The sequence below is a fragment of the Lysinibacillus pakistanensis genome (assembly GCF_030123245.1).
Taxonomy (GTDB): domain Bacteria; phylum Bacillota; class Bacilli; order Bacillales_A; family Planococcaceae; genus Lysinibacillus; species Lysinibacillus pakistanensis.
Genome location: NZ_CP126101.1, coordinates 4905568 through 4963238 on the forward strand (window position 1 = coordinate 4905568; position 57671 = coordinate 4963238).

Sequence of the window (57671 nt, forward strand, 5' to 3'; positions counted from 1 at the left end):
AGGCAAAGGAGTGTGCGTGATGGGTAAAGATAAGAAAATACATGTCATTTTATTATTAATCGTCATCATTATTTTTCTCTGGTCTGTAATAAAACCAGCTTCCTATTTGGATTGGCTAGCTGAGGTAAGTCCTGCCGTTGTAGCAATTATCTTTGTTACTGTCATCTATAATAAATTCCGTTTCACAACTTTTTCATATTGTATTATCGCTTTTTTATCCATCTTAACGTTTATTGGTGGACACTATACCTATTCAGAGGTCCCTCTTTTTAATTGGATTAAAGAAGAATTCCATTTACAGCGAAATAACTATGATCGCTTTGGACATTTCTTTAAAGGTTTAATGGCGATTGTTATAAGGGAAATATTAATACGAAAGACGCCATTAACAAAAGGGGCTTGGTTATCAGGCATTACATTTAGTATTATGCTTGCTTTTGCAGCTACCTATGAAATCATTGAATGGTTAAGCACAAAAATCTCCAAAGGTAGTAAAGGATCGAAGGATTTTGTCGGAATGCAAGGCGATCGCTGGGATGCACAATGGGACATGTTTTTAGCCCTTATTGGAACACTTTTAACATTGCTGCTATTTACCAAATTACATGATAAATTATTAAAAAATCTGAAAGATAAAGGATAGCAGGCAGCATTGAGCCTTTAGAAAGGTGGTTTTCGATGTATTATTCAACTGGTGGTCAGCAAGTTCCTTATGCACAGCGTGTTATCATTGTGAATGGTCATGGAAAAGTAATGGCAAGGGCAGGCTTTGTACAGCTGCAAGTTGAAGTAAATACACAAGGGAAACATGTTCAGGATGCACAGAAGGAAAATGCGATAATAATGAATCCTGTCATGCAATCTCTGTTAGCACTTAAAATCCCAAGAGAACATATTCAAACAACAGACTACACGATTTTACCCCTTTATGATTTTGAGAATGGTGAACAAATTTTTAATGGCTATAAAGTGACCAATGCCATTACAGTAAAGGTGATGGACACGAATCAGGTTGGTGCCGTTATTGACAAAGCTGTGCAAAATGGTGCAAATCGGATTTCCTCCATTCAATTTAACATTTCAGATACAGATGCCTATTACCAGCAAGCACTTACTTTAGCTCTCCATAATGCCCAAATGAAAGCTAAAACAATTGCAGATGCGATGTATTTGAATTTGCAGCCCCAGCCAATTGAAATTGTTGAGGAACATGAAAATAGCCCCGTCCTCTATAAATCCATGACGATGGCCGATTCAACAATTGCTACACCTATTGAACAGGGGCAAATGGCTATTAATGCGACTGTTAGAGTGAAATTTCAATATTAAGACAAGAGCTTTCTGCCCTTTTGAATTGCAGAAAGCTCTGATTTAAAAATCAAAAGCGATTTTTTCTAGGCATACTATATCATTCGACGTTTTAACAATAATATCAAAATGCTGTCTAAAAGAATGCATAAACAATTCATATTGAATCCGTCGTTCCTCATGAGACTGCCTTAAATAATCGATATTTGTTCCCCTTTCTAGTATATCTCGCCCTGACCTTCTCTTTAATTCCGTATCACCATCTGTATAAAAATAAATTTTTAAATCAAATAATTTCGGATTAATAAATGCTACACTCATTCCCTCAACAATGGTTATTTTAGTTTTTGAAGAAATTAACGCACTTTTCATATAATGCGTATCAATTGTCAATAAATCCAGACCTTCTCTAACCATCTGAATATCTCTTTCCAAAGAAGGTAAATGATGTGCCGCTGGATGGCAAGCGGTCATTTTAAAATGATGATGTTCGTTTCGAAAAGTATAGTTGATAATTGTATGCTTGCGTATATTCGAACTAACAATATACGGGTCTGTATTAATATAATTCACTTCACTTTGGTTTAAATGGTCGATAAGTTTGTTGGCAAATGTTGTTTTTCCTGCTGCACCGTGTCCTGAAACACCAATAACAATTGATCTATCTTTCTTTTTGATCCAAGTAATGATATCTTGCAATAACCTATCCATCTTTCTCCCCCGTTTCTTTTTACCACAAAATACAATTACATAAATTTTAATTATCGACTTTACATCTAAAAATTTATCTCATCACCATAATGTGGGGTTGATTTCCGTTCTGACTGGGCTCTTTCCTGGGGGCCAGTTGGAACGGAATCAACTTATACACACGAATACGTTTTAACTAATGAGATCCAACTTTTATTGAATAGGAAGGATATTCACCTAAACTTTTTTCATTTCCATATATGATCTAAAGTCATTTCATGATCCTTAACACTTAGCCTAAAAACATCTGGATTTCTTAATTGAGTCCAAAATTGAAAGTCTATATCATTATGATAGTTTTTCAACAGTAAGGTTATTATATTTCCATGACTAACGATAATTGTATGTTCAGACTCACTTTTGATAGTTTCCTCAACTACGTTAACGATACGTTCCATCGCTTCATTACTTGACTCTCCACCCTCAAACTTTAACTCCAAATCGGTAAAAGTTGCCCGAAGTTTTTCATACCAATCGGGCAAATCACTTGTGCCTAATATGCGTTCTGAAAGGCGTTCGTCAATTTCAACATTTATATTTCCCCTCGTACTCAGTGGTTCTATAGTTTGAATTGCCCGTAAAAAGGGACTAGTAATAATTCGATCAATTTTTTTGTCAGCAAAAAACTTTGCTAAAACTTCAGCCTGATGAAAGCCCTGTTCTGTTAAAGAAGCATCCGACGATTGTCCTTGGGCTTCGCAATGTCTAATGACATAAATATGTTTAACCATATAAACCTCCTAAAGAAAATATGGAGAACCTACATCATTGTTACTAATCACTATATCTGCATTTTCTTGAGGATTATGCTCCTTTAAATAAAGGTTCGATGCTGCGTGATACCGGTTCAAAAACATTTCCTCTGCCTTTTCATAGCTTCCGAATGCGATCGTCTCCCGCTTTGCTCCCCTTTTTCTAGCTAGCTCAAAATTTGTCTGTACAAAAATTTTATAATCAAATAAATGTATTAGTTCTTTTTTCAATAAGAATGTTCCATCAACAATGAAAATAGTATCGTCTTTTGCTATCTGCTTTTCAGGATTTACATATTCATCTTTTTCTAAATCTAACGAAATCGTCTGATACCGGCGATCTCCAATTTCCCCCAAAGGAATTAGCAGTTTTTCCTTTAGCTTTTGATAATCGTGTGCATCTTCATAATAACCTATTGCTGAATCCTTTCCCTGTCTATAACGAATCGCTCTTGGATGATGAAAATTGTCAATGCTTGTTCGTACTACTTCCTTTTCTCTTCCACGAAGCTCTTCAGCAAGCTCATTGGCAAGAGTTGTTTTCCCCGAAGCTGTTATTCCACTAATCGCTACTTTAATTGGATGGTGAAGTTGCAAATCTAGTATATTATCCGCTACTTTTGAAACAAGTTCTCGTCTTAACATGATTTATTGACCTCACAGATTGTAAATTTTTCATTTTACAGTTATTATACCTTCATTGCTAATTAGTTCCAATTTATTTGACGCATCGCCAATCTTACCTTTCTTTAATTGATCCGTATGTTCTTCCTTCTGATAACCTTCTAAATTAACGCTTATGTCAGATGATTCACTGTTCGCTATAAGCTCTAATGATGTTGGTGCCTCTTTGTATGAGATCGTAATATCCCCTGAAGCCGTTTCTACAAATAGTGCTTTTCCTTCGCTGATTTCTTTCATTAAGACTTCACCGTTAGTCGAAGTAATTTTCGTTTTCAGACTGTTGACTCTAGTAATATAGCTATCACCATTTGTAGCAGCTATCGTTAATTCATTTAAAGAACTGTCTACGATACTTAATTCACCATCTTTTGATGTAATTGTACCTTTATCTGCCGATAGCCCTTTAATGATTTTAGCGCCAGAATCCGTAGAGATTGTAAGTTCTTCTGTTTCAATGTTGTTAATTTTGATATCACCATAGCTATTTTTTAATGCAATTTTACTCACTGCATTATTGGGGATTGAAATGTGAATAGTAGCTTTTTTTCCAAAGCTAAAATTTTTCATAGCCCCTTTTTCAGTGTCTTGTTGAAGTACCTTTACTTTATTTCCGTCTTTCTTAATTTCAACAGGATTGCTTTGCTGCTTTTGTTGTTGCTTACTGTTAAATTTAATTGTTAGTTTATCAGATTCTGTATTTTCTAATGCTATATCCCAGGACTCTATATTTAGTTCTAGCTCTTTAATTTGCTCAACATCAAAGGACTGTTCTTCAGTAATGCTCTTTTCTCCATCTATTTTAAGCGTGAAGAATATTCCTCCTATCGCAATAACGAATATCAATACTATGATTGCTTTTTTCATATTACATCCTCACTTCTCATTTTTAGGTTAAATCTACTTTGTCGACTTTATAATAGGAAAGATAGCCGATAATAAGCCCTAATAGACACATTATTGTTGGGACAATGATAAATTGAGATAAACTTATAGATGTTTCCCCATTTGAAACCGTAGCATTAATCAAAAATCCAATTAAAACAGCGGATGTAATTGTCGAAGCTGTTGATTTTTTTCGCATACCAAAGTACAAAGGAATTAGGCTTACCCCAGCCATCATAAAAGCAATGATCAAGGTAGAAGGTATAGTAGCTATCATCTCCTGTATCTCAACGGGAGATTCAAAGAAGTTCATCATAGGATTTAAAAAATAAACAGCAATATTCATCATTAAGGTCGCAATGATAATGCTAAAGAAACAAAATCCGCAAACTAAAGACAGCTTAGCGACAATAATTTTTTTCCTTTTTAATGGATACGTAAATAATAATTGAACTGTCTTATTTTTGTATTCGTCAATGACTAAACGAGATAGAATTACACTCGAAAAAATGATAAAAACAATGCGAATTAATATGTTTGTCAAAGACATAAAATCTGTATAATCTTGAAACATCCTTTCATCTGCAGAACCAACCGCCATAAGTGCAACTGCCGCAAAAATTCCAATAATACAAATGATTAAACCTTTAAAATAGCTAGTCATGCTGTTCTTTTTCCATTCAAGTCTTAATAGTTTAAGCAATTTGATTCCCTCCATTAATAAGATTTAAGAAATACTCTTCTAAATGTTGTTGCTGTTTTTCAATGCCATTGACCGCAATGTTATTGAATATAAGTTCTTTATTAATTTGAGATTGAGAAATATCATGTTCAAAAATTCGAATACACTGCTGATTGACAATTTCATATTTGCGAATTCCTAACTTGTTCTCTAGCACATGAATCGCCTTTTTCACATCGTCTATTTTAATCTCCAGATACTCCATGTTCTCTTTTCGAATATCGTCCATTTTCACTTCCTTCAATAATTCCCCATGATGAAGGACACCAATTGTATCTGCTATTGATTCAATTTCTGATACGATATGACTTGATATTAATATAGTGATTCCAAGCTTCTCCTTTAGATGTAGCAAGAGCTCTCGAATATCTTTAATACCAATTGGATCAAGACCATTAATCGGCTCATCTAAAATAAGAATTTCCGGTTTGGCAACAATGGCACGTGCGATCCCTAATCTTTGCTTCATCCCCAAAGAAAATTCATGTATTTTTTTATGCTCAACTCCACCAAGACCTACTATCTCTAATGCCTCTTCGGTGGCTCCTTTTTCATAAACTCCAATATACTCACAGTGAAGCTCTAAATTCTCCTTCGCTGTTAGCCTATCGTAAAATTCCGGGTACTCGATAATGCTTCCTATTTTGCTTAAGTATTGATAAGAAGTAGTAGAAATGGATTGATTCAATATTTTAATTTCACCTGAAGTTGGTTTTACCAAATTTAAAATCATCTTCATAATCGTTGTCTTCCCAGCCCCATTCGGACCTAGAAACCCATAAATCTCCCCCTTCTTAACGTTCATATTAACGTTCGAGACAGTTTCGACTCCTTTAAAGCTCTTACTTAATTGATGTAATTGAATAACGGCTTCCATGTTATTGACTCCTTATCATTTTGAATTCGTTACATTCAGCTTAATAAACGAAAGTAAAATCAAAGTAAACTCAATGGAAAATGACAGTAATTTTTTCGATAGAGTAAGGATATAAAGATCAGAAGCTGTTATGATGAAATTGAAATGAGGGATAAAAATGGAAACTGCTGAAAAAATCCTAATCGTAGATGATGAAATGGGTATATTAAAATTATTAGAAATTACGTTACGGAAAGAAAACTTTATCAATATTGATACTGCTTCAACAGGCAAAAGTACACTACAGCTTGTAAAAGAAAATCATTACGATATTATTTTGCTCGATATCATGCTACCAGATATAAGTGGATTTGAACTTTGCACAGAAATACGTAAGCATACAAATACACCCATTATTTTTGTTAGTGCTCGCTCTACTGATTTTGATAAATTAACGGGATTAGGTATTGGCGGAGATGATTATATTACAAAGCCTTTTAATCCTTTAGAGGTCGTGGCTCGAATAAAGGTCATCCTTCGACGTCAAAAAATGTATGAAAGTTCTCAACAACAGAGTACAAAATTTGATTTAGGTTATTTTGCTCTTAATCCTGAATCTGCAACATTAACCGTTCACAATCAGCTCGTCGAATGCACAGCTAAAGAGCTAGAGCTACTGCACTTCTTTTGTAAAAATCCAAATCGCATTTTTACAACTTCACAACTCTACGAATTTGTATGGGGAAATGATGTATATGGTGAGGAGAAAACCGTCACAATTCATATTTCAAAGCTAAGGAAAAAACTTGGGGATGATACGCGTAAACCTAAAATAATTGTGAATTTAAGGGGCATTGGGTATAAATTTATTCCACCGAAAGAGGATTCACTATGCGAATAAACACTCGATTTACGTTACACCTTGCACTAGGGATTATTCTATGGATGCTATTGAGTGGAATTTGTATTGCGATCGGACTCGAAGGTATTCTCCCTCTCTTTAAAAAATCTGTTAGTGAAGCTTATCAGAGTCTACTAGTCGCATGGATTTTCGGATTTAGCACTATTGTTTGTATTGTTGTATTTGGATGGTATTTCGGGGGTCCTCTTGGTTTTATAATGTCTTGGATCCATCAGCTATCACAGGAAAACTATACACAACCTGTTGGACTATCTAAAATCTATACACGCAAAGGAAAGCTCCGTATGCGTTATATGCTCTACCAAGAGGTACTTCAGCATCTACAATCCTTATCAGGCAAATTAAAAGCTGCTGAAACAGAACGTGAAAAGGTTGAACAAGCAAAACAAGAATGGATTGCTGGTATATCACACGATTTAAAAACGCCATTAACCTATATTACAGGCTACTCTACCCTTTTATTAAACGATCAATACGATTGGACCAAGGAGGAAGCTCGTTCCTTTATTCAAGAGATTTCTGATAAAGGCAAGCATATGGAGGAACTTATTCAAGATTTAAGTCTCGTCATTCAGTTTAATAATACAGACGGTCAATTACCCTTGCATAAAACCAATCAGGATATTGTGGATTTTACAAAAAGAATCGTTGCCAATATAAGCAACAATCCACAGGGCAATGACTATATATTGCATTTTAAAACTGATACATCTGTTATAAACATTGACTTTGATTCGAAATTCATGCAACGCATATTACAAAACATTCTTATGAATTCCATTATCCACAATCCCCCTAGCACAAATATTTATACACATATTTTTGATCACCCTGAATATGTGGATATTCACATTGTGGATAACGGTGTAGGTATGCCTCCACACATGGTCGAAAATATATTTCAACAATATTATCGTGGAACGACTACTGAATTTTCCTCTGAAGGCACTGGGCTTGGTATGGCAATCGTTCATAAGCTTGTACAAGCTCATAAGGGAACCATTTCTATAGAAAGCCAGCCTTCGGAAGGAACAACCTTTCAAATTACCTTGCCTAAAAAATAAGAAACCCACCTCATGGCTGCAAAAAGCATTGAAGAGGTGGGAGTATATTACTTTGATAAGATTAATAGTTATTTAGGAAACGAATATACACTAAGTAAAAGACTTATCATGAAGCTCCTCTCTTATTTCCAAAATAATTAGTTCCGATAACACCAATAACAATGCTAACTCCACCAATTAAATGATACAGATGAAAAGCTTCCTTTAAAAAAATAACGCCCGCAAGTATGGTAATGAATGTAGCTAAATTACTAAAAACACTCATTTTAGAGGCTTCCAATATTGATAAGGAATAATTAGATAAATAGGAAGTCACAAGTGAAGATAAAATACCTAAATATACAATAGCAATAACAAAATCACCATACAGAAAGGGCTTAAAAAATTGAGGAAGTGTTTGATTCATTACATGATTTCCTATTGCTACCCCATTGAAAATAACAAACCCACAAAATGTCATCATATAAGTTAGTAATATTAAAGAATATTGCCTTGTAAGCTTTCTTGCAAAAATGTTATAAAATGATACTGCCAATGCTGAAAGTAAAATTAATCCTCTACCTATTAAATTGCCTGTGTTTGCACCCCCATTACTCATACATAGCATAAAGATCACGCCCGCCACCGAAAGACCAACGAAGAAAAGCTGCAGCTGTGATGACTTTTCCTTTAAAAGCACACTTGCAAGAATTAATGTAAAAACAGGGATCGCTGCTTGAATAATGCCCGCCTCTGTGGAAGATATTTGAGCAAGTCCGAGTACTTGAAAAGTAAAAAATGCAAGTGGATACAATAAAGCTAGTGGTAAAATCCTCATTATATCCTGCTTACCTATTTTGACACGTTTTTTTGTACAGATCATAAAAATCAAAATGCTGATAAAGGCAATGGAAAAACGATGTGCCAATGTATCTATTGGACTTGCTACTGTTAAAGCTACTTTTACAAACATAAATGACAATCCAATAATTAGTGCATAGCCGATAGCCGCTAAATAGGCTTTTCTTTGTGCTGTCATAGCAATTACCCCTTTTTTTCAAATGTACGTTAAACAGACTAATAACGTTCTGACTGACGTAAAGCAATCGTAATAAAAAATCAAAGCTTCCACGATATAAAAAATACCCATCTGTACCGATACAGATGAGTAGGAGGTAGTTTATGCTTAAATATGAAATTATCTATTTCAATCTATTGAACCAAATACAGCTGGGGGCTCTACAGGCTGGTGCGAAGCTTCCTTCTATTCGTCAGTTATCTCGGGAATTTTCCTGTAGCAAGAGCACTATTTTGACAGCACTTAGAAAACTGGAAAATCAGCATTTTATTTATGCTCAAACAAAAAGTGGATACTACGTCGTGGATCACCAACTCCCTTCTACTCCAAATACGAGCAATGTAATAGATTTTGCAACATCATCGCCTAGCTGGTATGCATTTCCGTATAAAGATTTCCAGCATTGTATCAATAAAGCTATAGATACCTACCAAGCAGACTTATTTCGCTATGGTACACCGAAGGGCTTACCTTCGTTAGTTAGAGAAGCTCAAAAATTGTTAGAAACTTATCAAGTATTTACAAAACAGGAGAATATCTTTATCACATCTGGTGTTCAGCAATCTCTTTTCTTGCTAAGTATTATGCCATTTCCTACTAAACGCACAACCATTCTAGTTGAACAGCCTAGCTACCATTTATATATGGATTATTTTAAAACATATCAAGTACCAGTCGTCGGCATTAAAAGGACTTCTAAAGGAATAGACCTGCAGGAATTAGAAACTATTTTTAGTAAACAGGATATTAAGTTCTTTTATACAATGCCAAGACTACAAAATCCTTTAGGTACCTCCTTTTGTAAGAAGGAAAAGGACGATATTCGTAGACTCGCCTATAAGTACAGCGTTTATATTGTCGAGGATGACTATTTGGCAGATTTCGACCTCAACACAAAATCTGATCCATTATTCACAGATGATATAGAGCAGCATGTAATTTATTTAAAAAGTTTTTCCAAAATCATGTTTCCAGGCTTACGAATTGGTCTTGCTGTTTTACCAAATGCACTTATTGATAGTTTTCAGCGTCATAAAAATACGGCTGATATTGATAGTTCTATGATTTCACAGGCTGCTCTAGAGCTATATCTAAAAAGTGGAATGTTTGAACGGTACCAAAAGGTGGTTAGCGAGGCTTATACACAACGTGCCAATATACTTCAACAATCTATTACTAAATATTTACCTGATTTTCAAGCATCCACAGAGATTTGCATGCATAGCCATATCGTATTACCAAGGGAAATCAATACCAATAGGCTTATTCAGCATTTAAAGCTAAAAAAAATCTATCTAGACACCATTGAACGCAATTATTTATATGGATTTTATCGGGAGCGTATTTTAAAGCTCAATGTTTCCAATGTAGAGGACTATAAAATTGAAAAGGGGATTCAAGAAATAGCTCATGCCCTCAGCCATCCGCAAAATCACTTTTAATATACAGCGAATCATTCATGAAAATTTATAACGGGGCATATATATAGACATCATAAATTGGTCTATAAGGAGGATTCCATGCAATCTGAAAAAATGCGACTTAGGACGATTCAACACCTTGCTTATGAAATCATGGATGAGATGAACAAAGGCAAGGAGCTTACACAGTTGGAGATCTTAATCCCTATTATTGATAATTTATCACGAGCAATAGGGGATTTAACAGATTCATATGGAAAATATTCATTAGATTATGTAGAGGAAAAAGTGAAAAATGCACATGCACTTTTATTTCAAAAGGAAAAGGTAGACGCCTATTAAAAAGCTAATCGGATAAAATGGGGAGAAAAGGGTAATCATATGCTTGATTACCCTTTTGACCATTCATTAATGCGTTTCAGGTTCAAATGTTTTACAATCTGTTTCTTCGCTATTTGAAGCTTGTTGCCCCTTCTGGCTGACAACGTAAATTTTTTCTGCTGTACATTTATTACCAGAGTCCCAAAATGTGCAGTTATTGACCTCACAAAGAATTTCTTGTGCCATCGTCTCACACCTCCTCTTTGTTATCTTTAACAAATTAGAGATAAACAATACGCTGTTATGCCTTTTTGCAGGTAGCTAATATATACTATTCAATAATTTTTGTTGGTGTTGCTTCTTGTACAATGATTATGCCATCATATGCATCAGCTGGTGTCATTTTTATTGTATAGAGCATTTGGGTAAGCTTATACCAAGGGCGGAAATCATCCCCTATATTGCCCATTCTTTGTGCTTCAGAGAGGATGTTTGCAAGCTCATTCGATTTTTTTGCATGTTCAAAATCTACAAAGAAAATGTTGTCTTGGACATCACTAAAAGCATCCACCAAAGCGTTATGATGCTCAACTGTGAAATTTTTCCTTTCACCAGACCCAGCATTTTGTGCCTGGAATGTATTTTTTACAAAGTCAGTCCCAATAGCAAAATAATCGTCCTGATACATTTCCTCTAAATATTGTCCCATTGATTTATAGCCTGCTGCATTTGCAGAAGTTTTCTCTATATGCCCATTATGAGCAGACATTAGTACTTTACTATGGCCTTGAGCCACTTCAAAATCAACAATCCACTGTAAGTTTTCAGCTAAATATTTATCACGAAGATTCATATAATCACTGTCATTTAAAAATAATTGCGTGCGCTGCTTCATAATTTGTGCATATTGTGCAGCAAATAAATAAGCTTCTTTTGATGATTCTTTTATATAAGCATCTTTATTACTTTGCAAATCCTTGATGATGGCGTCTATATTTTCATCAAGCTCTTTTAGCTGACTATTTGTTAAATCTCTCATAGTCTTGTTTGTCACATCTTCAAGCTGTGCCCTATATTCAGCAGCTTCTTCACTATTAACTATTTCATAATAATCTAACAGCCCTTTTTTGCTATAATCATAGCGCTGCATATCATTACCATAAAAATAGACTTTATTGTTCTCATCGGCTGTCATATTATAATCGTGCATCCATTGCACAAACTCAATCATTTGATCGGTTTTATAAATACCATAATCAAGAGCTTTAACAGCTTCCTCAGCAGTACCAGCACCAGTTAAAATAAATTGATTAATTTGCTGAGCTCCTCCAAAATCTCCTTCTAAAACAAAGACACGAACATCTTCATTTTTAACCAGAGCCTGAAATAAATCTTTCTTTAATGATTGAAATTCAACATTCCCATGAGTCGCTTCTCCGAATCCAATTATTTTTACATCATCCGGAATATCTATATCTTCTATAGTAGAAGTATATGTGGAAGCATCTTTAATAGCTTCTCCCTTGCCACAGCCCGTTAATGCTAGCAAAAGAAAAAGTACTGAAATGAATAAAAAACTTCTTTTAACAAATATCATTTGAAAATCTCCTTAATTTTATAGAAAGTTTATACAGCTTTTCTCTGAAAATATAAATAGCCTCCAAGGAAAAACAGTAAGAACCCTCCGCCTACAACCGTTATTAATTGCTCCCAAGGCACAAAGAATATATCGTCAGTATTACCGCCTACATACATCATAGCAAATGGCTGTGCCCATGGATAATAAGGTCCAATAGTCTTAGAATTAATGGCTAGTATAGAAGGTAATGTGAAAATAACATTAACTGCAAAGGGTGCCGCAAAGCTCTTAAACATAATGGACATCCATAATTGTAGTGCTACTAAAGGAAGTGTTGCTACCCATCCACCAAAAATGCTTTTCCATACAATCTCCATTGGAAAAGGGTCCACATAGCCTTTTATCATACCTACTGCAATCATTGAACATAAATATAATAATTGCATTGCCATCACCAAAAGCATTACTAAAACATATTTAGCTACAAATACTTTCCCTCTTGTCACTGGTAATGCTAAAAGCTGTTTCCAGCCACCAGATTGATGCTCATACCTACAAATAATGCCTGTAAAAACCCCTGTAATTAACGGCAAAAATAATAATGCATACGTTAAATTCATTGAAAATAAAGGAATGTACCAATTATTTATAGGTAGACCTTCCATATCCGATTCTAAATTCGATGTTAATCCGATAAAAAGTCCTATTATGGGCCCAGCTAATATAATTGGTACCATTTTTGACTTTCGTAGTTTAAACCATTCAGCGCTCACTATTGACCACATTTACTTAACATCCCTTCTAGCAAAATCTAGCATTCCTACTATATACAGCAAAACACCTATGCCTATTCCAAGCATGACATTCATAAGGGGCTCATCCCATTCATTCATTAAAGATGGCCATTTCCAAATCATCCAATCAGGTAATACATATGCAGAATAGGTAAACATCACACCAAAGATACCGATTGTGATAGGAATCCCCTGATTATGGAAAACACTTGCCACCCAAAGCTGAAGTGCTAAGATTGGCAATGCAGCAAAATAAGGATAAAATCCATATTTCATAATCTCTGAATATGGGATGCTATCGCCTAGATCTAAAAACACTCCATAGGCTAGTGTCAATATCGTTAAAAGTGCGGAAGACAGCAACAATAATATGGCTAGCACAGAAAATTTAGATAAATACACCGTAAATTTAGAGACTGGCAGTGCGATTAATTGCTTCCACGCATTCGTTTCATTTTCAATACTTGCCATAAATGAAGTTAAAATAGCAATACCCAGAACAATTGCAAGTGGGGTAAATGAATGGATATTTAATAAATAATAGCCCCAATCGTCCTCACTTTGCTCTAACAAATAGTCCTTCCTTACACCGTAATTCACCATTTGTAGGGCAACAACACCTATTGGGCCTAATGCCGTCAAAAACCATAATCCTTTGCGTTTAATTTTCAAAAAATCAGAAGTTAATAGTTTCCCCATCATATCAATTGCTCTCCTGTTGTCATTTGTAGGAATATATCCTCTAATGAACGCTTTTCTTCCTCTACACGATAAACCAAAATTCCTTCTTGTACGAGAATTTGTACAATATGTGCTACCTTTTCATCTGAGCATTCATCTAACGAAATGAGCCCTTCCTTATGTTCTGCCTTTATGCCATGAGCTACTAAAGAACGCCAACCCTTTTCAGCATCACTCACCTTAATAAATACCTTTGGCTGAGCAGATTTACGCATTGCTTCAATGGAATCTTGAAAGATCATTTTCCCCTTTGATACGATACCTACTTGTGTTGCCATTTGATCAATTTCTGATAAAAGATGACTTGAAATAATAATTGTCATTCCATATTCAGCAGGAAGTCGCTTTATTAGATTCCGAATTTCGATAATACCAGATGGATCAAGACCATTCGTTGGCTCATCTAAAATTAATAATTCAGGATTATGTAACAGCGAAGCAGCAATCCCTAGCCTTTGCTTCATACCTAGCGAAAAGCCCTTTACCTTTTTATTAGCTGCATCCTTTAACCTTACGATTGCTAATACTTCATCAATGCGTGATTTCGGCACACCTAAAATCTTTCTTAATGCCTCTAAATTTTCATAGGCTGTTAAATGGGGATAATAGGAGGGGTTCTCTACTAATGAACCAACCTTTGCCAAAATATTGATTCGATCCTTCGTTACATCCTTTTGAAAGATTTTAATTGTTCCAGAAGATGGTTTCATCAGCCCAAGAAGCATACGTATGGTTGTCGTTTTGCCCGCTCCATTCGGACCTAAAAATCCGTATATTTCTCCTTTACGTATTTTTAAATTTATATTTGATACAGCCTGCTCTTTTCCAAAACTTTTTGATAAATTTTCTGTTTGTACGATATATTCCATTGTCCTCACCTCTGTAAATATCATAAATTTCGAAGTTTAAAAGCAGGTATGGGGCAAGTTTAAATTTTGTTTAAAAAATAAAAAAAATCTGCAGACCATCAAGCTGACGTCTCACAGATTTATTTTTCTATTTTACTTTATAGCGTTTAATCTTGATTTCTGTACCAGATTCACTTGAGCATATATCCCAATCTAAGAACATGCCTTTTACCATAATATCAACGATAGATAGACCAATACCCGCTCCTTTCGCATTAGATTCATTTTTCATGCCGTTTCCGCAATCCCTTATAATAAATGCATCATAGTATTCAGTTGACTCTGTTTTAACGCCAATATATTTTCCGCTGTTAGCATGACGTAAAACATTTTGTAATAAATTGTCAAAAATACGCCCGAGCCAAATTGGATCAACTTGCCATTTGTTGTTCTCAAACGAATGCAGCTCAATATCAATGTCAAAGCCTTCCTTCTCAAATACGGGATACCATGTTGACATATGCTCACGTACAAATCGCAGGACATTGATTTCCTTTGCTTCATATTTATATTTACTTGCCATCAGCAATGTATAAGACATTAGATTTTCTATTAAAGCATCGATGCTTATTATTGATGTTTCCATTGCCTTAATTGCCTGCCGTCCTTCTTCTGTAAGTTCTTCTTTACTAATCGAATAGGATTGCGCTCTAATTTTTGTTAAAGGGGTACGCAGGTCATGTGAAAGATTAGCAATCAACTCTCGTCGTAGCTGCTCCTCCTTCAGCTCACGATTTTTGCTGTCCCTAAGTTCACAGACCATTTTGTTAAAGCTTTGCTGGAGCTGACCGATCTCATCCATCTTTTTTACATCTATCTCAACAGGTAATCCATCGACATCACGAATCTCCATCGCTTCCTGTAGATGTAATAGTCGCTTTCTAATACCTTTGAAAAATAAAAAGGAGACTAAAATGAAAAATAAAATAATGGCAATAACACCGATAAATAAAAAAGTTCCATATGCTTCATAAACATGTTTAAGTGGTGGAGTAAATACATCTCTAGGAATCTCAAAAACGATAAATCCATTTGATTCATCCTCACCTAAAAAGGCAATAATGGTGAATGGATCCTCTCCATAACGTTCTTTAATGAACTTTGTAGTAAAAGCAGGTGTCCATTTTGATGGTAGTTGTTCCATTACATTTAATGTGGTGAGCAATGTACCATCTTCGCCTACCCAAAACATCGATGCTTTAGGATATCGCTCCTGCCATTTTTCAAAGTGTTGAGAAACTACTTCATCTGTAAAGTTTTTTATACTTTTAGCTTCAGAATGCCATTTTTCCTCCACTTCGCTTGTAATTTCAGCTTTTGTTACTATATCCCCATGTTCTTTTTTAGCAATCTCTAACACAAATACAGCTAGGGTGAAATAAGCTATTTGAACAATAGAAATGGCTAGAAAAATAATCAGCATATACTTCGCTAATAGGGATCGTAGAAATTTAAATGGACGGAAAATCTTCATAGCTTCACCCTATAGCCAATGCCTCGAATCGTTTCAATAATTGTTGGCCTAGCTGGATTTATTTCTATTTTTTCTCTTAAGTAGCGTATATGCACCATTAACGTTTTATCGCCCTCTATATAGCTTTCACCCCACACACCTTCATAGAGCTGCTCCTTTGTTAGGATTTGATTTAAATGGCGAATAAAATATTGAAATAAATAAAATTGCTTACCTGTTAATTGAATCTCCTCATCTGTCTCTGTATGAATAATTCTCATTTCTTTTGTAAAAATCTTAAGATGCTGAAGCTCTAGTACATCATCATTCTTTTGATATCTTCTTAACAATACCTCAACGCGTGCAACAAGCTCATCAGGATGAAATGGTTTTGTTAAATAATCGTCAGCAAAGTTCAGCCCCTCTATTTTATCCTCTACGGCAGTACGCGCAGAAAGCATTAAAATGGGGATTTCCTTATTTTCTCGCTTAATTCTTTTACCAATTGAAAAGCCATCTAATCCTGGTAGCATAACATCTAATATCGCGATATCCTTAAATGCTATATGCTTGTCGACCTCTTCACCCGATTCCAGCCACGTTACCTCGTAGCCTCTCTCCATTAAATCCTTCGTGACCCATTGTCCAATCTCTTTTTCATCTTCTATGTACAGTATACGAAACAAGGCTCATCCTCCCTATCTATCGGAAAAGTTATTGTAAAGAACCATATTTTGCATTATACATTTATCCTTAAATTAAAGACAATATAATAACCAAAAATCAGAAATACATATAACACTCTCAAAATCTATAAAAACTTACCGGAAATCATAACAAAAGATAGCAACCTAGCTCTTCTAGTTTGCTACCTCTGCATCAAATCATTATTGAATAATCAGCATATCATTTTCGTCAAACTGCCACATGTCACCATAGGCTACTTCCCAGTAGTAGCCATTTGGATCTTGGAAGTAGCCGCTATAGCCACCCCAAAATACAGTTTCGGGCTCTTTCACAATCTTAGCTCCAGCCTTTTTAGCTAATTCAAATACCCGATTAACTTCTTCTTTTGATTTGCCATTATAAGCAAGAGTAATGCCTCCAAAGCCATGGCCAATTTCTGGTGGATTAGCTTCATTAATATCTTTGACCAAACGTTCAATTGGAAATAGTGATATTTTTGTTCCCCCATTATTAAAGAACATAACATCAGGGGCAGTTTCCTCTCCATACACCACAACCTCAAAGCCAAGCCCTTCTCGGTAAAAGTTTAGTGACTCCACCATATCCTTAACACCCAATGTGATTAAATTTAAACGATTCACTTTCCAATCCCCTTTATAAAGTATTATTACTTAAATTCTCCTTTAAGCCAAAAATTCCTTTTATGGGGATTATTCCGTTAATAATATCGAATAATTCGTTTACTTCGGTTCAATTTAATGCCACAACATCCCATATTAATTTTGGCAAATATTTTGCATTCATTTCATATAGGTAAGAGCTTTCTAAATGCCCATAATTCTGTCATGACTTCTCGTATTTCCGCCTCTACTTGCTAAATTAATCTTTTAATTGTATATATCGAAAACTATATTTTAAAAAAGTTTTTCACCCCAACCGTTGTCAACTCACAAAAGTAACCTCTACGTTTCTATGACACGAAAAAGTGCGTACTTTTTTTTGCCTAATCGGGACATCATAATGAAATAGCAAGCAAGTCATTAAACAATTGGAGGAATTAAAATGATTAATCATTTACAAGATACAATTACATTAAATAACGGCCTACAAATGCCTGGTATGGGTTTAGGTGTTTTTCTAGTACCGAATGATGCTACTACTGAGATGGTTAAAGACGCTATTGAGGTTGGCTATCGAAGCATCGATACTGCCGCTATTTATGGCAATGAAGAAGGTGTAGGGGAAGGAATTAAACAAGCGCTAGCTTCTACTGGTTTACGTCGTGAAGATCTGTTTATTACATCAAAAGTATGGAATGACGGATTAAGCTATGATGAAACAATTGCTGCCTATGAAGAGAGCTTACAAAAGTTAGGTTTAGATTATTTAGATCTTTACCTTATTCATTGGCCAGGTAAAGATAAATTCGTTGAATCTTGGAAGGCTCTTGAAGACCTTTATGAACAAGGCAAGATCAAAGCAATTGGTGTATGTAACTTCACTGTTGCACATTTAGAAAAATTATTATCATTTGCTCGTATTAAACCTGTTGTGAATCAAGTGGAATTCCACCCTCGTTTACAGCAAGTGGAGCTTCGTTCATTCTGTGACAAACACCAAATTCAACTTGAAGCATGGGCACCTTTAATGCAGGGTGGACTTCTAGAAGATGAAACTATTTCAAAAATAGCAACAAAATATGGAAAATCCAATTCTCAAGTTATTTTGCGCTGGGATGTACAAAATGGAGTGATCACGATCCCAAAATCAGTGCGCAGAGAACGCATGATGCAAAACGCTGATATCTTTGACTTTACTTTAACAGACGAAGAAATGGCTATCATCAATGCGATGAATCTTGAACAACGTGTTGGACCAAATCCAGATGAATACGACTTTGCTCTATAAGCATTAAAAAGGAAAAAGAGACTGTCTTATGTTTGACAGTCTCTTTCTTCCCTCATTACGATGTTTGCTGCATGGCTATATCGTCGTCATGTTGTTTTAAAATGACATCTTCGCCTTTATCCTGTAATACTTCAACATGTTTTTCGCCCCAAGTGCAAAGCATGTTCAAAATAGGTTCCATGCCCTGTCCATAGGGTGTTAATGAATATTCAACCTTTGGCGGCACTTGATTAAAGACTTTTCGATTGATTAATCCAGCTTGCTCTAACTCTCTTAATTGACTTGTAAGCATCTTTTGTGAAATTCCTGGAATCAATCGTCGAAACTCATTTGTTCGAATTTTACCGTGGTGGTTTAAATGACAAAGAATAACCGGTTTCCATTTACCACCAATGACTTCAAGTGTAGCTTCAACACCAATATTATAAATTTTTTGCATTGTAACCTCCTGTAATATTCAAAAGTAACTAAAAGTACTCTACATAACTTTTGGGTTGTATGAATATTACTACACATAATAAAAAAAATCAAAGGAGATATTAGTAGTATGTCACATTCAAAAAAGCCAAGTGCTAAATTAACCTTACTGGCACTTGCCATCAGTGCATTTGGTATAGGGTCCACTGAATTTATTAGTGTCGGACTTTTACCATTAATTACAGATGACTTTGGTATATCTTTAAGCACGGCTGGCTTAACCGTTTCTATATACGCACTCGGTGTAACTGTTGGGGCTCCATTATTAACAGCCTTAACATCTCGTCTTAGTCGAAAAACTGTTTTATTGCTGGTTATGACTATTTTTATAGTTGGGAACTTAACCGCAGCTATAGCGCCTAATTTCTCAATTTTATTAATTGGACGTATTATTTCAGCATTAGCACATGGTGTGTTTATGTCCATCGCCTCTGTTATAGCAGCCGATGTAGTTGAACCAAATAAACGAGCAAGTGCAATTGCTTTTATGTTTACAGGCTTAACATTAGCTACGGTGACTGGTGTCCCACTTGGTACGTTTATTGGACAAGTAACAGACTGGCGTATGTCATTCATCTTTATCGTCATTATTGGGATTATCGGTTTAAATAGTAATGCGTTGTTAGTACCTAGCCAATTATCAAAAGGTAATCCAATCTCTTTACGTGATATCGGCAAAGTATTAGGCAATATTCGCATGTTATTAATCCTTTTCATTACAGCAATTGGATATGGTGGTGCCTTTGTTGTGTACACATATGTTTCTCCAATTTTAGAGCAATATATGGGTTACTCGCCACATGCTGTAGTCATTATATTAGTTATCTATGGGATTTGTGTTGCTATTGGTAATACATTAGGCGGTCATTTCGCTAATCAGAATCCGCTTCGTTCCATCTTTATTATTTTTGTGGGACTTGCCTTAGCGTTACTTGGCATTGGCTCCACTCTCGAATCGCCAATTATCGGATTAATCATGGTCCTAATCATGGGGCTATTTATGTTTATGAATGTCCCAGGATTGCAGCTCTATGCGGTTCTTCTTTCTGAAAAATATGTGCCATCAGCTATTTCAATGGCCTCAGCATTGAATATTTCGGCTTTTAATATTGGTATCTTTTTAGGATCATATATTGGCGGCTTTATTATTCGCCATCAATCGTTAGCTCATACGCCCTTATACGGATTCCTAATGGTAATGCTTGCAGCGATTGTTACACTATTATGGTTAATTTTTGATAACAAAAAACAATAATCCTTGTACTTTATTTTGTATAAGAAAGAAGTAGAGAATGTGTATTGTTTGTTTAAATGATGTGCCCTATAATTTAGTAGAATTAATCGAGAATGATTATCATTCTGAATTACTAATACCTTTATTATAGGAGTGAATGGCAATGCATAAGATTCGACCATTTTCGTTAGCATTATTTTGTTTAATCGTGTTGACGTTTGTTTTAGGAGCTTGTTCGAAGGAGGAATCAAAGGAGAAAGCTGATGTTGCTAAAGAGAATCAATCAATAGTGGAAACACGGACTGTAGAAGATGAATTTGGGGAGGTAGAGATTCCCGCAAAGCCTCAGCGAGTAGCGGCCATATACTTGGAGGATTATCTAACAGCATTAGAGGTAAAGCCCACTGTCCAATGGTATCATCCAGCTTGGGGGAAACAGGATTATCTAAAACTGGATGCACCAGAATTTGATATTACAGGAAGCATGGAGGCTTTATTGCAAGCCAAGCCAGATTTAATCATTGTAGATGGTGCGGCTGATAAAGCAAAATACGAGGAATATTCTAAAATTGCACCTACCTATCGTTTAAAAGAGGAAATCCTTGCAGATCCACAGGCAATTGTTAAAACGATTGCTGATGTCTTAAACATTCCTGATAAAGCAGATGAGGTTGTTAAAAATTATCAGCAACGTATTACGACTTTAAAGGCAGAGTTAGATAAGTCCGTTGGGGATGAAACAGTCGCTGTGGTCCGTTTAAATGTAGCCGATAAAACACTAGCATTATTTGGCGTTAAAAATCGATATTCTGGCTATATTTACACTGAGGTGGGACTTACTCCTCACCCACTAGCCCGTGATATGACGGAATTTCATGAGATACTTTCAGAAGAAGCTATACCTAAATTAGACGCTGATCATATTATTCTTTTCCCTTCTAATGGAACATGGGAATCTGAAGAAAACCAGGATGCGATTAAATGGTTAGATAGTACGCTCTGGAATACAGTTCCTGCAGTAAAAAACGGAAACGTGTATATTGCTGACCGAACATATTGGCAATCTGGAGCTATAACTGCAAATCTACTAAAATACGATGACCTTGAAAAATGGTTCGTAAAATAATTTTAAAGAAAGCTCTCTTAGGGCTTTCTTTGCGTTGTTTAAATAAAACTATTTATAGAAAGGTAGAAAAATATGAGTGGTTTATCGCAAATATTTCACTTACAAGAAGTTTCATATTCTATTCCATCAGCAATGTGGCAACTACATCATTGTGACCATTATAGCCTTGTTGTAGTTATAAGCGGCCATGGAGAGCTAATTTGTGATCATGAAACTATCCATCTTACTGAAGAAAAGTGTGTGCTCATTCCTCCTAATCAAAAAATAAATGTTCACAATGAAAGTGGGGTGCTGTGCTTTTATCACTTAACATTTAAAATCATCCAACTGCAAGAAAGTCAGACGGATTGCTTTTCTATTTTTACACAATTTCAAGAACTAGGCTGCCATCCTTTTTCTCAATGTACTAATTTGTTAGAAATCATTTATCGACACCGTCTAGCAATGGATGAGCTATCGCTATTTGAGCAACATGTACGCTTCCAAGAATTTATGTTATTCATTATGAATCAAAATGTACCTAATCAGCAGCAGAAAAGTGTTCGTCAGTCCGTTGAGCAGTCCATCAAATATTTACAAAAGCATTATGAACGGGATTGGACTGTTGAGCAATTGGCAGAATTAGCGGCTGTGCCACGCTGGAATTATTCTCGTATATTCAAGGACATTACTGGTCAAATCCCACTCAACTTTTTAAACAATGTTCGTCTTGAAAAAGCCAAGCAATTACTAGTAACAACGAATGACCGTATTTTTGAGATCAGCCAAACAGTTGGATTCAACAATGAATATTATTTTAACCGCCGCTTTAAAGAGCATGTCGGTATCTCTCCTGGACAATATCGTCGTGGCCAAAGTAATAACCCTCGTATATTCGCACCGTTTTTAGAGGATTTTTTAGTGGCATTAGGTATTACACCCATCGCTCAATTTAGCCATTCAAAATGGGGCAAACAGGATTATCTAGGGTTACAAGAAATACCTGATATTGATATTGAAAAAGGACAAATGGATCAACTTTTTCATTATAAGCCAACTTTAATTATGCTAGATGAAGGGATAGAGCGCTGGAAAGCTTGTCATCAATTAGATCAATTGGCTCCCACTTATCATCTCTCACATCCAGGTGAAGATTGGCGAACTACATTGTTCCAAATAGCCGACTTAACAGGTAGAACGGCTATTATGAAGGATGTCATTAACCAGTATGAGGTAAAAGTGCAAAAGGCAAAAAAAGTGCTTCAAAAATCAGTATATGGACAAAGCGTAGCCTTTCTTCGTATCTCCGCTATTGGCATCAGCCTCTATGCAGGACCCGAATGCGGCTATACGGGCCCCATTCTATATCGTGATCTCGGCTTAATGCCCCATGAATCTGTATGGAATATCCCACATTATACACGAAAAACACATCTAACAATTGACCAGCTTATTCACTTAGATGCCGATCATTTATTCATTACCTTTGACAAACAACATTCGATTTTCGAGGGAGAGGAACGAGTAATACTAAAATCTCCTACCTGGAGCAACCTTCCCGCAGCAAAAAACAACTGTGTCTACGAGGTTGATTTCTTAACATGGATGAACTACGGCATTCTCTCCCATAACAAAAAAATAGATGATGTTTTACGTGTTCTTGGATAAAAATTTATGAAAGGAAGGCTTATACACATGCGAAGCCTTCTTTTTTGATTGGGTGAGTGTTATTCGTTTTTGATCGGCTTGGGCTCGTTTTTGATCAGCCTGAACCCTTTTTCGATCGGGTTGCCTCCACTTTTGATCGGCTTAGACTCCTTTTTGATCAGCCTGGGCTCGTTTTCGATCGGGTTGCCTCCACTTTTGATCAGCCTGCGTTCGTTTTTGATCAGCTTGGACTCCTTTTTGATCAGGTGCCTTGCTTTTTTGATCAGCCTGAGCTCTTTTTCGATCGGGTTGCCTCTACTTTTGATCAGGCTGCGTTCGTTTTTGATCAGGTACCTTGCTTTTTTGATCAGCCTAGGCTCGTTTTTGATCGGGTTTCTTCCACTTTTGATCAGCCTGAGCTCGTTTTCAATCGGGTTGCCTCCACTTTTGATCGGCTTAGGCTCCTCTTTGATCAGGTTGGTTCACTTTCGATTAGCTCTAACCCTTTCTCTTATCAGGTTCCTTACTTTCAATCGACTAAATTATCTCTTCACTCATCCTAGGTATTAATTTGATAATACCCTAGACGTGAAACCATAGAAGTAGCGAACACCGAAAGTCCCCGCTGCACATAAGATATAGTATTAGCAAGTGGATAGGAGGAGTTTAGTTGTATTACAACCCTTATCCGATTTTTGTCTATCCTACCTATTATCCAACATTGGCAATAGTAAATCCTCCAGCACTTCACCAACCAGCTAGATATTTAGCTATGCCAACAAACCCAATAAATACAAATCCGTTTCCAGCCGTCAATACAAATAAGCTGAAAATTTCCGCCAAGCGAGTAAAGAGAATTATGCAGCAGATTCAGCTACTTACAGATAAAATTGACGGATCAGAACAATTTGCACATGATCTTATGGATGCCGCACAAAAATCAAATAAATCAGAAGTTGAAAGGTTAATCATCTCGACTGGTATTACTATGACATTTGAAACAAACTATACACCAGATAATATTCGGATAGTATTTACAGATATTGAATGTTGTAAGCTTTCATTAGTTTTAAGCTGGTGACAGCGCCTTTTCTACAAGTGGGCTCTTTTCATAAGAACCCTCTTGTCCATTTATCTTGCACCTAAAAACCTCTAGTGAGCATGGTTTTTCTGCCAGTTATGAATCCCTCTAATCCTTTTAGTTAATATAATTGCAAATCTATGTATCCCTATTGAACTTGTAAACTATAAATAAATATGCTAATGTATTTGTATCGTTATTTCTGAAAATTCTTATATTGCATTTCTTATCAAGAGAGACGGAGGGATTGGCCCTATGAAGTCTCAGCAACCAGCCTTTAGGTATGGTGCTAACTCCAATTGGCAAAAATGTTTGCCTTGAAGATGAGAAGACTAACATTTGTTGCTTTGCACAAGAGTCCTCTCTCCAAGGAGGACTCTTTTTTGTGGTTATGATTGGACAAGAAGGACAAGCAGGGAATAACTCATACTATTAATAGAAAGCAGGTAAATACGATGTCGAATGAACTTTTACAAGCAGTGCAGCTATTAAAATCAAGAAAATGGGTGGATTTAACACATACATTTGGACCAAATTCACCTCACTTCTTTATGTTTGAGGATGCAAAGTTTGAAACCCTATTTTCACATGATGATGGTTTCTTTGCGCAGCAATTCACTTTTCCTGGACAATATGGAACACATATCGATCCACCTATCCACTTTGTTAGGGACACACGTTTTTTAGAAGAATTGGATTTAAAAGAATTAGTACTACCCTTAATCGTGATTGATAAATCGAAGGAAGCCGAGCAAAATAATGATTTTACCTTAAGTGTTCAGGATATTCTTGACTTTGAGGCTGAGCATGGAGAAATTGAAGCAGGTACGTTTATTGCCCTACGTACCGATTGGAGTAAGCGTTGGCCTAATAAGGATGCCTTTAATAATAAGGATGCTGAGGGTCATAATCATATACCAGGTTGGGGATTAGAGGCATTACAGTTTTTATTTAAAGAACGAAAAATTAACGCTATTGGTCACGAGACTTTCGACACTGATTCAGCAGCGGATTTTCGCAAAAATGGTAAGTTAGATGGTGAATATTTTGTACTTGAGCAAGACACTTATCAAATTGAGCTTTTAACAAATTTGGATCAGCTACCGCCAAAAGGGGCTGTCATATTCAATATTGTACCGAAACCAGAAAGAGCGTCTGGATTCCCTGTTCGTTCATTTGCCATCTTACCTTAAAAATAAATAAGGGTCTTATTCGCTTAGAAGAATCAGACCCTTATTTATTTCTTTTTTTGAAAAAATAATAAATGACCAACATTAATATGATGAATACTACGATAAGATAAATACTGTAGTGAGATAAGTAAAATCCCACATAGCGCCATTTCTCACCTAATACTTTTCCTAATGTAATAAAAGTAAATGTCCAAATAAACGCGCCTGCATAAGCAAAAATGGCAAATTTTCTATAAGGATAGTTGTTAATGGCTGCTACATATGCGGTAAGATGGCGTACACCTGGAATAAAATAACCGATCAGTAATAAGGCTGGTCCTATTTTCGTAAATAATTTTTTAGTAAAATTAATTTTTTGCTTAGTAATATGAATCTTCGGGCCATATTTATGTAACAAAGGTAGCCCGAATCGATAACCTATATAATAACTTAAAGTAATGCCACCTATTGCCCCGATAGTTGCGCTAAGTAATGCTGGAACATGTTCTAGTGTTTCTCGATATACACTATATCCTATATATGTTAAAAATATTTCATCAGGAATAGGCAGCCCGACAATCCCTCCAACTAGGATAAGAATTATGCCAAAATACCCGTAATGTTCAATAAGAGATTGTACATGATGTGCCATAAAATCATCCCACCTAAAGCATTTTAATAACTTACGTTAGCTTTATCATACTCAATGTAGTTAACATTATGAGTGCTATAGCTTCAATCATTTTTTACTTTGACATCCCCTCTAAATTTACTAAAAATATTATACGATTCTAAATAATTACTTTCTTAAATTATTTGTAGCTCTTTCAAGGCATGATATATACCCCCTTCAATGGATTTCTTCGTTATATAATCAGCACTATTCTTCAATGCCTCACTTGCATTCCCCATTGCAACCCCAAAACCAACCTGTTCTAACATATCTATATCATTATCGCCATCGCCAAACGCAAGTGCTTCCTCAGAACTTAAATTGAAATAATCAAGTACAGCCTGAACAGCAATCGATTTGGAAATATCAGATTGCAATACATTCGTAATATACGGATGCCATCTTTTAAATTTTAAATGAGGAAATTGTGCTGTATATATTTGCTCAATATCTTCATTAGCATATAAACACATTAGATAAATTTCCTGCTCTACAATATTTTCATGAAATTCAGGAAATTTAGATAAAGATAATGTTTCTTGCAGGGCTTTAAGTGTCCTTGGCTTGTGTACGTTATTCATAAATAATTGTTCTGTAAAAAATGAAAGACTTTGTTTATTCTCATTAGCAAAGGCATGAACTGCTTGGACTATATTTTTGTCAATTGGTACTTTATGTATTACCTGATTTTGATGCTTAACATATGCACCATTTGCGGTTATAAATGTCTCTATACCCATGTTTCTTAAACTTTGACACATTGATAAAGGTCTACCTGTAGCCGCAACAATACGAATTCTCCTCTGTTTTAGCTCATCTATTACCTTCCTTGTGCTTTCTTCAATACAGCCATCTTCATAATTAATAAGTGTTCCATCTACGTCAAAAAAAACAATTTTGCAATCCATCATACACACTCCATTTTCATCCATCAATATAAATAGTTACAAATACCTACATTAAAGCATAATCCATTTAACTTTTATTCATTATACTGAAAAACACTATTGCAAATACATATAGAAACCTCAACAAACAAAAAAGTAATAATATTTTCACTTTAATAATGCTAAAGGAGTATACCAAAGAACATAGAATTGTTAAAATAAAAGATAATCAATTAAATACATTGAACGATAATACCAATCGTAAATATAGAACAAAAGAAATAATTAATAAATCAGGGTAAAGGAGTTGATTCTTATGGCATTTAACATTTACTACTATGAAAGTAGTGTGGATTGTAAGTTTTGCAAAAAGCACTTTACCACTTATAAGGTACGTCCTAATCGTTATAAAATTGTCGAAGAGCAAACAGATTTCATGCCCGTCTATGAGGGCTTAAATCCATTGTTATATGAAGTCGCTGTTTGTCCGTTTTGTGGCTATGCCTACCATAAATCCATGACTAGAACCTATGGGCCTTTCATGCTCCTTATCGATGAGCTGTACATTAAAGAGCTTCAAAAACCTATGAATATCTGTCAAGAGCGTACAGTGGATGATGCCATTGTAAGTTTTAAGCTTGCTTATTTAGTGTCCAGAGCCTCTATGGAAGAATCACTTCTTATGGCAAATTTCGCTTTAAAAATTGCCTGGTTATATCGCTTAAAAGAGGATCAGGAATCAGAAATGCGCTACCTTTTTGCGGCAAGAGATTTTTACAGTAAATCATTTGCATCCAATCAAGAAGGTAGTGAAAGAATTCAATATTTACATGCAGAATTAAGCCTACGACTTGGCGACATGACTGAAGCGAAAAAGGGATTCTCTCGATTAATCGCAGATCGAAATGTTTCCAATAAATATCGTAAATTGGCTCGCAATCGCTGGGAAAATTATAAGTATGATGAACAGTCAATCATCTTAAACGAAGATATTGGAAAAATTATCAATTGAAAGGATAAGGAGAGAAGTTACTATGCACCGATTTGTCAAAACAATTGATGTGAGAGAGGAAGATATATTTTCGGAACTACATCACTTTTTACTTAGAAAAAATAATCGCTATTTAACAAATGATGAGGTCGTTGCATTAACGGGGGTTTCCGTTGAGCTGCTTTATAAATGGGTGAAGGCAGGAAAATTAAAAAAGTCAATTTTCCCTAATCTAGGTGCCCCTTGTGAACGTTGTGGGCAAATTACACAGAAAAAAATTTGTATTAGCTGCTCATCAGCAATCGTTAATACATTAAAGCAGGAAGAAAAGGATCGTGCATGGTTTAATCAAATACAACGCAACAATCACAGGGCTAGTACATACCACTATAAATAAGTTAAATACAACACATCCAAAGTGTCCTATCTTTTAGATATCACACTTTTGGAGGTTTTTTAATCTATCTTCCTGATTCAAGACGTAAATCCAAATTTAAACAAAATTTAAACAGAAATCTCCTTAACTTTAAACTTACCTGCGTATAATTGGGTTCAATCTATTGCGAGGGATTGATGCACAGTGACAAAAGGGAAAAGAAATAAAATGCTATTATCTTTAAGCATTGCATTGACAAGTTTTATAGCATTTAATGGGAATGCAAATGCGGCAGTGGCTGCTCCAAGGATAGCAGAGCAGACAAGTTTAGAGCAGGGATCAGAAGTAAAGCAAGCTCGTACGTCCAATGAAGCACTACAAGACTGGAAGAATTGGGTGAATGACCATGCATATAGTTTAAATTCCATTCAGCCTGAATCCTTTGAATCAACAAAAATTGCATCCAGTAAATTTGAAGATTTAGAGATGCTAAAGCCCTTATTACACGATAAGCGTATTGTTTTTTTAGGGGAAAGCTCGCATGGTGTAGCAGAGTTTAGCCTAGCAAAAACACGTATCATTCAGTTTTTACACCAAGAAATGGGCTACAACGTCCTTGCCTTTGAAAGTGGCATGGGAAACGTTATGAATGCTCAGGGACAAATTGACAAGCAAGTGGCTCTGGAGACGATGAAGGATGGGATTTTTGAGGTATGGTGGTCAAAAGAGACCCTATCGTTATTTGAGTATACTAAGAAAACTCAAGCTACAGAGCAGCCTTTAATGTTAGCTGGCTTTGATATTCAACAACAAGGTGCCTTTACAGATGGGGGCTGGCTAGAAAATAATCAGCTTGCTAAACAGTTCAGTGAAGTAGAGAATCAGCTTGTAGATTGGACCTACAGCAAAGATTTAAAAGGATATCAAAAGGCCAAACCAAGCATTATCGATGTGTATAAACAAGTAAAATCACAAGTACAGCTTAAAGAGAAAGAGTTAAAAGCAGCATATCCGAGCGAGCCTCATATTACAAAGCTTATGGAACGTACATTAGCTGACCGTATACGCTTAGCAGAAGAGTATGTAGAACTATCTATTCAATCAAACATTGATATTGAGCAAAATAAATATGATTCATTCTTTAAAACTATGGAATGGCGGGATCAAGGCATGTTGGAAAATTTACTTTGGCTAGCAGATGAGATTTATCCGACTGAAAAGTTTATTGTTTGGGCACATAATGATCATATTCGCAAGGCCCAATCTGAAGTAATGGGCTCCCCTTATGCGCTAAACTTAATGGGTGAACGTCTACCAGACATTTATAAAAAATATAGCTATGTACTTGGTCTATATATGGCAAGTGGAGAAAATGCAAGCAATGCACGTGAAACTTGGTCTGTATTACCTCCAGTCAAAGGATCTACTGAGGATATCCTTTCCTCAACGAAGAAGCCATACACATTTATTGATTTACGAAATCGCCAAAATGAAAGAGGGAATTCATGGATGTTTGAGCCACGTATATCCTATAGTTGGGGAGTTATACAAGAGAGCTTTGTTCCTCGTGATCAATTTGATGGCATCCTTTTAATCGATAAAGTAAGTATTCCAAATTACATCGAATAAATTTTATAGCATTTAGCAAACTAGTTTTTCTAGTTTGCTATTTTTAAGTATCCATTGAAATCGTATCCCAGTCTTCATTTTGATGACCAATCAACCAGAATAGGCCTCTGCGCCTTTCCACAACAATACTTTCATTTATACCAGCAGGAGCCGTTCTGTTTTGTATGCGATTGTCTACGCAAGCCCAGTGTAGCCTGTATATTTTGTCGGCTTCATTCAAAATTTCTTCCTGGCTACGCATCGTAGTTTGAAAATAAAATTGCTCAAACGTTTCGCAGTTAGAAATAACTTGAATAGCATACTCACAATCACATAATTCATCAGGAAAATCAAGCTTGTCAACAAATCCAAGTACCCAAATTAGTGTCCAATAAGCCTCATATTGCCATGAAATATTAATGGCTTCCTGTGCATTTGGCTGTTGACTATATAAAAAGGCTCTTTCTTTGTCAGTTAGAATGTCTTCTACTTCATATTTACGCAACATACTGATAAAAAAGTCTATTGATTCCTCTACATTTTCTCCTTGTGCCACATCACAAGCAAATTGAATAACAATTAGTAAAGCTGCAGCTCTCCTAGCAATATCCTCTTTGGTTTTAAACTGACAAGCCTCAATTGGTGGAAGTTGCGGGAGTGAATCTGTATATGGAATACCCTTTTCTTTTAAATAGGCTATTGTTTTATTCTTTCTTTGATAGCCTTCTTCCGATGTCACCTCTTGTCCCCTCACCTTTTGTGTACAGGCATAAGGTCTAAAGTTGGATGGTCCCGATTGTCCATCAGGATAAACAATGACTTCTCCTTCTTTGTCTAATAAGGTGCCATTTGGTACAAAGCCAATACCCCCTATCACTGATAGTAGGTTTGTAAATAACTGCATCTGTTCATCCTTTATCTCTTTTTCAGATTCAATTGCAATTACTGAATTTAACACAGAAATTTGCGTTAACACTAATTCTTTTAAATTGTCATCTTCAAAAGGAATACTGTTGTAAAAGCCCATCATTCCAGGAATATTATTCGCAAAGTATTCTGGGTTTGTATCTTCAGACATCACTCTAATTATCAATTTATATTTATTAAATAATGCTTTGGATTTTATGAGATACTCATCTTCATTTTTTTCAACAGTAAAACCTTTACTAAAAACATCAGAAATCTTACAATCGATATCCTCTATATTATTCAAAGAAGCAAATATAGTAAAATAGTTCAAGCGTTTCTCCTCCTTACAATCAAATAGGTTTCACCAATGATTCAAGCCTTCTAGAGCTTGGTTAAATAGCTGTTTATTTTTTCGTAGTACTTCATTGTCCTTCCAAAATGCAAGCAATGGCAGCCATTTCTCCTTATCTACTTGAGCTGAAGGCTTAATTTCTTGCTGCATCATTTGACATACTGCTCGTATAGCTGTTAGGCGCTCTGGTTCGCTACCATTCAACCACTCAAATAATGTTTCTGCACTCGGCCGTGATTCGACTAAAAGTTGATCCCAACCACCTATCGGAAAGGAAACATAGGGTTTCATCCAAGCTATCGTTTTTGAGCTATGAAAATGACGTAGTCGATGTAAAGCTGTATAGGAATCGATTTGCTCTTTCTCAATATCTTGAAGAACAAGAGGTAGCCCCTCTTCTTCTGGTAGACAGAAGGCTGTTAAATAATCTCGAATCCGATTAGGCATACTATTTTGGTCTTTCCAAAATGTCCTTACCCAATCACTTGCCTCAGTTGCACAAACCTTTACTAGAACCTTACACCATGCTTCTTTATCTACTAGACGCAGTGATTGTTCAATTTGATTTCGAAGTGCTGTATACACATTTCTAGAATCGAACCGTGTAAATGCTTTTTGAACTTTTTCCTCTTTCACACCATGCATCGATACATATATCAGTAAAGAATCCAGATGATATATAGCTTCCTTCCATGTTGTAGTTACATATTGTTCAAGCCACTTTAGCCAGATTTGAGAGTTGGTCAGGCTTAAATCCAGTCCATCCTCACTACAAAACTGTCGATGCTGTCCACAATCTACTCCTATACATCCTAAAGTTGTAACCCTCTCTATATAATCCCTAAAACTCCAGGCTAGCAGGTCGAACTCATCCTCCTCATGACTCCAATACCAAACGGAACCATCCTCAACTTTCATAAGAAGTGCATCACCGTTTCCAGCCGTATGAAATTGTAGGTATAGTTGTTCATCTTCATTTTCACTGTCTCCACCAAAATCAGGGAATTCGAGTTCCTCCAAGCTCCAACTAAAATTACCTAAAGGCGTGTCCAGCTCAATAGGAAGTAGTGCCTCATCAGGTAAAGACCAATACACTCCCACTTGTCGAGAACAATGAAGTAATACATCACGGAACTCAGAAGGAATCGGAACACCAAGCCGCATCTCTACCATTGATAGCTCTTGCTCAGTCGCTACAGGCTTTATCTCAAGTGGATGCATCCAAGCTCCTTGTTGTTCAAGCTGTTTTAATAAATATGTCCATCGATCAATCCATATTTGCATGACTATTCCTCCATGTAAAGAAAAGTACTTTCAGATAAAGTGTGCTACATTTTTTCCCCATTAAATGTATCGTCAGAAGCCCATTTACTTATTAGGAGTAGACTTTAATTTACCTAAAAACACGCGGATCTTACCTCCATTCAAACTCAAAATATATGCTAAATGGCTTACCTCTACTAGTTCTTTTCTAATTTTCTTAAGTGAGTCTCACAAATAGTCTATTGTTGACAATTTAGAGAACTGCCTCTAGTATTATAAATACATTCGAATGTATCTATAAGGAGATATTTTATGGCCAGAAATAAATATCCAGAAGTTACGAGAAAAAGAATAATTGAATCAGCTGTTAAATTATTTACTGTAAACGGTTGGGACAATGTAACGATTCAAGAGATTGTAGATGATGTGGGGGATATTACTAGAGGAGCCTTCTATCATCATTTTAAAACCCGTGCTGATGTTATTGATGCCATCACAAAGGAAATGCTAACAGCAAATAATTATTTTAACGACATATCAGATTTAAAAAACTTAAATGCTTTAGAACGTTTAAGACAAGGCATTTCCTATTCAATTTCTCAAAGCGTAAAGGAAGAAGATTTATCCACAATTCCTTTTAAAATGAATTCTGCTGAATTTGTTTATAGTCGCATCACAGAAGGCGTACAAGTTGTTGCACCAGGTATTCAAAAAATTATTGATGAGGGCAATCGAGACGGATCACTGCAAGTTGCTTTTCCCAAGCAAGCAGCTGAAACCTTTACAATGCTTTTTGATATTTGGATGAATCCTGAAATATTTCGTGTAAGCCGAGCTGAATTTATTCAAAAAATTGAACATATAAGTTTGATGTTCAAAGGAATCGGTATGCCACTTATGAACGATGATTTGAAAGATGTTTTTTTAGCATTATTTGATAAAGTTCAGGAATAGTAGACTACTTTATGTAGTTTATTATTTTAATCTTTTACATTCATTCGTATGTATATATGATTGAAACATTTTTAACTAAATACATACATTCGTATGTATGTTAAAGGAGATAAATGATGAAAACCTTAGAAGTACTATTTACAATTATTTTATTACTATCGAGCATCTCACTGACTTTTAGACAACGTGGGGTAACTAGAATAAATCTATTTGTGATAGCAGCCAATTATAGTTTGTTATTTGGAACAATTACGACCATTGGTGCTAACTGGCGTATGATCCCTGCTTATATTGTTTTGCTGTTATTAACACTACAGGTTTTTGTGAAGCCAAAAAGTACAATTGTTTCAAAGAAATTAAGCATGAAAATAATTAAAATTTTAGGTATTGTTGTGGCCACTTTTGCAATGTTCACATTACCAAAGTTGTTTCCAATCATGTCTTTTCCAGAGCCAACAGGAGAATATACAGTAGGAACTCAGACATTTCACCTTATCGATAAGAATCGCAAGGAATTTGTCGTGCCTAATCATCAGGTGAATCGCGAATTAATGATTCAGGTATATTATCCTGCTGAAAAAGGGACAGGACAGCCTTCTCCCTACTTTGAACATATAGATGCGTTATCAGAGCAATTGGCAGCGACACAGGGATTTCCCTATATTGCTACAACACATTTAGGATTGACGAAAACCCACTCTTATCAGGATGCGACACCTATAAAATCCAAAGAAAAATTCCCACTTCTATTATTTGCACATGGCATGAGTTTATATAGTCGCCAAAATACCTTTCAGCTAGAGGAATTAGTGAGTCATGGCTATATTGTTGTTGCTCTAAATTTTACAGGTGACGCGACAACAACCATATTCCCTGATGGCGATCGAGTTGATTTTACACCAATTGAAAACACAATTACATTCTTGAATAATCGCATCAAACTTTGGGAGCAGGATGCATCATTTGTTTTAGATGAGGTTATCAAAGCTAATTTTGATAAAAATTTCCATACAATAGCCTCACTAATTGACTTTGACAGCATTGGTATGTTGGGTCACTCTTTTGGCGGCGCTACTTCTACTCAAATGCTAGTAAAGGATAGTCGTATTAAAGCAGCAATTGATATGGATGGTGGATTGTATGGCGATTCAATGCCTGCAAATGGACCTGCAAAGCCCTTTATGCTGATGAACGCTGAGGCATCCATTAACTTTATGAAGGAGGCATATAGCCAACAACCTGGTAATCGTGATGAATTGTTTGTAGAATCTTATCTAAGAAATAAAACAATTGAAAAACCTGGTGTCTATACAGCTATTATTCCGAAAACAAATCACGGAAGTTTTACAGATTTAGCAGCCGTTTCGCCGATTATTAATGAATCCGGAGCTGATGTAAATGCAATTTATAAATTAATTAATGAATTATCACTTGGCTTTTTTGATAAAAATTTAAAAGGAATCCATGAAAATAAATTAAATGAAATACAGAAGGCACACCCGGAAATAAACTTAACTTTACACTAAAGCATATAAAGAATCTTGTATAATTTTGGCTGTTGATAGGCAGAGATGCATCAACAGCCTTTTTTTATTTCCACCATAATTTTTGTTACGTATTCCTCTTCTCGATTTTTAATAACTGCATCATAAATATATTCCTCATAAACGTATTGCCCCAGTTCAAAGCCCTTTTCGCTCATGACCTTAAATAATCTCTTGTAGGATTCTCCAAGTGTCGCGGATGTCCCTACATGATATCCCACAATAAAATCCCCTTCAATCGCTTCGAAATAAGGATGACCCTCCTGTGGATGTGGCTGCTCAATATACAAGTAACTATAATTATCATAGTTACCCGCTAACACCTGCTCCCTCCTTGTAATCCCCCCAATTGGGTAACCTGTGTCTAGTTGAGAGCGATCCAACTCATCAATAAAATCGGAGACAGCCTTAACAAATTGCTCCTCCGTTGAATCCTCAATATTTCGACTTAAATACAATGTTGCCTCTGGTAAATGCTCAATCGTAATGCTATCAAAATCAAGATGTAGAGCCTCCTGTGTTAAATCAATTTTGACATCGATAATGCCTTCAATCATCTCCAACTCTCTACGCTTTTTTGTGACAATCTCCTTTTGCTGATGCATTAAGTCTAGAAAATTTTCAGGTGATTTTTCAGCCATATATTTTTGAATTTCCTTTAAAGACATACCTACTGCCTTTAACAGCTCAATAACACTAAAAAATTCATATTGAGCAATGGAATAATAACGGTAATCCTTATTATCCTTCATGATAGGTGATAATAAGCCAATTTGATCGTAATAAATAAGTGTTTGTTTATTAACCTTACATATTTTAGCGAATTCACCAGTTGTAAAATATTTTACATTTTTATTAAACATTTTTAAGTTTCTCCCCTTGACTATATAGTAACTATATACATTAGATTGTAGCTATTCACATTAAAATAAGAAAGGTTTTGACATTATGTTCACGGAAATACGTGACATCACAGCTTTAAACAAAGAGGAAATTTTAACTTTACGCATCGCGGATAATCAGCAAAATTTTATTGAAAGCACGGATCAATGCTTAGCAGAAGCTGAAATCGATAAACGCTTTATACCTGTTGGCTTGTACAGAGGGAATACGGCAGTCGGCTTTGCTATGTATGGTATGTTCCCTCATGTGGACAATTCTGAACGCGTTTGGTTAGATCGCTTCTTTATTGATGAACGATATCAGCACAAAGGATTGGGGAAATATTTTTTACAGCAGCTTATTAATCATCTGGTAGCTACATACGGCTGCCAAAACATTTATTTAAGCGTTTATGACGACAATCTTGCGGCCATTCAGCTATATAAAAAATTTGGATTTATTTTTAACGGAGAGTTGGATGATAAAGGGGAAAAGGTAATGGTCAAGGAGGTGCATGACCATGACAACCATTAATCCAATCGAAACAAGACCTCTAAAGCCTTTGTTTTTATCATACCTATTCCCAGCTATGGTCGGTATGCTATTAATGTCAGTAAATATTTTAGTTGATGGCATTTTTGTGAGCCATGGTGTTGGACCAACAGCTTTAGCAGGTGTAAATATCGCTGTTCCCATTTTTTCTATTCTCCTTTCCATCTCTCTTTGGATTGGAATGGGTGGCGCTACACTATATTCTATTTCTCTTGGAGAGGGCAATAAAAAACGAGCACATCAAATCTTTACATTAGCATTCACAGTAATGGTTGTTGTCGTTCTGACACTGATTCTATTACTTTTATTGAATCTAAAAGAGATCTCCTATATATTTGGAGCCAGTGATGCTACCTACCCTTATGTTCAAGAGTACCTACACGTTATTTTAATCTTTGGTGTGTTTTATACAATTGAAAATTTACTAAGCATTTTTATTCGTAATGATGGCAATCCAAAGCTTGCAATGATGGGTTTAATCACTACATCTGTTTTAAATATAATCTTAAACTATATCTTTATTTTCGTATTCAATTACGGCGTAACTGGCTGTGCATTAGCTACAGCACTCTCCACAATTATCGGTATGTCAGTACTCTGCCTACATTTCTTCAGAAAGCAATCTGAATTAAGATTTGTACGTAATTTTTTCAGCATCTCTGATTTAAAGAAAATATTTTCAATCGGGTTACCAAGCTTTATTGTTGAAGCATCCGTGGCAGTAATCGTCATTCTTTATAACGTGACATTCTTACATTATTTAGGTTCTAATGGAGTCACTGCCTACGCAATGGTAAACTATATCCATACGGTACTGCTAACAGTTTTTCTTGGTATTGGTATGGCGCTTCAGCCACTAGTTAGCTACCATCATGGTGCAAGATTAGTAACAAGATTAACGGCACTCCTGAAAATCGGCACTGCCACAGCACTTATTTTTGGATTAACAACTGCTATTATCGCCATGTTATTCCCATCACAGTTAATGGCACTGTTCGGAGATAGTACATTTGAAATTCGTAATTTGGCTTCACAGGGCTTCGTTCATTTTGCTATCGGTTATATATTTCTTGGCATTAATATGGTGTATGCAGAGTTCTTCCAATCGATTGAAAAAATTCGGCTTGCCACATCTATTATGTTATTAAGAAGTATTATATTATTCATACCTACACTTGTGCTGTTGCCTAAGATTCTTGGCCCTCAAGCTATTTGGTGGACCTTCCCTGTTGCTGAGGGAATCACTGCGCTGCTAATTTTTATATTTATGAAAAGAAAATCACATACAATTTTAATTTAAATTACATGGAAAAAACCCCTTTCGTATTTTGCAACGAAAGGGGTTTATATTGATTATTTTTCACAAGCCCAGCCATCTTTATCTCTATCAAGATTTGCTGAATATGCTGAATGACCCTTTTTTACACCTTTAGGGTATTTTTTGTTTAATTCTTTACAGCTTTTAAATGTCTCTTTTGCTTCTACTTCAGTATTTAATGATGTGAACGAAAATACTAATGTTGCTGTTAATAAAGTTAAAATTACTTTTTTCACTATAACACCCCCCTTGGATAATTTTACATAATCTAGCGTAATAATACTATAGTTATAGATGAAATATAAAAGGAGCCCCTAAAAAGAAGCTCCATTTTCATTAATATTCATTATTCTATATATCCAATAGCCCTCTAATTACTTCTATTATGGCATTAATGTATGTTCAAACTTTGATTGTGCTATTGAAATAGAATATAATCATGTTGGTTGTCTGCAATTCTATCGAATCAAAATTTTCCACTTGTTAATGAATTTCTTGTATAATTCCTTTTCCCTAAATAAAAGAAATAGCTACCTAAGAGGGATATGAAGGCCATAAATAAAAACATTGTTGTTCCCCCATACACTGACAGCAAGATGCCTCCAAACCAAGGACCCAGAAAATTCCCAAACTCTCCTAAGCTTTGAGCGCCATAGTAAGTTCCACGTAAATGTGATGGTGTAATTTCATCCACTTGAGCATATTCAGCAGGAATAACAAGTATTTCACCTAAAGTAAATATAAGCATCGAAATAATGAAGGGTGTCCAATTAGTTGAAAAGGCAAACCCAGTTTCACCGATAGCAAATAAAATACATCCAAATAAGATTCTTTTTGTAAATGTAAATCGCTCTGACCATCTCGTTACTGGAATTTGAAGTATTAGTACGGTGAAACCATTAATACTCATCAACGCTGCAAATAATTTTACTCCATCTATAATATTTGCTTGTAGGTGTTGGGAAAGTGTCACGGACATTTGACCATGCACGGTAGTTAATAACATTCCCCCAATAATAAATAATAGTAATGGCGTATCCTTACGCATTGTATTCCATAATAATGATAAATTAATGCTCTCATCAGATACTGATTCATTATCATCAATAGCTCTAAGCATAAAAAATAAAACAACCGCATAGATGATATACACAACGGAAGTTAATACAAATGCTATCGTACTGCCGCCAATACCTAAAAGCGCTCCAAGCATAGGACCTACAGAAAAACCAATATTCAATGCTAAATAACGATTAGCGAACATTTTATATCTTTTATGATCTGGTGTTAAATCAGCCATTAGTGCCTTAGAAACAGTGCCAAAAAAAGCCTGAGCTACTCCTCTAAGGATACTAAAGAAAAGTAAACCCATAAAATTTGTTGTAGTAATAAAACCTACAAAGGCTATACTTAACCCTATTAAAGAAAGAAGCATTAATTTTTTTCTTCCAATAAAATCTGAAAGAACTCCCCCAATTAACCCACAAAATGTTCCAGCTAAAGGACCTACACCAATAATAAATCCTATGGTCGCAAAATCTAAGCCTACAGATTGACTTAAGAAAATAGCTAAAAAGGGCATACTCATAGAGCTTGTTAGGGTAATTAAAACCGTACCGAAAATTAATACATGAACAACCGGATGATATTCCTTGATATAGCTTTGTATTTTATTCATTGTAAACCTCTTCGTTTTATGAATTAACCAATAAGACGGTTTTGAATTCTAGCAAAACTTAATTTCCAGTTTTGTTCAATTTCATTAAGTACTACAGATAAATCTTTTTGTCTAATAGCTTCGATAATACGTAAATGTTCCTCATAGGAAAAATGAACATCCTCTACTAAATCAAAATAATACAATTCAACACGCTTAAGCTTTTGTCTGACACCAGTAAGTATTCGTTTTAATTCCTTATTTTGAGATAACTCGATAAAAATTTCATGAAATTCATTATCATATTCAACCGCTTCTATTTGATTTCCTTCAGTAATTGCCTTTTTAAGTTTAAGATTAATTGTCTCCATCTTTTGTAGATGATCATCTGCTAAATGTTCAAATATCTGTTTCATCGCTAATTGTTCAAGCGTCCAGCCAATAGAATAGAGATGGAATACTTCCGTAGCATCAATAGGAGATACTGTTGTTGAACGATTGGGCTTTGTTTGTACAAACCCTTCATCCTCTAAGCGCAATAATGCTTCTCGAATTGGTGTTCGACTAACTCCTAATTGCTCTGCTAATTCCTTGTCTCTCAATTGTTGATTGGGTTTTAAAGTTCCATCAACAATCCAATCTCTTATAATTGTATATGCCTCCTCACGAACGAACGTCCGTTTAAGTTTTTTCTTAGTATCAAATTGTTCCATCATCAATGCCTCCCAATACTTCACCTACTGATATGTAATATATCACATATCAGTATTATTTTCTTTATTTTTTTAGTATAGGATAATACTAAAAAAGGAATCATTTAAACTCTTTTGATTCCTTTTTGAAAGATAATTCTATTCGATTTGTTTATTTTCATGCACTGTCGTAGCCTTTTGTAGTTCATCCTCTGAGGACGTAACTCCCAGAATATCAAGTAGAAACATGAATAATGGAATACCTATAATCAATCCCCATACACCAAGGAAATGCTCCGAGAAGAGAATGACGATGAATGTATAGAAAATAGGAAGATCTGTCTTTGCAGACATCAGCTTTGGATTTAAGAAGTATGCCTCGATAGCATGTAGCACCATCACTATTACTAAGATATAGACAATATACATTAAACCACCAATACTATAGGCAATAATACTAAGTGGAATTAAGGAAATAATAACCCCTGCGACTGGTACTAATCCTAATATAAAGAGCATGATTCCTAAGGCAATTAAATGTGGGAAGCCCATAATAGAAAGAGCAATAACCGATAAAACACAGTTTACTGCTGCAATAATAAATTGTGCCTCAATCACTTTACCAAAAGAGCGTATGAAAATTCTTGAAAAATATTTTAGTTCGTCGTAAAGAGGACCAATTTTACTTTCTTTGAATTTAGCCGTAAACTCAGTAATTCTCTTTTTCTCAAGCAAAATAAACAAGCTCAAAATCAATGAAATAAAGATGTGTAAAATGATTTTACCAATATTCGTAATATTTTTAAGAGTTATGTCCACACCCTGCTCTAAATATTTACCAAGTTCAATCTTCTCAAAGGTAGGTGCCAAATATCTGGCAATTTCATTATCATCTGGATCCAAATTAAAGCTAGAGATAAGGTCAAAAAGCTGTGTAATCTGTTGGGTAACAACTGGTAAATACTTGTAGATTACCGCAACGATTCCTGCTACTAATAACAAATAAAGGGTAACAGTTACTGCTTTTTCATTCATCGGGACATACTTACGAACTCCTGCCGTTGTCTTGGTAGCCAATTGATTCATCAAATAGGTAATAATAAAGGTAAGAAGAATAAGATTAATCATGCTACGCATTAAATAGAGTGCAACAGCGATTCCGACTAGAATAATAAAGCGTTTAAATCCATTGCTCCGAAAGAAATTACTCATGTATTCACTCCTTCTACAAAACGGCTTCGCTGTTTTTATTGCTCCAGTTTCGCTATCAAATGAACATAAGTAATTAATAAATTGATGTAAAACATTACGTATCATTCTTATGTAAATACTCCCCCTTCTTTGGATTATTATTTCCATCATCTCTTGAAATAAGACTTACTTATATCGCCTTACAAGTGTCTTAGGAGATGAATGCATAAATCCAAGGAGCGGAAAAGAATTGTATGCCTTATCAAATTTAAAATGAAGAACAATACTTTTGTACTTTATTGAAAGCTATATCAGCGTTATAAGCCTTAATTCTATTTCTCTATTATAACCTTTTGAATGAGCATATCCAATTTATGTTCCTTTATAATAGTATTAAATATAATTTTTAATCTTTAGAATCAGTATGTTATTTTTAACATAATTTTAAACTAAAAAATAGATAGGATGATTTTTATGAAGATTACAAGAAACCCGAAGGAAATTCATCAACCAGTCGCTCCTTATGTACATCAAATTGAAATAACAGGACCTCAGAAATGGTTAACACTATCTGGACAAATCGGAATGGAAAAAGACGGAAAGATACCTGAAGAATCAACAGCTCAATTAAAGATTGCACTAGAAAATATCCGAAAGAATCTTGAAAGTGCAAATATGGAGGTTCAGGATTTAACGAAACTAGTTTTTTATTTGGTTGGGGAGATGGACGCAGAGCAACGAAAGCAAATAATTGGTGATTTTCTTGGACAACACCTTCCATGTACAACCTTAATGTATGTGGTAGCCCTTGCTGCACCTTCTATAAAAGTGGAGGTTGATGCCTGGGCATGTCAGGAAATGTAATCTTATAATATGTAGATTTTCGCAGAAGTGTGCTTTTGATTTGCAATTTATATATTTCTATAGAAAAAGTACCCCTATAGAGAATTCTAAAGGGGTACACATTACATTATTGATTTTTACTATTTACTTTAGCATGTTTGTATCCATAGGCTATATATATAACCAAGCCTATTGCTAGCCATATTAAAAAGCGCAGTATCGTAAAGATGGGAAGACTGAAGATTAATGCAAGTGATCCACCGACACCTATTATTCCTACAAGCCAAATTGCTGGTACTTTAAATGCACGAGGTTGATCTGGTCGCGTGTAACGAAGAACAATTACGCTAATTGTTGTTAATGCAAACGCAGTCAAGCCTCCAATGTTAGCAAATTCAGCTAATTCACCGATTGATAAAAATCCAGATAGTAGAATACCTGTCAATACGACGATGAAGATTGATAGTACAGGAACACCAGTCTTTTTATTCGTTTGTGCAATACGCTCAGGAAGAAGTCCATCACGGCTCATCGCAAATAGAACGCGTGTAGCACTAGTTGTATTTGCAATCATTGTAGCAAGCAATCCAAAGATAACCGCTACTGCGACGATAGCACCTCCCCATTGAATACCTACAGACTGTAACGCGAATACGGTAGGGTTTGGAACATCTAAATCAGGGAATGGTACAATCCCTGTCAAAATCGCTGCAACAAGGGCATAAATAAGTGTTAATACGCTCAAACCACCAATTAAAGCTTTTGGTATTGTTTTTTGTGGATTTTTTACTTCTTCAAGCACTGTTGTTACACCGTCAAAGCCTGTAAAAGCAAAGAATACTAACGCTGCACCAGCCATGACACCTGACCAACCAAATGGTGTAAAGGGTGTCCAGTTTACAGGATTTACGTGGAACGTACCGATGACAAGGAACAAAATAATTGCCCCAACCTTTGCAATTGTAAATAATGTATTTGAACGACCCACATTCTTAATTCCGCTCAATGCAATCCAAGCCACGATAAGCCATCCAATAACAGCTGGCAGATTGACGATACCGCCATGAGCAATGTCTTTTGTGAGAACCCCTGGTAAATGAATACCTATAGATTGTAAAAATGAATCTACGTAACCACTCCAGCCAACTGCGACGGTACTAGCAATAACCGTAAATTCTAATAGTAAATCCCACCCTATCATCCATGCGATAATTTCTCCTAACGCAATATAAGAATAGGTGTAAGCGCTTCCGGCGACAGGTGCCATTGCTGCAAATTCTACATACGCTAGTCCTACTGCAATTGTGACAATCCCACCGATTAGAAATGAAACAATAACTCCAGGTCCAGCATGTAGAGCGGCAGTAGTTCCAGGTAAAACAAATATCCCTGCTCCGATTGTGGCTCCTAAAACATATAGCATTAATTGCCATGACCCAAGTTCACGTTTAAGTTTAAAGCGCTCAACTTCGGTTATTTTATTGGCTTGCTCGATTGACTTCGTTCGTAAAAACTTCGCCATAATAACCACCCCATTTTCAAAAAAGAATAATAACTAAAAATATAAAATTTTATAATAACTAGTATATTATACATTTTTTAGAATTGAGTCAACAATTAGATTATTAGAAAAATTAATTATTCATTAGATTATAGTAAATTTCATTGCTTAATACAGAAAAATAAAATAAATAACTAAATATTTATCTTTTTTATTTATAAACTAGTACTGTTAGAGATTCCAAGTAAAATATAAAAATCTATGAGTCCCCTCAATTAACTGAGGATTCTCATAGATATTTTTTAAAACTATTTTACAGGAATTTTGACTATAGCAGATGGCTCTAGTTCCATATATGGCGTCGTTACAGTATGAACAATTGGTTTCCCTACATTTGCTTGATAAGATACCTCATACTTATTTGGTCCAACTGCATGGACATAATCAGTGATAAGACTTTCTCCTGAATCAGACACAACCTCAAAAAAGGAAGGTGTAAGTGTATCATCAAAAGGGAATTCACTATCGATATAAAAGGAAAGTGTAGCCTCATGTTCCTTTTTTGTTACTCCAGTTATGACATAATCGCCCATCTTGTCCTGTGATATTCGCTGTGGGAATGAGTCTGCTAGTGGGACAATTAAATCCTTACGATTTAAGTTAAACGGGAAGAAATAGTAAGCTATTCTTACCTCAGTAATATCTTGACGTAAGGGCTCTATTAAGTACGTGTAAGTTGTACTTTTGTCATCGCCACCTCCTGTTTGATCCAATATTTTAAGTGGCGTGCCATGCTGATCCATTATTGTCGCATTTAGTACACCGGACTCTTCAGAAAATAATTTATCCATAGTTGTATCAAATTTCACGTTGATCTTTGTCGTCGTTGTTGAAGTATCCATACTTTCTACAACAAAGGTATTACCTTTCACTTCACCTGTTTGACCAGCAATTACTTTATTGCTATGATTATTTACTTTTTTAATAGGCGTAGAAAATACCCATTCTCCTTTTGTTGAACCCACCTGTAAAAACTTTATGGTTAAATCAAATTTATCAGGTAGTTCTTCAGCGATCGGAAATTCTAATAACCCTCGAAATATATTTTTATCTTCTAAAATTTTTAAACTTTCAGGAACATTTAGTTCTCTTTCGTTGACAGTTAGAATTGCTTGTGAAAGTTCCTTATATTCTGGCATCGAATAAACTACATTTAATCGTGCTCCATCAAACACAATTTCCTCTATCGTAAGAGCTGTACCATTACTAGTAACTGTCTTATTTAAGACTACCTTATTGTCATCAGAAAGCGCTGTTTCTAATCCTTTATCATGTTCTTCTATATTAAACATAAAACCAATAAGTGGCACGTCCGCCAATACACTTGCCATTTTAGGAGAAATAAAACCGGAACCCACGATTAAAGCTATACTTGCCGCACTTGAAAGGATGACTCTTTTCCATATTTTCTTGTCTTTTTTCTTTTGTATGCCCATACCTTTTTCAATAGCAAAATCTAGCTTTTCCATGGGGACATCAATGCTCTCTATAACTTCTTTAATATTGTTCTCCATAATGCTCTCCTTCCTTATTAAAATATTTTTTAAGCTGCTGAATGCCTCGATGTACATTTGTCTTAACAGTGCCCTCTGGACAATCTAATAAATCAGCAATATCCTTTGTAGATAAATCACGATAATACTTTAATAGAATGACAGTTTTATATTTCTCTTCAAGCTGCTCTATAGCTTGTAGTAAATCTAACCTCTCATCATAGCTTGAAACTTGGATTTGCTCCGATTGTTGTTCCAAGATAGGTACTATTTTTTGATTTTTTCTGAGCATCTCGATGGCTGTATTGATTAGAATCCTCATCAGCCATGTGGCAAAATAGCGATCTTCTTTGACTGTATGGATATTGCTATAGGCTCTTGCTATCGTCTCCTGCACAACATCTAAAGCATCATTTTCATTTTTCATATAAATATAGGCCATTTTATATAGCTTCAATTTTTCATTCTGCAACAGCTCCACAAAAGCTTTGTTATTACCTTTTTTCGCCTTTAGTAATAATGTCTTTTCTTGCAACTTTTCCATCCTCCTTTCTTGTTTCTATATGTTAGATGGTACAGATTTGTAAATCGTTTCAATAAAGTGAGAATTTATAGCATAAGAAATCTCCTTTAGAAAATTTACTCTAAAGGAGGACTTAGGTTTGTAACTATTTAAATTTCGTTTTCTTGATTTACACTCAATCGAATTACTTTAATAAGGTGAGTGTTGCTGCAATTGCATTGTCAACAAAGGAGCGTTGTGGTCGAGATTTCATCATAACTGTTATACCAATTAAAGATACAATCAATGCCTGTGCTAAAGACTTTGCATCTGTGTCAGCATCCAGTTCCCCTGTTTGAATTCCTCGCTCAATTGTTTCCTGAAAAATAACGGCTAAATACATTTGATGTTCTCTAGTCAGGACTTCAAATTTCTCATCATGAGGTGCTAGCTCTACCATTGTATTGATACAAAAACAACCTTTACTGAGATCTTCTTCGTATTCCTCAGTAATAATATCTGCAAAAAAGTTTGAAAATGCCTCTTTTACAGACGAGTATTTTTGAAGTCTAGATCGTATATCAGATGCACGAGACGTTGTATATCTACGAAGTGCAGCTTCAAACAATTCTCTCTTGTCTCCAAAAGTCGAATAGATACTAGGGCGTTGAATACCCATTCTAGAGGTAAGGTCACTTAATGAAGTTGCCTCATATCCCTTCTCCCAAAATAGTTGCATCGCTGCTTCTAAGACTTGACCTTCATCAAATTCACGAGTTCTTGCCATAAGAGCACACCTCTACACTTTAATTTTTAAGGATTATTTTTTATTGTCATTAAATTCATACCAAACAGTATGTAATTATTATATATATAGGTAGTATTCATGTCAAATTTGAATTTAATATTTTTATTCATATAAATATTTATTGACATTACAAATGAAATTAATATATATTTACCAATAATTATATTGTACCGAACGGTATGTTATAATTACAATCTAATATGAATGGAGGGAAAAGCATGTGTAAAACACAGACAAATTTAGTACATCGTCCTCTTAACAACGAAATAACAGATTCTTCATCATCCACAGCCATATCTAACACGAAGAAACCGTCATCTATAACACGAGCTGTTACATTGTTGTTTGCTGCTGCCTGTGGAATATCTGTCGCCAATATTTACTTTGCACAGCCCTTGCTTGATCAATTGTCTGAGGCATTTGGTATTAATCATTCTACTATTGGTATTGTTATTACCATCACACAAATTTTTTACGGATTAGGCTTACTATTGCTGGTACCTCTTGGAGATTTACTGAACCAACGGCGATTAATAATTGGTCAAATGCTGTTATCTACAATGGCTCTAGCTATCGTTGGTACTGCCTTCTCAAGCATCGTACTTTTTGCAGGAATGGCTTTGGTGGGGCTACTCGCAGTTGTGACACAGACACTTGTGGCATTTGCAGCAACAATGGCTTCCTCTGCCGAAAGGGGCAAGGTTGTTGGTATTGTAACAAGTGGCATTGTTATTGGTATACTTCTCGCTCGAACATTTGCTGGTATATTAACCGATCTTGCAGGCTGGCGCTCTGTATATCTAATATCTGCTGTCATTATGCTTTTGATGGTTTGTATGTTTGCCAAGGTGTTACCTCATGCTGAACGCGAGGTAAAATCATTGTCCTATATTCGGTTAATTAGATCAGTGCTTGATTTGTTTATGCAGGAAAGAACATTACGAATCCGCTCTTTTCTAGCCATGCTGATTTTTGCTAACTTTAGCATTTTGTGGACTTCACTAGTACTTCCGCTTAGTTCACCTCCGTTCGCTCTATCACACAGCGCGATTGGAGCATTTGGCCTTGTAGGAGTAGCTGGAGCATTGGCAGCAGCGCGAGCTGGGAAATTGGCCGATCAAGGTTATGGACAGCGAACGACAGGTATTTCTTTAGCTCTACTACTGCTTTCATGGTTGTTCATCCGTTATCTTGAACATTCTTTAATGGCGCTAGTCATCGGCATAATTCTTCTTGATTTGGCGGTGCAAGCCGTTCATGTTACAAATCAAGCTATGATTCTTCCTCTGCGAGCTGAAGCACGAAGTCGACTTACAGCTGGCTATATGGTGTTCTATTCTATTGGCGGTGCAAGCGGATCAATTGCTTCAACACAAATGTATGCATACTTTGGCTGGGGAGGCGTTTGTTTACTTGGAGCCTCAATTAGTGCCTTCGCCCTTCTTTTTTGGGCAATGACCAGCCAAGTAAAGACAAAATGAACATGGAGTATACACCCACTAATAATTCGTCTATATATATTTATTGAATGGAGCAGCAAGCAATAAGCGAATAAGAAACTAATCTGACAAGGAGAGATAATAAATGGAAATAGGTATTACTTCTTTTGTAGAAACGAAACCAGATGTTCACAGTGGGAACGTGATAAGTCACGCACAACGATTACGTGAAGTTGTTGAGGAAATAATTTTAGCTGATCAAGTAGGACTAGATGTCTTTGGCGTCGGCGAGCACCATAGGGTGGATTACGCAGCTTCGTCCCCAGCTATGGTTCTATCAGCAGCGGCACCTCAAACGAAAAAAATAAGACTAACTAGTGCAGTGACAGTGCTCTCTTCCGCAGACCCTGTAAGAGTTTTTCAGGATTTTTCTACTCTCGATGGTATTTCAAACGGTCGCGCAGAGATTATGGCTGGACGAGGTTCCTTTATCGAATCCTTCCCCTTATTCGGCTATAACTTGAAGGATTATGATGAGCTATTTGAAGAGCATTTAGCATTATTGCTTAAAATACGTGAATCTGAAAAAGTCACATGGGAGGGTGTACACCGACCAGCGATTAATGATTTAGGGATATATCCTAGACCTGTCCAAACCCCTTTACCAGTATGGATTGGCAGCGGTGGCAATCAAGAATCCGCCGTCCGAGCAGGTCTTCTGGGATTACCTCTTATGCTCGCTATTATTGGAGGTAGTCCAATGCAATTTGCTCCCATTGTACAGTTGTATAAAAAAGCTGCCGCTCATGCTGGTCATGATTTATCAAAGCTTCAGGTAGGCTCACATTCAATAGGTTTCGTTGGAGAAAACACAGAAAGGGCAGCAGATATATTTTTCCCATCAACTCAGGCAGGCATGAACAAATTAGGAAAAGAACGAGGCTGGGCTTATTATGATCGCTCTAGCTTTGATGCTGCACGCAGTTTTGAGGGAGCCTTATATGTTGGTGATCCCGATACAGTGGCTAATAAAATTATTCATCTTCGTAAGCATGTTGGAATTACACGTTTTATGCTGTATGTGCCTTTAAGTACGATGCCACATGAACAGGTGATGCGTGCGATAGAGTTACTTGGAACAGAAGTTGCTCCTCGTGTACGTAAGGAAGTTGCCAAATGGGAAGAGGAACAGGAGTCACATTCACTCCTTTAATACCATTAATTTCGCCTTGGCGTAATTGTAGCTGTCGCTGCCGCTACGCTTTCGATACAAAAAAACATTTGCTGATTGAAGATAAAAAGAATCCTATTTTATATCAGTATTTCATTGGGGGAATATAAATGAAAATCGACAGTCGGATATTACCAGAATTGCAGGAGAGTTTCTCTCAATTTCCAGGATTTCGGTTGGACAATCTAGAATTTAGTAGGGGTCTTTTGTCAAATCCACCCTTAGAGACATCAAAATATGTAAAAATCACCCATCGAATGATTTCAAATGCTGTCGGCGAAATGTTAGTAAAAATTTACGAACCGATTGGGCGAAACCGTGATAAACTTCCAGCCATGTTATGGATACATGGGGGTGGATATGTAATGGGGCACCCTAATATGGATGATGTTTTGTGCGAGCGCTTTGTTCAGGCAGCAAATTGTGTTGTAGTGTCTGTCGATTACCGACTCTCACCTGAGCATCCCTATCCAGCGGCTATTGAAGATTGTTATGCCTGCCTAGTGTGGATGAAAAATGAGGCAGAAATGCTTGGTATTGATGTTAATCGAGTAGCTATTGCAGGGGCAAGTGGTGGTGGTGGACTAACAGCTGCCCTTGCACTTATGGCACGAGATAAAGGAGGCCCATCTATTATATTTCAGATGCCACTATATCCGATGCTTGATAACCGCAATACCACACCTTCAAGCTATGAGATTACAGAAAACCATGCAACATGGAACAGAACAAATAACATAACAGCTTGGAATATGTACTTGGGTGAGAAAAAGAATGACAATGAGCTTTCTCCTTACGCTGTACCTTCGAGAGCAGACAATTTAGTGGGTCTTCCTCCTATGTATACGTGTGTGGGGCAACTTGATTTATTTAGGGATGAAACCATTCACTATGTAACACAGCTTGCTCAAGCAGGTGTAGACGTTGAATTCCATCTCTATCCTGGCTGCTTCCATTGCTTTGAAGTCTTTGTACCTGAAGCCGAGGTAAGTCAGCGTGCAAGTCAGAACTATTTAGATGCAATGGCTCGCGCTCTTCACCCTTAATCTACCTTACTGAGAATGTGAACTAGCCTTTATCATAGTCGTTAAGGAGTTCAGTTGCACCCATAATTGATAGGAGCAGAATTTTCTAAATGAAAGTTGCTGCTCTTGGAATGTTTGAACATGGAAAAATTTAAAATACGAAAATGCTTTGACGATATTTTCGCATTTTATAATTATAACAATTTAGTTATGGTGACTTTGTTGATAAAAACTTCACAGCTATGCAAGTCCAATTCCTCAATTTATGGCTTTCAATGTTTAAGGATTCATTTATGGCAAGTTTATCGTAAAATAAAATAATGACTTTTTTTATCATCAAATGAACTATGATGTTAAAATTACTAAAAAGTGATCCAATCAGGGGGTGTAATCATTTGGAAGAAAAATATACTATAGGTGAAACAGCTAAAATAATAGGTTCTACTATAAAAACAGTCCGTTACTATGACGAAATTGGATTGCTGAAGCCTACAAGTTATACTGAGGGTGGACATCGATTGTACACTAATGAAGATATATGGCGTCTTGAAATGATTACAAACTTGCGTTATCTGGATTTCGGAATTGATGAAATAAGCAAAATGTTATCTGAAGAAATTCCAGTTGATAAAGCACTTGATTGGCAGATTGAATCTTTGGAAACACAGGCTACTACGCTTATGGATATGATATCGATTCTTCGTCAAGCAAAGGAACATGACGGGGATTCATTGCAGTATCTTCATAACTTAGTAAACGCACGAACAATAAATTCCGAACATAAAAAACAGTTTATCGATAAAAAAGTGAAGGAATCCCAATTATTACTTGGCATTCCAAAAGAGTGGAGGGATTCATTTTTTCATTATTTTAACAAATATATTATTAATCAAGTGAAAAGCTCTGCCAAACAAACCGCTGCTTGGCATGAGTTGCAGGAGCTCATAAATGATCCACAGTTTATAAAAGACCTAAAAAACACTGAATTTCTGTACATGAATATTGTTCATCAGCCAAAATATAACGCTACAACACTGGTCAGAAAGCTCGAAAACATCCATGATCGATTGAATAAGGCGTTGAAACAAAAATTGCCTGCCAGCAGTCCGGTTGTACAGGCCATTGTCGATGATACTGCTAGGCTGTATGCGAACTCAGAGCAATTGGACAATAAAGAAGATTACTTCCATTACTTTGTAAAATATATTCAAAGAACCAAAACTAAACGACTCCAACGATGCGAAACGTTATGTGCCATTCTAAGCCCACAATACTACCAGCTCTCAAAAGCTAATCAATTACTATTTCAAGGAATAGAATGGCGACTTGAGCATACGGAAAATTCAGGACGAGAATAATTGAGGGCTAAACACCCTCAACTATTCGCCTTAGCAGTCAACCTTTCTGCAACGTAAACTCTGGATAATCCCCAATATTTTGCTCTAATAGTTTAAATGGCTGCTGCTTTAAATAATGATTAAAGAAATCCAATGAATAGTCGTTAATTAGACGGTAAGCCTTTTGGATGTCGACCCCTTCCATTCGTTCATAAAGCGGTGAAAACAGATATAAATCGGAGAAGCCCATATGCTTCATATCTTTAATTTTCATCCAATAGTTCCCTCCCACAGTTACATACTTGTACCGCGGCAAAGTTTCCTTTATAAACTCGATCAACTCCATATCATCTGTTGCCTTCGCTTCTCTGATTGAGTCATCTGCACTCATCATCATAAACGGTTTTTTCAGCCCATCCGCAGGAACTCGGAGTTTTCCATATAGAACGCCGTCCATATTAAGAGCTGCTTTTATTCTTGAATCTGTCATGAGCATTTGGGTGCTTGTTGCCCCACCAAAGGAATGACCAAACATACCTACATTCTCCAAATCCATTCTACCTGTAAAACGGTTTTCAGGATCATTTTGGGCCAGCTGCTCTACTTGATCCAGCACAAATTTAGCATCTTCTACCCAACCTTCATTTGCTTTATCTAAATATGCAATTGATTCCGTTTTTTGCGGCACGTAATTTGCTACACGACCATCAGAAAAAACGGAAGCCGTGCTACTGTAAGTGTGATCTATTCCTACCACGATATAGCCTTGACTGACTAATTGCTCAATTTGAAAAGTGTTCTGATTTTTATGTCCACTAAAACCATGAGAGAACAGGAGCACCGGATAGGTTGTTTCCTGATTCGAAATCTCAGCGTTCTCAATAGCATGTGTTTTTACATAACCAAAATTTGTGAATAAAAACTTCGGTAAATTCAAGATTTTACTATATCCCTCTGCAAAAACATCAGAGTTAGAAATATAAGGAGCCATATTACCTTTAGCATTCGTATCAGCAGGATACCAGATTTGTACCATTAACTCACGCTTGTCGCCAGGCTCTGGTGTGAGAGTCTCTTCTCTCTGAGTATCCTTCCAATCATAGGTGATCGTTCCAATTTTGTACGGACCCGCTGGCTTTTCAAAGGTAAATACCGGAAGCAAGCTAGGAAGACTAACTGCTATGGCAGAATAAAGTACAGCCAATGTTGACTTCAGAACAACGCGTAATGGATGTATACTTGATTGTTGTTCTTTTTGAATTTTTGGGTTAAAAAAGTGCCTTATCACAACAACAGCGAGGAAAAATAATGTCATCAAATAAGTCGGCATCATTTGCCACCGCATTCCTTCGATGATCCCATGGACAAGTAGAAATAGAATAGACATACCACTCGCTATCAGCATTCCTCGCTGTGACTTATTTCTACCAAAAACTAACCAACCTAGTAAAACAATATTAAAGATGATATAAAACAACTCAATAGACCTCATAATGAAAAACCTCCTTGTTTTTTTGATCTTGCTGACTCAAGTCAAAGTTTATTACCTCCAGTAAGAGGAGAATCAACACTTCATACAAAAAAACACTGACATTTTTATATATCCACCATTTTACAAATTAGAGGTCGTTTATTATTAAAATAAAAATTGAGAAGTTAAAAAAAATGCCTTTATAATATTAAAAAGCACAGGTCAAGTTATTTTAGAAGTTAGGAGAGGGCAAAATGGATTCCTATGAAGTATCGACATTAAAAAAAGGCCTTTTGATATTAGATGTATTACGTCAAAAGCATTCTCTTACATTAACTGAAATTATGGAAGAATTATCAATGAATAAGACATCCGTTTTTCGCATGCTTTATACGCTAGAAAAAATGAATTATGTTCTTAAATATAATAAGTATTATCAATTAAATCCGCATATTTTCAGAGATGAGCACTTATATTGGCATAAAGATATCCAATGGGCGTCTCTCGTAGCGCCCTACCAATTAGCCCGCCAAGAAGAAATAACTACTTATATTGGTATTTTAGAAAAATGTGAGATGGTAATAAAAAATGTAATTAGAGAGCCTTTTGAACAGCCTGCTTTTCATGCCATCGATACTCGGACACCTATGCATTCAAGCGCGCTAGGAAAAGTAGTGTTAGCTCATCTGTCACCTACAAAACAACGTGAACTATTAAATAGTATTGAACTCAATACCTTTACAGCAAAAACCTTTTATGATTATGGTCTATTGATTCCTCATTTACAGGTTATTAAAGCTCAAGGATATGCTGTTGATAATGAAGAAACGAATGAAGGTAAATGTTGTATTGCCGTTCCCATTTATGTGAATGGGGAAGTAATCGGTGCCATTGCTTTGCATGGTTCGACGAATCAAATTAAGAAGACTGCCATTCGGTCATATGCAAAAAAGTTAGGTGAGGCTAGTCAGCAATTGACGGAAGAAATTCATTATCTTTTAGCATAATATTAAGATCTTTGATGGGCCCTTTTTTGCAATTAAAATGCACTTGTTTCTATATATGAAACGATAACAATGTATGTTGGTAAAACATCTTTTTTACTCTATTCTGATTACAGAACAACAAGGAGGTAGAAATATGAAATTTCATACATTAAAAAAAACAACTATCAAGATTTCCGAAATTGGTCTTGGGACGAATGCTGTAGGTGGACATAATTTATTTGAAAACTTAAATGAACAAGATGGGAAGGAGCTAGTCTCAGCTGCACTTGACTTAGGGATAACTTTTATTGATACAGCAGACATTTATGGAAAAGGGCGTTCAGAAGAACTTGTTGGCGAAGTATTAAAAAATTACCCAAGGGAAAATTTCGCTTTAGCAACAAAGGGAGGTAGACATTGGTTTGAGGACGGTTCAGTAAAAACAGATAATCAACCGCAATATCTACGTGGTGCATTCGAAAGTAGCTTGAAACGGCTACAAATGGATTATGTAGATCTTTACTATCTACACTTCCCGGATAACGAAACTCCTCTTGCCGAGTCAATTGGTGAATTGTCACGTTTAAAGGAAGAAGGAAAGATCCGAGCAATAGGCATTTCAAACGTAACATTAGAACAGCTTATAGAGGCAAATGTGCATAATGATATTTCTGTCCTACAATCTCCTTACAATATGTTAAATCGTTCAGGAGAACAGGATTTATTGCCATACTGTATAAAAAATGAAATTTCATTTATTCCATACGGTCCACTTGCATATGGTCTACTTGGTGGAAAGTATACAAAAGACTTTAAGCTAGGTACTGGCGACTGGCGAATTTCGGATCCCTTATTCCAAGGTGAATTATTTGAACAAACATTAGTAAAAGTAGAAGCGTTAAAGGGAATTGCAGAGCAAAAGCACACGACATTGCCAAATCTAGCGCTTGCTTGGTTATTAGCTCAAGATGGCGTTGATGCCGTTATACCAGGTGGGAAACATAAAAAACAAGTGGCTAACAATGTGAAAGCAACTGATATCCTATTAACAAACGAAGATTTAGTGAATATAGAGAGAATTTTAATATAAGATTGAAACTAAAAAAAATGCGAAAATGCTGTTAAATCAACATTTTCGCATTTTATTTTTAATCAGGACGTTCTAACGCAAATATATCTCCAATTTTTGCGTAATTTGAGCCGGCAAGTCTGCTAACTGCTTTTAGTTTTCTTGGATCAATCCGTCCTTCATTATAAATGGTTTCATCTATATGATATTGTACGACTTCACCAATGAATAAATCGCCTGTCTGCTCCTCACCATTCATCAATGGAATTGTTTGCACTAAACGACATTCCATACGCACTTTGGCCTCTTGAATTCCTGGAACTGCAATTTGTTGACTCTCTATTAGTGTAAATTGCGCTCTATCAATTTCGCTTTCTGTAACAGGTAAGGAAGCCGCTGTTTCATTCACCTGCTCCACATTATCCTCATCGACAATATGCACAACAAATTGCTGCTGATAATGAATATGTCTTGCTGTATCTTTTAAATGTCCATTTGGTCTTTGAATCGCTAAAGAAATCATTGGCGGATTTGATGACACAATATTAAAATAACTAAATGGTGCACCATTGATAACATCTTGCTCTGATTTTGTTGTCACAAAAGCAATCGGTCTTGGAATGATACTACCAATCAAAAGTTTATAATTTTCACGCTCTGTATTCTTCTTAGGATCTATCGAAATCAAGCGACTCACCCCTCTTAATCAAGCTCACGCACTTTAATCGGGATTAATGTTCTTTCTAATTGCTCTCGATGCTGCTCATACTGAGGTGGCAACATTAATTGGTTACCCATTGTCTCTGGTGTTTCATCATGAGCGAATCCAGGAGGATCCGTCGCAATTTCAAATAAAACTTCGCCAGGTTCACGGAAATAAATCGCATTAAAATAATTTCGATCTTTTACTTCCGTTACATGTTGTCCATGATTCATCACATACTCTTGCCATTCTAAATGATCCGTATTATCTTGAGCTCTCCACGCAATATGGTGAACTGTTCCTACACCCATTTGACCACGTTGACCTGCAACTGTTTTTAAATCCACTGTATTGCCGATCTCTGCACTAGATTTATAACGAGTATAGTCACCTTCTGTCGCTACTTTTTCAAGACCCATTACCACTGTTAAAACTTTTGCAGTTTCTTCAGGGTGGCTTGAGTATAGCGTAGCTCCACCAAACCCTTTAATGGCAACTTCAGGAGTTACTTCACCAAATGTCCATTCATTTAATTCACCTTCAGCACGTGCAACGAGTTCAATATGCAAACCATGCGGATCATCGAATTGAATGACTTGCTCACCAAAACGTTCAGCTTTTTGGAAAGGAACAGAAAATTTCGCTAAGCGATTAACCCAAAATGGTAGTGCCCCTTCTGGTACAACATACGTTGTGACACCGACCTGACCATCACCAATACGTCCTTGATAAGCATTAGCCCAAGGGAAGAATGTGATGATTGTTCCTGGTTTCCCACCTTTGTCACCAAAATATAAATGATATGTGCCTGGATCATCGAAGTTTACTGTTTGCTTTACTAAGCGTAAACCTAACACTCCTGCATAAAAATCAATATTTTCTTGCGGATGTCCTACGATCGCTGTGATATGGTGAATACCTGCTGTATGTTTTTTCATGTTAACAAGCCCCTTCATGACTAATTTCCCTTACCTATACTGTGCCCAATTACAACCTACCTCAAACTATATAAGCTTAGCGAATTGTATATAGCGCTTTAGACCAAGGGATTAATTGATCTAACATTTGGTTCACTGAATCTGTTTGAACTTCTTTTGGTTTAAAGTCAGTTCCATTTTCAAAATCTGTGAATAATGATAGTGCTGGGTGAACACGTACATCAGCGATTAAAAGCTCACCCATAATGCCACGTAAATGTTCTGCCGCGCGAGCACCGCCAACAGAACCATACGATACGATTCCAGCCGCTTTGTTATTCCACTCTACTCGTAAATAATCTAGTGCATTTTTTAATGCCCCTGTAATAGAGTGATTGTATTCTTGCACAATGAATACAAAACCATCTTGTTTAGCAATAATTTCTGACCAGCCTTGTGCTCCTGAAGCATCTTGTCCTGGTTCGCCTAATAAAGGTAATTTATAATCAGCAATATCAATTACTGTATAATTTGCGTCACCGCGTTGATCTGCAATTTCCTTTACCCATTGTGCTACTTGAGGGCTTACTCGACCCTCACGAGTTGATCCAATAATAATACCGATATTTAATTCTGCCATTGTTTGTTCCTCCTCTTTTTTTGAACTAAATAATTTATTCAAAAAACCCATAATTGTACCTCCTTGCGAGAACTAAAGGTTTGAATTCATTTATCTTGAATTTATTTATCTTGAATTCGAGATAATAATAACACGATAATTTATTAAACGTCAACACCTTTGTTTTTAAAATTTTAAAAGGCAGAGAAATTTAGCTCTCTGCCTTACTTAAAATCCTATCCACTTGTGATTTTAAATAGCTATATTGGTCAT

60 protein-coding genes and 1 riboswitch (1 of these 61 running past the window's edge) are annotated in these 57671 nt (G+C 35.9%); of the genes, 26 read left to right on the plus strand and 34 right to left on the minus strand.

The window, feature by feature from the left end; genetic code table 11:
• Positions 1-19 precede the first annotated feature (19 nt).
• Positions 20-643, plus strand: coding sequence for a DUF2238 domain-containing protein (locus QNH24_RS24405; RefSeq protein WP_283869943.1), 624 nt, complete (start codon positions 20-22; stop codon positions 641-643).
• Positions 644-678: 35 nt separating this feature from the next.
• Positions 679-1329 carry an SIMPL domain-containing protein gene (locus tag QNH24_RS24410; RefSeq protein ID WP_283869944.1) on the plus strand — a complete coding sequence of 217 codons (651 nt, stop codon included), beginning with the start codon at positions 679-681 and terminating at the stop codon, positions 1327-1329.
• A 42-nt stretch (positions 1330-1371) separates the two neighbouring features.
• On the opposite strand, the gene QNH24_RS24415 is transcribed toward QNH24_RS24410, so the two are convergent.
• The 6 genes from QNH24_RS24415 to QNH24_RS24440 all read right to left on the minus strand — a co-directional run bounded on the left by QNH24_RS24415 (position 1372) and on the right by QNH24_RS24440 (position 5995).
• Positions 1372-2019 carry a uridine kinase family protein gene (locus QNH24_RS24415; protein WP_283869945.1) on the minus strand — a complete coding sequence of 216 codons (648 nt, stop codon included), beginning with the start codon at positions 2017-2019 and terminating at the stop codon, positions 1372-1374.
• Between the two features lie 227 nt (positions 2020-2246).
• Positions 2247-2789 carry a histidine phosphatase family protein gene (locus tag QNH24_RS24420; RefSeq protein WP_283869946.1) on the minus strand — a complete coding sequence of 181 codons (543 nt, stop codon included), beginning with the start codon at positions 2787-2789 and terminating at the stop codon, positions 2247-2249.
• Between the two features lie 9 nt (positions 2790-2798).
• Positions 2799-3455, minus strand: coding sequence for a nucleoside/nucleotide kinase family protein (locus QNH24_RS24425; protein WP_283869947.1), 657 nt, complete (start codon positions 3453-3455; stop codon positions 2799-2801).
• Between the two features lie 30 nt (positions 3456-3485).
• Positions 3486-4358 carry a DUF4097 family beta strand repeat-containing protein gene (locus tag QNH24_RS24430; RefSeq protein ID WP_283869948.1) on the minus strand — a complete coding sequence of 291 codons (873 nt, stop codon included), beginning with the start codon at positions 4356-4358 and terminating at the stop codon, positions 3486-3488.
• A 22-nt stretch (positions 4359-4380) separates the two neighbouring features.
• Entirely contained in the window at positions 4381-5079 is a 699-nt protein-coding gene (locus tag QNH24_RS24435; protein WP_283869949.1) for an ABC transporter permease, read from the minus strand.
• Positions 5072-5995, minus strand: coding sequence for an ABC transporter ATP-binding protein (locus QNH24_RS24440; RefSeq protein ID WP_283869950.1), 924 nt, complete (start codon positions 5993-5995; stop codon positions 5072-5074). Before QNH24_RS24440 ends, QNH24_RS24435 begins: the two co-directional genes overlap by 8 nt.
• 157 nt (positions 5996-6152) lie before the next feature.
• Between QNH24_RS24440 and QNH24_RS24445 the strand changes: the two genes are divergently transcribed.
• The gene (locus QNH24_RS24445) at positions 6153-6875 is read left to right on the plus strand and encodes a response regulator transcription factor (RefSeq protein ID WP_283869951.1); all 723 of its coding nucleotides are present in this window, start codon (positions 6153-6155) and stop codon (positions 6873-6875) included.
• Positions 6866-7960, plus strand: coding sequence for a sensor histidine kinase (locus QNH24_RS24450; RefSeq protein WP_283869952.1), 1095 nt, complete (start codon positions 6866-6868; stop codon positions 7958-7960). Before QNH24_RS24445 ends, QNH24_RS24450 begins: the two co-directional genes overlap by 10 nt.
• Positions 7961-8066: 106 nt before the next feature.
• Here the strand turns inward: QNH24_RS24450 and QNH24_RS24455 are convergent, their stop codons facing one another.
• Positions 8067-8978, minus strand: coding sequence for a DMT family transporter (locus QNH24_RS24455; RefSeq protein ID WP_283869953.1), 912 nt, complete (start codon positions 8976-8978; stop codon positions 8067-8069).
• A 143-nt stretch (positions 8979-9121) separates the two neighbouring features.
• Here QNH24_RS24455 and QNH24_RS24460 point away from each other — a divergent pair, with 143 nt between their 5' ends.
• Together QNH24_RS24460 and QNH24_RS24465 are read left to right on the plus strand one after the other, a co-directional pair.
• Complete coding sequence (locus QNH24_RS24460) at positions 9122-10459, plus strand: aminotransferase-like domain-containing protein (RefSeq protein ID WP_283869954.1); 1338 nt, start codon at positions 9122-9124, stop codon at positions 10457-10459.
• Between the two features lie 78 nt (positions 10460-10537).
• Positions 10538-10780, plus strand: a complete 243-nt coding sequence (locus QNH24_RS24465) for a group-specific protein (RefSeq protein ID WP_283869955.1) — start codon at positions 10538-10540, stop codon at positions 10778-10780.
• 66 nt (positions 10781-10846) lie between these two features.
• Here QNH24_RS24465 and QNH24_RS24470 read toward each other — a convergent pair whose 3' ends face one another.
• The 8 genes from QNH24_RS24470 to QNH24_RS24505 all read right to left on the minus strand — a co-directional run bounded on the left by QNH24_RS24470 (position 10847) and on the right by QNH24_RS24505 (position 17562).
• Entirely contained in the window at positions 10847-11005 is a 159-nt protein-coding gene (locus QNH24_RS24470) for a DUF1540 domain-containing protein (protein ID WP_283869956.1), read from the minus strand.
• An 85-nt stretch (positions 11006-11090) separates the two neighbouring features.
• The gene (locus QNH24_RS24475) at positions 11091-12356 is read right to left on the minus strand and encodes an erythromycin esterase family protein (protein ID WP_283869957.1); all 1266 of its coding nucleotides are present in this window, start codon (positions 12354-12356) and stop codon (positions 11091-11093) included.
• 29 nt (positions 12357-12385) lie between these two features.
• The gene (locus QNH24_RS24480) at positions 12386-13123 is read right to left on the minus strand and encodes an ABC transporter permease (protein ID WP_054771300.1); all 738 of its coding nucleotides are present in this window, start codon (positions 13121-13123) and stop codon (positions 12386-12388) included.
• Positions 13124-13834 carry an ABC transporter permease gene (locus tag QNH24_RS24485; RefSeq protein ID WP_283869958.1) on the minus strand — a complete coding sequence of 237 codons (711 nt, stop codon included), beginning with the start codon at positions 13832-13834 and terminating at the stop codon, positions 13124-13126.
• Positions 13831-14742: an ABC transporter ATP-binding protein gene (locus QNH24_RS24490; RefSeq protein ID WP_054771299.1), complete on the minus strand. Its 912-nt coding sequence runs from the start codon at positions 14740-14742 to the stop codon at positions 13831-13833. Before QNH24_RS24490 ends, QNH24_RS24485 begins: the two co-directional genes overlap by 4 nt.
• 127 nt (positions 14743-14869) lie before the next feature.
• Positions 14870-16255, minus strand: coding sequence for a sensor histidine kinase (locus QNH24_RS24495; RefSeq protein WP_283869959.1), 1386 nt, complete (start codon positions 16253-16255; stop codon positions 14870-14872).
• On the minus strand, positions 16252-16920 hold the full coding sequence (locus QNH24_RS24500) for a response regulator transcription factor (RefSeq protein WP_283869960.1): 669 nt from the start codon (positions 16918-16920) through the stop codon (positions 16252-16254). Before QNH24_RS24500 ends, QNH24_RS24495 begins: the two co-directional genes overlap by 4 nt.
• Positions 16921-17121: 201 nt before the next feature.
• On the minus strand, positions 17122-17562 hold the full coding sequence (locus tag QNH24_RS24505) for a VOC family protein (protein WP_054771298.1): 441 nt from the start codon (positions 17560-17562) through the stop codon (positions 17122-17124).
• A gap of 421 nt (positions 17563-17983) precedes the next feature.
• On the opposite strand from QNH24_RS24505, the gene QNH24_RS24510 reads away from it, so the two are divergent.
• Positions 17984-18829: an aldo/keto reductase gene (locus QNH24_RS24510; RefSeq protein WP_054771297.1), complete on the plus strand. Its 846-nt coding sequence runs from the start codon at positions 17984-17986 to the stop codon at positions 18827-18829.
• Positions 18830-18884: 55 nt separating this feature from the next.
• Here the strand turns inward: QNH24_RS24510 and QNH24_RS24515 are convergent, their stop codons facing one another.
• On the minus strand, positions 18885-19268 hold the full coding sequence (locus QNH24_RS24515; RefSeq protein ID WP_283869961.1) for a winged helix-turn-helix transcriptional regulator: 384 nt from the start codon (positions 19266-19268) through the stop codon (positions 18885-18887).
• A gap of 108 nt (positions 19269-19376) precedes the next feature.
• On the opposite strand from QNH24_RS24515, the gene QNH24_RS24520 reads away from it, so the two are divergent.
• The 5 genes from QNH24_RS24520 to QNH24_RS24540 all read left to right on the plus strand — a co-directional run bounded on the left by QNH24_RS24520 (position 19377) and on the right by QNH24_RS24540 (position 25566).
• Positions 19377-20561, plus strand: coding sequence for an MFS transporter (locus QNH24_RS24520; protein ID WP_283869962.1), 1185 nt, complete (start codon positions 19377-19379; stop codon positions 20559-20561).
• A 142-nt stretch (positions 20562-20703) separates the two neighbouring features.
• Positions 20704-21666, plus strand: coding sequence for an ABC transporter substrate-binding protein (locus tag QNH24_RS24525; protein ID WP_283869963.1), 963 nt, complete (start codon positions 20704-20706; stop codon positions 21664-21666).
• Between the two features lie 72 nt (positions 21667-21738).
• Positions 21739-23313, plus strand: coding sequence for a helix-turn-helix domain-containing protein (locus tag QNH24_RS24530; protein ID WP_283869964.1), 1575 nt, complete (start codon positions 21739-21741; stop codon positions 23311-23313).
• A gap of 649 nt (positions 23314-23962) precedes the next feature.
• Complete coding sequence (locus QNH24_RS24535; RefSeq protein ID WP_283869965.1) at positions 23963-24373, plus strand: YuzC family spore coat inner layer protein; 411 nt, start codon at positions 23963-23965, stop codon at positions 24371-24373.
• 223 nt (positions 24374-24596) lie between these two features.
• Positions 24597-24703: riboswitch (SAM riboswitch) on the plus strand.
• Between the two features lie 125 nt (positions 24704-24828).
• Complete coding sequence (locus tag QNH24_RS24540; RefSeq protein ID WP_054771294.1) at positions 24829-25566, plus strand: cyclase family protein; 738 nt, start codon at positions 24829-24831, stop codon at positions 25564-25566.
• Positions 25567-25606: 40 nt separating this feature from the next.
• Here QNH24_RS24540 and QNH24_RS24545 read toward each other — a convergent pair whose 3' ends face one another.
• Positions 25607-26197, minus strand: a complete 591-nt coding sequence (locus QNH24_RS24545; protein ID WP_283869966.1) for a DedA family protein — start codon at positions 26195-26197, stop codon at positions 25607-25609.
• Positions 26198-26352: 155 nt separating this feature from the next.
• Positions 26353-27126, minus strand: coding sequence for a Cof-type HAD-IIB family hydrolase (locus QNH24_RS24550; protein ID WP_283872940.1), 774 nt, complete (start codon positions 27124-27126; stop codon positions 26353-26355).
• Between the two features lie 295 nt (positions 27127-27421).
• On the opposite strand from QNH24_RS24550, the gene QNH24_RS24555 reads away from it, so the two are divergent.
• From QNH24_RS24555 to QNH24_RS24565, 3 genes are all read left to right on the plus strand, one after another.
• Positions 27422-28117, plus strand: coding sequence for a DUF2225 domain-containing protein (locus tag QNH24_RS24555; RefSeq protein WP_283869967.1), 696 nt, complete (start codon positions 27422-27424; stop codon positions 28115-28117).
• A 22-nt stretch (positions 28118-28139) separates the two neighbouring features.
• Positions 28140-28493, plus strand: a complete 354-nt coding sequence (locus QNH24_RS24560; protein ID WP_283869968.1) for a hypothetical protein — start codon at positions 28140-28142, stop codon at positions 28491-28493.
• A 183-nt stretch (positions 28494-28676) separates the two neighbouring features.
• Positions 28677-30101: an erythromycin esterase family protein gene (locus QNH24_RS24565; RefSeq protein ID WP_283869969.1), complete on the plus strand. Its 1425-nt coding sequence runs from the start codon at positions 28677-28679 to the stop codon at positions 30099-30101.
• Between the two features lie 43 nt (positions 30102-30144).
• On the opposite strand, the gene QNH24_RS24570 is transcribed toward QNH24_RS24565, so the two are convergent.
• Together QNH24_RS24570 and QNH24_RS24575 are read right to left on the minus strand one after the other, a co-directional pair.
• Positions 30145-31320 (minus strand): DUF4272 domain-containing protein, encoded by a 1176-nt coding sequence (locus QNH24_RS24570; RefSeq protein ID WP_283869970.1) that lies wholly within the window; start codon positions 31318-31320, stop codon positions 30145-30147.
• Positions 31321-31350: 30 nt separating this feature from the next.
• Complete coding sequence (locus QNH24_RS24575; protein ID WP_283869971.1) at positions 31351-32625, minus strand: SMI1/KNR4 family protein; 1275 nt, start codon at positions 32623-32625, stop codon at positions 31351-31353.
• A 291-nt stretch (positions 32626-32916) separates the two neighbouring features.
• Here QNH24_RS24575 and QNH24_RS24580 point away from each other — a divergent pair, with 291 nt between their 5' ends.
• Positions 32917-33558 (plus strand): TetR/AcrR family transcriptional regulator, encoded by a 642-nt coding sequence (locus QNH24_RS24580; protein ID WP_283869972.1) that lies wholly within the window; start codon positions 32917-32919, stop codon positions 33556-33558.
• Between the two features lie 116 nt (positions 33559-33674).
• Positions 33675-35084 carry an alpha/beta hydrolase family protein gene (locus QNH24_RS24585; RefSeq protein WP_283869973.1) on the plus strand — a complete coding sequence of 470 codons (1410 nt, stop codon included), beginning with the start codon at positions 33675-33677 and terminating at the stop codon, positions 35082-35084.
• Between the two features lie 50 nt (positions 35085-35134).
• On the opposite strand, the gene QNH24_RS24590 is transcribed toward QNH24_RS24585, so the two are convergent.
• Positions 35135-35965, minus strand: coding sequence for a MerR family transcriptional regulator (locus QNH24_RS24590; protein WP_283869974.1), 831 nt, complete (start codon positions 35963-35965; stop codon positions 35135-35137).
• 85 nt (positions 35966-36050) lie between these two features.
• Here QNH24_RS24590 and QNH24_RS24595 point away from each other — a divergent pair, with 85 nt between their 5' ends.
• Both QNH24_RS24595 and QNH24_RS24600 read left to right on the plus strand, forming a co-directional pair.
• Complete coding sequence (locus tag QNH24_RS24595; protein WP_283869975.1) at positions 36051-36518, plus strand: GNAT family N-acetyltransferase; 468 nt, start codon at positions 36051-36053, stop codon at positions 36516-36518.
• Positions 36505-37836 (plus strand): MATE family efflux transporter, encoded by a 1332-nt coding sequence (locus tag QNH24_RS24600; protein WP_283869976.1) that lies wholly within the window; start codon positions 36505-36507, stop codon positions 37834-37836. Before QNH24_RS24595 ends, QNH24_RS24600 begins: the two co-directional genes overlap by 14 nt.
• 53 nt (positions 37837-37889) lie before the next feature.
• Here QNH24_RS24600 and QNH24_RS26220 read toward each other — a convergent pair whose 3' ends face one another.
• The 4 genes from QNH24_RS26220 to QNH24_RS24620 form a co-directional block, all read right to left on the minus strand.
• Positions 37890-38090 (minus strand): excalibur calcium-binding domain-containing protein, encoded by a 201-nt coding sequence (locus tag QNH24_RS26220; RefSeq protein WP_347342932.1) that lies wholly within the window; start codon positions 38088-38090, stop codon positions 37890-37892.
• A gap of 230 nt (positions 38091-38320) precedes the next feature.
• Positions 38321-39532: an MDR family MFS transporter gene (locus QNH24_RS24610; RefSeq protein ID WP_283869977.1), complete on the minus strand. Its 1212-nt coding sequence runs from the start codon at positions 39530-39532 to the stop codon at positions 38321-38323.
• 23 nt (positions 39533-39555) lie between these two features.
• Positions 39556-40224: a GntR family transcriptional regulator gene (locus QNH24_RS24615; RefSeq protein WP_283934519.1), complete on the minus strand. Its 669-nt coding sequence runs from the start codon at positions 40222-40224 to the stop codon at positions 39556-39558.
• Positions 40225-40362: 138 nt separating this feature from the next.
• Positions 40363-41415: an AI-2E family transporter gene (locus tag QNH24_RS24620; protein WP_283869979.1), complete on the minus strand. Its 1053-nt coding sequence runs from the start codon at positions 41413-41415 to the stop codon at positions 40363-40365.
• Between the two features lie 453 nt (positions 41416-41868).
• On the opposite strand from QNH24_RS24620, the gene QNH24_RS24625 reads away from it, so the two are divergent.
• A complete protein-coding gene (locus tag QNH24_RS24625) occupies positions 41869-42258 on the plus strand; it encodes a RidA family protein (RefSeq protein ID WP_283869980.1) in 390 nt (129 codons plus the stop codon).
• A 106-nt stretch (positions 42259-42364) separates the two neighbouring features.
• Here the strand turns inward: QNH24_RS24625 and QNH24_RS24630 are convergent, their stop codons facing one another.
• The 4 genes from QNH24_RS24630 to QNH24_RS24645 form a co-directional block, all read right to left on the minus strand.
• Positions 42365-43759: an amino acid permease gene (locus QNH24_RS24630; protein ID WP_283869981.1), complete on the minus strand. Its 1395-nt coding sequence runs from the start codon at positions 43757-43759 to the stop codon at positions 42365-42367.
• 287 nt (positions 43760-44046) lie between these two features.
• Positions 44047-45312, minus strand: coding sequence for a DUF4179 domain-containing protein (locus tag QNH24_RS24635; protein WP_283869982.1), 1266 nt, complete (start codon positions 45310-45312; stop codon positions 44047-44049).
• Entirely contained in the window at positions 45296-45826 is a 531-nt protein-coding gene (locus QNH24_RS24640; protein ID WP_430674522.1) for a sigma-70 family RNA polymerase sigma factor, read from the minus strand. The genes QNH24_RS24635 and QNH24_RS24640 overlap by 17 nt, the downstream gene beginning before the upstream one ends.
• A gap of 172 nt (positions 45827-45998) precedes the next feature.
• The gene (locus tag QNH24_RS24645) at positions 45999-46580 is read right to left on the minus strand and encodes a TetR/AcrR family transcriptional regulator (RefSeq protein WP_283869984.1); all 582 of its coding nucleotides are present in this window, start codon (positions 46578-46580) and stop codon (positions 45999-46001) included.
• 239 nt (positions 46581-46819) lie between these two features.
• Here QNH24_RS24645 and QNH24_RS24650 point away from each other — a divergent pair, with 239 nt between their 5' ends.
• The 4 genes from QNH24_RS24650 (at position 46820) to QNH24_RS24665 (ending at position 51654) form a co-directional block, all read left to right on the plus strand.
• Entirely contained in the window at positions 46820-48082 is a 1263-nt protein-coding gene (locus QNH24_RS24650) for an MFS transporter (protein WP_283869985.1), read from the plus strand.
• Between the two features lie 103 nt (positions 48083-48185).
• Positions 48186-49253, plus strand: coding sequence for an LLM class flavin-dependent oxidoreductase (locus tag QNH24_RS24655; RefSeq protein WP_283869986.1), 1068 nt, complete (start codon positions 48186-48188; stop codon positions 49251-49253).
• Between the two features lie 128 nt (positions 49254-49381).
• Positions 49382-50317, plus strand: a complete 936-nt coding sequence (locus QNH24_RS24660; protein ID WP_283869987.1) for an alpha/beta hydrolase — start codon at positions 49382-49384, stop codon at positions 50315-50317.
• 374 nt (positions 50318-50691) lie between these two features.
• Positions 50692-51654: a MerR family transcriptional regulator gene (locus QNH24_RS24665; RefSeq protein ID WP_283869988.1), complete on the plus strand. Its 963-nt coding sequence runs from the start codon at positions 50692-50694 to the stop codon at positions 51652-51654.
• A 37-nt stretch (positions 51655-51691) separates the two neighbouring features.
• On the opposite strand, the gene QNH24_RS24670 is transcribed toward QNH24_RS24665, so the two are convergent.
• Positions 51692-53125 carry an alpha/beta hydrolase family protein gene (locus tag QNH24_RS24670; protein ID WP_283869989.1) on the minus strand — a complete coding sequence of 478 codons (1434 nt, stop codon included), beginning with the start codon at positions 53123-53125 and terminating at the stop codon, positions 51692-51694.
• A 233-nt stretch (positions 53126-53358) separates the two neighbouring features.
• Here QNH24_RS24670 and QNH24_RS24675 point away from each other — a divergent pair, with 233 nt between their 5' ends.
• Together QNH24_RS24675 and QNH24_RS24680 are read left to right on the plus strand one after the other, a co-directional pair.
• The gene (locus QNH24_RS24675; protein WP_283869990.1) at positions 53359-54111 is read left to right on the plus strand and encodes an IclR family transcriptional regulator; all 753 of its coding nucleotides are present in this window, start codon (positions 53359-53361) and stop codon (positions 54109-54111) included.
• A gap of 133 nt (positions 54112-54244) precedes the next feature.
• Complete coding sequence (locus tag QNH24_RS24680) at positions 54245-55180, plus strand: aldo/keto reductase (RefSeq protein WP_283869991.1); 936 nt, start codon at positions 54245-54247, stop codon at positions 55178-55180.
• A 58-nt stretch (positions 55181-55238) separates the two neighbouring features.
• Here QNH24_RS24680 and QNH24_RS24685 read toward each other — a convergent pair whose 3' ends face one another.
• The 4 genes from QNH24_RS24685 to QNH24_RS24700 form a co-directional block, all read right to left on the minus strand.
• On the minus strand, positions 55239-55847 hold the full coding sequence (locus QNH24_RS24685; protein WP_283869992.1) for a flavin reductase family protein: 609 nt from the start codon (positions 55845-55847) through the stop codon (positions 55239-55241).
• A 14-nt stretch (positions 55848-55861) separates the two neighbouring features.
• Positions 55862-56800, minus strand: a complete 939-nt coding sequence (locus QNH24_RS24690; protein ID WP_283869993.1) for a ring-cleaving dioxygenase — start codon at positions 56798-56800, stop codon at positions 55862-55864.
• A gap of 76 nt (positions 56801-56876) precedes the next feature.
• Positions 56877-57470 (minus strand): NADPH-dependent FMN reductase, encoded by a 594-nt coding sequence (locus tag QNH24_RS24695; RefSeq protein WP_274794869.1) that lies wholly within the window; start codon positions 57468-57470, stop codon positions 56877-56879.
• 139 nt (positions 57471-57609) lie between these two features.
• Positions 57610-57671, minus strand: the end of a protein-coding gene (locus tag QNH24_RS24700) for a YunG family protein (RefSeq protein WP_283869994.1). It continues 289 nt past the right edge of the window; the window shows 62 of its 351 coding nt (coding positions 290-351); the start codon falls outside the window, past its right edge; the stop codon is at positions 57610-57612.

Bases quoted from the DNA above. Each gene is read 5' to 3' on its own strand.
- QNH24_RS24405 (WP_283869943.1), top strand. From the start codon at position 20: ATGGGTAAAGATAAGAAAATACATGTCATTTTATTATTAATCGTCATC.
- QNH24_RS24410 (WP_283869944.1), top strand. From the start codon at position 679: ATGTATTATTCAACTGGTGGTCAGCAAGTTCCTTATGCACAGCGTGTT.
- QNH24_RS24415 (WP_283869945.1), bottom strand. From the start codon at position 2,019: ATGGATAGGTTATTGCAAGATATCATTACTTGGATCAAAAAGAAAGAT.
- QNH24_RS24420 (WP_283869946.1), bottom strand. From the start codon at position 2,789: ATGGTTAAACATATTTATGTCATTAGACATTGCGAAGCCCAAGGACAA.
- QNH24_RS24425 (WP_283869947.1), bottom strand. From the start codon at position 3,455: ATGTTAAGACGAGAACTTGTTTCAAAAGTAGCGGATAATATACTAGAT.
- QNH24_RS24430 (WP_283869948.1), bottom strand. From the start codon at position 4,358: ATGAAAAAAGCAATCATAGTATTGATATTCGTTATTGCGATAGGAGGA.
- QNH24_RS24440 (WP_283869950.1), bottom strand. From the start codon at position 5,995: ATGGAAGCCGTTATTCAATTACATCAATTAAGTAAGAGCTTTAAAGGA.
- QNH24_RS24445 (WP_283869951.1), top strand. From the start codon at position 6,153: ATGGAAACTGCTGAAAAAATCCTAATCGTAGATGATGAAATGGGTATA.
- QNH24_RS24450 (WP_283869952.1), top strand. From the start codon at position 6,866: ATGCGAATAAACACTCGATTTACGTTACACCTTGCACTAGGGATTATT.
- QNH24_RS24455 (WP_283869953.1), bottom strand. From the start codon at position 8,978: ATGACAGCACAAAGAAAAGCCTATTTAGCGGCTATCGGCTATGCACTA.
- QNH24_RS24460 (WP_283869954.1), top strand. From the start codon at position 9,122: ATGCTTAAATATGAAATTATCTATTTCAATCTATTGAACCAAATACAG.
- QNH24_RS24465 (WP_283869955.1), top strand. From the start codon at position 10,538: ATGCAATCTGAAAAAATGCGACTTAGGACGATTCAACACCTTGCTTAT.
- QNH24_RS24470 (WP_283869956.1), bottom strand. From the start codon at position 11,005: ATGGCACAAGAAATTCTTTGTGAGGTCAATAACTGCACATTTTGGGAC.
- QNH24_RS24475 (WP_283869957.1), bottom strand. From the start codon at position 12,356: ATGATATTTGTTAAAAGAAGTTTTTTATTCATTTCAGTACTTTTTCTT.
- QNH24_RS24480 (WP_054771300.1), bottom strand. From the start codon at position 13,123: ATGTGGTCAATAGTGAGCGCTGAATGGTTTAAACTACGAAAGTCAAAA.
- QNH24_RS24485 (WP_283869958.1), bottom strand. From the start codon at position 13,834: ATGATGGGGAAACTATTAACTTCTGATTTTTTGAAAATTAAACGCAAA.
- QNH24_RS24490 (WP_054771299.1), bottom strand. From the start codon at position 14,742: ATGGAATATATCGTACAAACAGAAAATTTATCAAAAAGTTTTGGAAAA.
- QNH24_RS24495 (WP_283869959.1), bottom strand. From the start codon at position 16,255: ATGAAGATTTTCCGTCCATTTAAATTTCTACGATCCCTATTAGCGAAG.
- QNH24_RS24510 (WP_054771297.1), top strand. From the start codon at position 17,984: ATGATTAATCATTTACAAGATACAATTACATTAAATAACGGCCTACAA.
- QNH24_RS24515 (WP_283869961.1), bottom strand. From the start codon at position 19,268: ATGCAAAAAATTTATAATATTGGTGTTGAAGCTACACTTGAAGTCATT.
- QNH24_RS24520 (WP_283869962.1), top strand. From the start codon at position 19,377: ATGTCACATTCAAAAAAGCCAAGTGCTAAATTAACCTTACTGGCACTT.
- QNH24_RS24525 (WP_283869963.1), top strand. From the start codon at position 20,704: ATGCATAAGATTCGACCATTTTCGTTAGCATTATTTTGTTTAATCGTG.
- QNH24_RS24530 (WP_283869964.1), top strand. From the start codon at position 21,739: ATGAGTGGTTTATCGCAAATATTTCACTTACAAGAAGTTTCATATTCT.
- QNH24_RS24540 (WP_054771294.1), top strand. From the start codon at position 24,829: ATGTCGAATGAACTTTTACAAGCAGTGCAGCTATTAAAATCAAGAAAA.
- QNH24_RS24545 (WP_283869966.1), bottom strand. From the start codon at position 26,197: ATGGCACATCATGTACAATCTCTTATTGAACATTACGGGTATTTTGGC.
- QNH24_RS24550 (WP_283872940.1), bottom strand. From the start codon at position 27,126: ATGGATTGCAAAATTGTTTTTTTTGACGTAGATGGAACACTTATTAAT.
- QNH24_RS24555 (WP_283869967.1), top strand. From the start codon at position 27,422: ATGGCATTTAACATTTACTACTATGAAAGTAGTGTGGATTGTAAGTTT.
- QNH24_RS24560 (WP_283869968.1), top strand. From the start codon at position 28,140: ATGCACCGATTTGTCAAAACAATTGATGTGAGAGAGGAAGATATATTT.
- QNH24_RS24575 (WP_283869971.1), bottom strand. From the start codon at position 32,625: ATGCAAATATGGATTGATCGATGGACATATTTATTAAAACAGCTTGAA.
- QNH24_RS24580 (WP_283869972.1), top strand. From the start codon at position 32,917: ATGGCCAGAAATAAATATCCAGAAGTTACGAGAAAAAGAATAATTGAA.
- QNH24_RS24585 (WP_283869973.1), top strand. From the start codon at position 33,675: ATGAAAACCTTAGAAGTACTATTTACAATTATTTTATTACTATCGAGC.
- QNH24_RS24590 (WP_283869974.1), bottom strand. From the start codon at position 35,965: ATGTTTAATAAAAATGTAAAATATTTTACAACTGGTGAATTCGCTAAA.
- QNH24_RS24595 (WP_283869975.1), top strand. From the start codon at position 36,051: ATGTTCACGGAAATACGTGACATCACAGCTTTAAACAAAGAGGAAATT.
- QNH24_RS24600 (WP_283869976.1), top strand. From the start codon at position 36,505: ATGACAACCATTAATCCAATCGAAACAAGACCTCTAAAGCCTTTGTTT.
- QNH24_RS24610 (WP_283869977.1), bottom strand. From the start codon at position 39,532: ATGAATAAAATACAAAGCTATATCAAGGAATATCATCCGGTTGTTCAT.
- QNH24_RS24615 (WP_283934519.1), bottom strand. From the start codon at position 40,224: ATGGAACAATTTGATACTAAGAAAAAACTTAAACGGACGTTCGTTCGT.
- QNH24_RS24620 (WP_283869979.1), bottom strand. From the start codon at position 41,415: ATGAGTAATTTCTTTCGGAGCAATGGATTTAAACGCTTTATTATTCTA.
- QNH24_RS24625 (WP_283869980.1), top strand. From the start codon at position 41,869: ATGAAGATTACAAGAAACCCGAAGGAAATTCATCAACCAGTCGCTCCT.
- QNH24_RS24630 (WP_283869981.1), bottom strand. From the start codon at position 43,759: ATGGCGAAGTTTTTACGAACGAAGTCAATCGAGCAAGCCAATAAAATA.
- QNH24_RS24635 (WP_283869982.1), bottom strand. From the start codon at position 45,312: ATGGAGAACAATATTAAAGAAGTTATAGAGAGCATTGATGTCCCCATG.
- QNH24_RS24645 (WP_283869984.1), bottom strand. From the start codon at position 46,580: ATGGCAAGAACTCGTGAATTTGATGAAGGTCAAGTCTTAGAAGCAGCG.
- QNH24_RS24650 (WP_283869985.1), top strand. From the start codon at position 46,820: ATGTGTAAAACACAGACAAATTTAGTACATCGTCCTCTTAACAACGAA.
- QNH24_RS24655 (WP_283869986.1), top strand. From the start codon at position 48,186: ATGGAAATAGGTATTACTTCTTTTGTAGAAACGAAACCAGATGTTCAC.
- QNH24_RS24660 (WP_283869987.1), top strand. From the start codon at position 49,382: ATGAAAATCGACAGTCGGATATTACCAGAATTGCAGGAGAGTTTCTCT.
- QNH24_RS24670 (WP_283869989.1), bottom strand. From the start codon at position 53,125: ATGAGGTCTATTGAGTTGTTTTATATCATCTTTAATATTGTTTTACTA.
- QNH24_RS24675 (WP_283869990.1), top strand. From the start codon at position 53,359: ATGGATTCCTATGAAGTATCGACATTAAAAAAAGGCCTTTTGATATTA.
- QNH24_RS24680 (WP_283869991.1), top strand. From the start codon at position 54,245: ATGAAATTTCATACATTAAAAAAAACAACTATCAAGATTTCCGAAATT.
- QNH24_RS24690 (WP_283869993.1), bottom strand. From the start codon at position 56,800: ATGAAAAAACATACAGCAGGTATTCACCATATCACAGCGATCGTAGGA.
- QNH24_RS24695 (WP_274794869.1), bottom strand. From the start codon at position 57,470: ATGGGTTTTTTGAATAAATTATTTAGTTCAAAAAAAGAGGAGGAACAA.